At 64.6% G+C, this 54,546-nt stretch carries 58 protein-coding genes (1 of these 58 only partly in view); 42 read left to right on the top strand and 16 right to left on the bottom strand.

The features are described from left to right. From pyrF to ACP7BL_RS11665, 10 genes are all read left to right on the top strand, one after another. Positions 1 to 525: the 3' portion of an orotidine-5'-phosphate decarboxylase gene (gene pyrF / locus ACP7BL_RS11710; RefSeq protein WP_426258397.1), read on the top strand. It extends 150 nt beyond the left edge of the window; 525 of the gene's 675 nt are visible here — the last part of the coding sequence; its start codon lies beyond the left edge, outside the window; the stop codon is at positions 523 to 525. Positions 526 to 568: 43 nt separating this feature from the next. Next, positions 569 to 1,204 carry a phosphoribosylanthranilate isomerase gene (locus ACP7BL_RS11705; protein ID WP_405052985.1) on the top strand — a complete coding sequence of 212 codons (636 nt, stop codon included), beginning with the start codon at positions 569 to 571 and terminating at the stop codon, positions 1,202 to 1,204. Between the two features lie 150 nt (positions 1,205 to 1,354). Beyond that, a complete protein-coding gene (gene trpB / locus ACP7BL_RS11700; RefSeq protein ID WP_426258396.1) occupies positions 1,355 to 2,584 on the top strand; it encodes a tryptophan synthase subunit beta in 1,230 nt (409 codons plus the stop codon). Between the two features lie 88 nt (positions 2,585 to 2,672). Further along, positions 2,673 to 3,023, top strand: coding sequence for an endonuclease domain-containing protein (locus ACP7BL_RS11695; RefSeq protein WP_426258453.1), 351 nt, complete (start codon positions 2,673 to 2,675; stop codon positions 3,021 to 3,023). Next, positions 3,020 to 3,331, top strand: a complete 312-nt coding sequence (locus ACP7BL_RS11690; RefSeq protein ID WP_010408264.1) for a cupin domain-containing protein — start codon at positions 3,020 to 3,022, stop codon at positions 3,329 to 3,331. The genes ACP7BL_RS11695 and ACP7BL_RS11690 overlap by 4 nt, the downstream gene beginning before the upstream one ends. Further along, entirely contained in the window at positions 3,328 to 4,128 is an 801-nt protein-coding gene (gene trpA, locus ACP7BL_RS11685; protein ID WP_426258395.1) for a tryptophan synthase subunit alpha, read from the top strand. The genes ACP7BL_RS11690 and trpA overlap by 4 nt, the downstream gene beginning before the upstream one ends. Next, on the top strand, positions 4,125 to 4,985 hold the full coding sequence (accD, locus tag ACP7BL_RS11680; RefSeq protein ID WP_426258394.1) for an acetyl-CoA carboxylase, carboxyltransferase subunit beta: 861 nt from the start codon (positions 4,125 to 4,127) through the stop codon (positions 4,983 to 4,985). The genes trpA and accD overlap by 4 nt, the downstream gene beginning before the upstream one ends. Positions 4,986 to 5,163: 178 nt before the next feature. Continuing rightward, positions 5,164 to 5,580, top strand: coding sequence for an endonuclease domain-containing protein (locus ACP7BL_RS11675; RefSeq protein WP_426258393.1), 417 nt, complete (start codon positions 5,164 to 5,166; stop codon positions 5,578 to 5,580). Continuing rightward, complete coding sequence (locus ACP7BL_RS11670; RefSeq protein ID WP_426258392.1) at positions 5,580 to 6,929, top strand: bifunctional folylpolyglutamate synthase/dihydrofolate synthase; 1,350 nt, start codon at positions 5,580 to 5,582, stop codon at positions 6,927 to 6,929. Before ACP7BL_RS11675 ends, ACP7BL_RS11670 begins: the two co-directional genes overlap by 1 nt. Positions 6,930 to 6,998: 69 nt before the next feature. Then, entirely contained in the window at positions 6,999 to 7,457 is a 459-nt protein-coding gene (locus ACP7BL_RS11665; RefSeq protein WP_426258391.1) for a DUF6628 family protein, read from the top strand. Here ACP7BL_RS11665 and ACP7BL_RS11660 read toward each other — a convergent pair. The 3 genes from ACP7BL_RS11660 to ACP7BL_RS11650 form a co-directional block, all read right to left on the bottom strand. After that, entirely contained in the window at positions 7,447 to 8,202 is a 756-nt protein-coding gene (locus ACP7BL_RS11660; protein WP_426258390.1) for a tetratricopeptide repeat protein, read from the bottom strand. The two genes, ACP7BL_RS11665 and ACP7BL_RS11660, sit on opposite strands and share 11 nt — an antisense overlap. Positions 8,203 to 8,256: 54 nt before the next feature. After that, positions 8,257 to 9,576 carry an AmpG family muropeptide MFS transporter gene (locus tag ACP7BL_RS11655; RefSeq protein ID WP_426258389.1) on the bottom strand — a complete coding sequence of 440 codons (1,320 nt, stop codon included), beginning with the start codon at positions 9,574 to 9,576 and terminating at the stop codon, positions 8,257 to 8,259. 66 nt (positions 9,577 to 9,642) lie between these two features. Beyond that, positions 9,643 to 10,089 (bottom strand): response regulator, encoded by a 447-nt coding sequence (locus tag ACP7BL_RS11650; RefSeq protein WP_426258388.1) that lies wholly within the window; start codon positions 10,087 to 10,089, stop codon positions 9,643 to 9,645. Between the two features lie 154 nt (positions 10,090 to 10,243). Here ACP7BL_RS11650 and ACP7BL_RS11645 point away from each other — a divergent pair, with 154 nt between their 5' ends. After that, positions 10,244 to 11,476 carry a pseudouridine synthase gene (locus ACP7BL_RS11645; protein WP_426258387.1) on the top strand — a complete coding sequence of 411 codons (1,233 nt, stop codon included), beginning with the start codon at positions 10,244 to 10,246 and terminating at the stop codon, positions 11,474 to 11,476. Then, positions 11,476 to 12,024 carry a 16S rRNA (guanine(966)-N(2))-methyltransferase RsmD gene (gene rsmD, locus ACP7BL_RS11640; protein ID WP_126845323.1) on the top strand — a complete coding sequence of 183 codons (549 nt, stop codon included), beginning with the start codon at positions 11,476 to 11,478 and terminating at the stop codon, positions 12,022 to 12,024. Before ACP7BL_RS11645 ends, rsmD begins: the two co-directional genes overlap by 1 nt. 148 nt (positions 12,025 to 12,172) lie before the next feature. Here the strand turns inward: rsmD and ACP7BL_RS11635 are convergent, their stop codons facing one another. Continuing rightward, positions 12,173 to 13,819 (bottom strand): inorganic phosphate transporter, encoded by a 1,647-nt coding sequence (locus ACP7BL_RS11635; RefSeq protein WP_426258386.1) that lies wholly within the window; start codon positions 13,817 to 13,819, stop codon positions 12,173 to 12,175. Positions 13,820 to 14,071: 252 nt separating this feature from the next. Between ACP7BL_RS11635 and ACP7BL_RS11630 the strand changes: the two genes are divergently transcribed. The 8 genes from ACP7BL_RS11630 (at position 14,072) to ACP7BL_RS11595 (ending at position 21,087) form a co-directional block, all read left to right on the top strand. After that, positions 14,072 to 15,337 carry a glycosyltransferase gene (locus tag ACP7BL_RS11630; protein WP_341203651.1) on the top strand — a complete coding sequence of 422 codons (1,266 nt, stop codon included), beginning with the start codon at positions 14,072 to 14,074 and terminating at the stop codon, positions 15,335 to 15,337. Positions 15,338 to 15,391: 54 nt separating this feature from the next. After that, complete coding sequence (locus ACP7BL_RS11625) at positions 15,392 to 17,701, top strand: ATP-dependent helicase (protein WP_426258385.1); 2,310 nt, start codon at positions 15,392 to 15,394, stop codon at positions 17,699 to 17,701. 113 nt (positions 17,702 to 17,814) lie between these two features. Continuing rightward, entirely contained in the window at positions 17,815 to 18,087 is a 273-nt protein-coding gene (locus tag ACP7BL_RS11620; protein ID WP_126845320.1) for a type II toxin-antitoxin system Phd/YefM family antitoxin, read from the top strand. Then, positions 18,084 to 18,473 (top strand): type II toxin-antitoxin system VapC family toxin, encoded by a 390-nt coding sequence (locus ACP7BL_RS11615; RefSeq protein ID WP_426258384.1) that lies wholly within the window; start codon positions 18,084 to 18,086, stop codon positions 18,471 to 18,473. Before ACP7BL_RS11620 ends, ACP7BL_RS11615 begins: the two co-directional genes overlap by 4 nt. Positions 18,474 to 18,656: 183 nt before the next feature. Then, positions 18,657 to 19,142, top strand: coding sequence for a hypothetical protein (locus tag ACP7BL_RS11610; protein WP_426258383.1), 486 nt, complete (start codon positions 18,657 to 18,659; stop codon positions 19,140 to 19,142). A 138-nt stretch (positions 19,143 to 19,280) separates the two neighbouring features. After that, positions 19,281 to 19,631 (top strand): DUF3147 family protein, encoded by a 351-nt coding sequence (locus ACP7BL_RS11605; RefSeq protein ID WP_126845317.1) that lies wholly within the window; start codon positions 19,281 to 19,283, stop codon positions 19,629 to 19,631. 102 nt (positions 19,632 to 19,733) lie between these two features. Further along, a complete protein-coding gene (locus ACP7BL_RS11600; RefSeq protein WP_033965773.1) occupies positions 19,734 to 19,970 on the top strand; it encodes a hypothetical protein in 237 nt (78 codons plus the stop codon). Between the two features lie 148 nt (positions 19,971 to 20,118). Continuing rightward, positions 20,119 to 21,087, top strand: a complete 969-nt coding sequence (locus ACP7BL_RS11595) for a phosphatase PAP2 family protein (protein ID WP_033965775.1) — start codon at positions 20,119 to 20,121, stop codon at positions 21,085 to 21,087. Here ACP7BL_RS11595 and ACP7BL_RS11590 read toward each other — a convergent pair. Beyond that, on the bottom strand, positions 21,084 to 21,338 hold the full coding sequence (locus ACP7BL_RS11590) for a hypothetical protein (RefSeq protein ID WP_171010487.1): 255 nt from the start codon (positions 21,336 to 21,338) through the stop codon (positions 21,084 to 21,086). The genes ACP7BL_RS11595 and ACP7BL_RS11590 overlap by 4 nt on opposite strands. A gap of 234 nt (positions 21,339 to 21,572) precedes the next feature. Between ACP7BL_RS11590 and ACP7BL_RS11585 the strand changes: the two genes are divergently transcribed. The 3 genes from ACP7BL_RS11585 to ACP7BL_RS11575 are packed head-to-tail and all read left to right on the top strand — an operon-like array spanning position 21,573 to position 23,966. After that, entirely contained in the window at positions 21,573 to 21,959 is a 387-nt protein-coding gene (locus ACP7BL_RS11585) for a cupin domain-containing protein (RefSeq protein ID WP_426258382.1), read from the top strand. A gap of 50 nt (positions 21,960 to 22,009) precedes the next feature. Further along, entirely contained in the window at positions 22,010 to 22,516 is a 507-nt protein-coding gene (locus ACP7BL_RS11580) for a pyridoxamine 5'-phosphate oxidase family protein (RefSeq protein WP_426258381.1), read from the top strand. A gap of 55 nt (positions 22,517 to 22,571) precedes the next feature. Then, complete coding sequence (locus ACP7BL_RS11575) at positions 22,572 to 23,966, top strand: MFS transporter (protein WP_426258380.1); 1,395 nt, start codon at positions 22,572 to 22,574, stop codon at positions 23,964 to 23,966. Between the two features lie 16 nt (positions 23,967 to 23,982). Here ACP7BL_RS11575 and ACP7BL_RS11570 read toward each other — a convergent pair whose 3' ends face one another. The 3 genes from ACP7BL_RS11570 to eno all read right to left on the bottom strand — a co-directional run bounded on the left by ACP7BL_RS11570 (position 23,983) and on the right by eno (position 27,893). After that, positions 23,983 to 25,719: a DUF885 domain-containing protein gene (locus ACP7BL_RS11570; RefSeq protein WP_426258379.1), complete on the bottom strand. Its 1,737-nt coding sequence runs from the start codon at positions 25,717 to 25,719 to the stop codon at positions 23,983 to 23,985. A gap of 523 nt (positions 25,720 to 26,242) precedes the next feature. After that, entirely contained in the window at positions 26,243 to 26,530 is a 288-nt protein-coding gene (locus ACP7BL_RS11565; protein ID WP_052192411.1) for an FtsB family cell division protein, read from the bottom strand. Between the two features lie 85 nt (positions 26,531 to 26,615). Then, complete coding sequence (gene eno / locus ACP7BL_RS11560) at positions 26,616 to 27,893, bottom strand: phosphopyruvate hydratase (protein WP_341203640.1); 1,278 nt, start codon at positions 27,891 to 27,893, stop codon at positions 26,616 to 26,618. A 169-nt stretch (positions 27,894 to 28,062) separates the two neighbouring features. On the opposite strand from eno, the gene ACP7BL_RS11555 reads away from it, so the two are divergent. The 5 genes from ACP7BL_RS11555 (at position 28,063) to ACP7BL_RS11535 (ending at position 30,035) form a co-directional block, all read left to right on the top strand. After that, entirely contained in the window at positions 28,063 to 28,536 is a 474-nt protein-coding gene (locus ACP7BL_RS11555) for a hypothetical protein (RefSeq protein ID WP_426258378.1), read from the top strand. A gap of 24 nt (positions 28,537 to 28,560) precedes the next feature. Next, positions 28,561 to 28,917, top strand: a complete 357-nt coding sequence (locus ACP7BL_RS11550) for a phage holin family protein (RefSeq protein ID WP_426258377.1) — start codon at positions 28,561 to 28,563, stop codon at positions 28,915 to 28,917. After that, positions 28,914 to 29,237: a DUF3618 domain-containing protein gene (locus tag ACP7BL_RS11545; protein ID WP_426258376.1), complete on the top strand. Its 324-nt coding sequence runs from the start codon at positions 28,914 to 28,916 to the stop codon at positions 29,235 to 29,237. The genes ACP7BL_RS11550 and ACP7BL_RS11545 overlap by 4 nt, the downstream gene beginning before the upstream one ends. Further along, a complete protein-coding gene (locus ACP7BL_RS11540) occupies positions 29,230 to 29,727 on the top strand; it encodes a hypothetical protein (RefSeq protein WP_426258375.1) in 498 nt (165 codons plus the stop codon). Before ACP7BL_RS11545 ends, ACP7BL_RS11540 begins: the two co-directional genes overlap by 8 nt. Positions 29,728 to 29,807: 80 nt before the next feature. After that, complete coding sequence (locus ACP7BL_RS11535) at positions 29,808 to 30,035, top strand: DUF4170 domain-containing protein (protein WP_010408192.1); 228 nt, start codon at positions 29,808 to 29,810, stop codon at positions 30,033 to 30,035. 48 nt (positions 30,036 to 30,083) lie between these two features. Here the strand turns inward: ACP7BL_RS11535 and greA are convergent, their stop codons facing one another. Both greA and carB read right to left on the bottom strand, forming a co-directional pair. Further along, positions 30,084 to 30,560, bottom strand: coding sequence for a transcription elongation factor GreA (gene greA / locus ACP7BL_RS11530; RefSeq protein ID WP_126845309.1), 477 nt, complete (start codon positions 30,558 to 30,560; stop codon positions 30,084 to 30,086). A gap of 81 nt (positions 30,561 to 30,641) precedes the next feature. Next, positions 30,642 to 33,977: a carbamoyl-phosphate synthase large subunit gene (gene carB / locus ACP7BL_RS11525; RefSeq protein ID WP_426258374.1), complete on the bottom strand. Its 3,336-nt coding sequence runs from the start codon at positions 33,975 to 33,977 to the stop codon at positions 30,642 to 30,644. Positions 33,978 to 34,026: 49 nt separating this feature from the next. Here carB and ACP7BL_RS11520 point away from each other — a divergent pair, with 49 nt between their 5' ends. Further along, positions 34,027 to 34,404, top strand: a complete 378-nt coding sequence (locus tag ACP7BL_RS11520) for a FitA-like ribbon-helix-helix domain-containing protein (RefSeq protein WP_185867536.1) — start codon at positions 34,027 to 34,029, stop codon at positions 34,402 to 34,404. Then, entirely contained in the window at positions 34,401 to 34,814 is a 414-nt protein-coding gene (locus ACP7BL_RS11515; protein WP_185867535.1) for a PIN domain-containing protein, read from the top strand. Before ACP7BL_RS11520 ends, ACP7BL_RS11515 begins: the two co-directional genes overlap by 4 nt. Before the next feature lie 6 nt (positions 34,815 to 34,820). On the opposite strand, the gene ACP7BL_RS11510 is transcribed toward ACP7BL_RS11515, so the two are convergent. Together ACP7BL_RS11510 and carA are read right to left on the bottom strand one after the other, a co-directional pair. Continuing rightward, entirely contained in the window at positions 34,821 to 35,180 is a 360-nt protein-coding gene (locus ACP7BL_RS11510) for a ribonuclease E inhibitor RraB (protein WP_126845306.1), read from the bottom strand. Positions 35,181 to 35,624: 444 nt separating this feature from the next. Then, positions 35,625 to 36,902 carry a glutamine-hydrolyzing carbamoyl-phosphate synthase small subunit gene (gene carA, locus ACP7BL_RS11505; protein ID WP_426258373.1) on the bottom strand — a complete coding sequence of 426 codons (1,278 nt, stop codon included), beginning with the start codon at positions 36,900 to 36,902 and terminating at the stop codon, positions 35,625 to 35,627. Between the two features lie 121 nt (positions 36,903 to 37,023). Between carA and ACP7BL_RS11500 the strand changes: the two genes are divergently transcribed. The 9 genes from ACP7BL_RS11500 (at position 37,024) to ACP7BL_RS11460 (ending at position 46,391) form a co-directional block, all read left to right on the top strand. Next, positions 37,024 to 37,476 (top strand): GatB/YqeY domain-containing protein, encoded by a 453-nt coding sequence (locus tag ACP7BL_RS11500; RefSeq protein ID WP_299111725.1) that lies wholly within the window; start codon positions 37,024 to 37,026, stop codon positions 37,474 to 37,476. 167 nt (positions 37,477 to 37,643) lie between these two features. Next, a complete protein-coding gene (locus tag ACP7BL_RS11495) occupies positions 37,644 to 38,096 on the top strand; it encodes a GIY-YIG nuclease family protein (RefSeq protein WP_137902624.1) in 453 nt (150 codons plus the stop codon). Then, positions 38,093 to 39,982 carry a DNA primase gene (gene dnaG / locus ACP7BL_RS11490; RefSeq protein WP_299111723.1) on the top strand — a complete coding sequence of 630 codons (1,890 nt, stop codon included), beginning with the start codon at positions 38,093 to 38,095 and terminating at the stop codon, positions 39,980 to 39,982. The genes ACP7BL_RS11495 and dnaG overlap by 4 nt, the downstream gene beginning before the upstream one ends. Continuing rightward, a complete protein-coding gene (gene rpoD, locus ACP7BL_RS11485) occupies positions 39,982 to 42,009 on the top strand; it encodes an RNA polymerase sigma factor RpoD (protein ID WP_299111721.1) in 2,028 nt (675 codons plus the stop codon). Before dnaG ends, rpoD begins: the two co-directional genes overlap by 1 nt. 117 nt (positions 42,010 to 42,126) lie before the next feature. After that, positions 42,127 to 42,657 (top strand): type II toxin-antitoxin system Phd/YefM family antitoxin, encoded by a 531-nt coding sequence (locus tag ACP7BL_RS11480; RefSeq protein ID WP_052192446.1) that lies wholly within the window; start codon positions 42,127 to 42,129, stop codon positions 42,655 to 42,657. Positions 42,658 to 42,851: 194 nt separating this feature from the next. Continuing rightward, positions 42,852 to 43,511, top strand: a complete 660-nt coding sequence (locus tag ACP7BL_RS11475) for a DUF6975 family protein (RefSeq protein WP_126845300.1) — start codon at positions 42,852 to 42,854, stop codon at positions 43,509 to 43,511. Positions 43,512 to 43,583: 72 nt separating this feature from the next. Then, positions 43,584 to 44,438: an AAA family ATPase gene (locus ACP7BL_RS11470; RefSeq protein ID WP_126845299.1), complete on the top strand. Its 855-nt coding sequence runs from the start codon at positions 43,584 to 43,586 to the stop codon at positions 44,436 to 44,438. Positions 44,439 to 44,547: 109 nt separating this feature from the next. Continuing rightward, positions 44,548 to 45,102, top strand: a complete 555-nt coding sequence (locus ACP7BL_RS11465; RefSeq protein ID WP_137902625.1) for a CHAP domain-containing protein — start codon at positions 44,548 to 44,550, stop codon at positions 45,100 to 45,102. Between the two features lie 110 nt (positions 45,103 to 45,212). Next, on the top strand, positions 45,213 to 46,391 hold the full coding sequence (locus tag ACP7BL_RS11460) for a vWA domain-containing protein (protein ID WP_299111708.1): 1,179 nt from the start codon (positions 45,213 to 45,215) through the stop codon (positions 46,389 to 46,391). A 9-nt stretch (positions 46,392 to 46,400) separates the two neighbouring features. Here the strand turns inward: ACP7BL_RS11460 and ACP7BL_RS11455 are convergent, their stop codons facing one another. The 4 genes from ACP7BL_RS11455 to ACP7BL_RS11440 all read right to left on the bottom strand — a co-directional run bounded on the left by ACP7BL_RS11455 (position 46,401) and on the right by ACP7BL_RS11440 (position 49,032). Then, complete coding sequence (locus tag ACP7BL_RS11455) at positions 46,401 to 46,544, bottom strand: hypothetical protein (RefSeq protein ID WP_185867534.1); 144 nt, start codon at positions 46,542 to 46,544, stop codon at positions 46,401 to 46,403. A gap of 171 nt (positions 46,545 to 46,715) precedes the next feature. Further along, positions 46,716 to 47,912, bottom strand: a complete 1,197-nt coding sequence (locus tag ACP7BL_RS11450; RefSeq protein WP_299111704.1) for an exo-beta-N-acetylmuramidase NamZ family protein — start codon at positions 47,910 to 47,912, stop codon at positions 46,716 to 46,718. Further along, entirely contained in the window at positions 47,909 to 48,169 is a 261-nt protein-coding gene (locus ACP7BL_RS11445) for a hypothetical protein (protein WP_426258372.1), read from the bottom strand. Before ACP7BL_RS11445 ends, ACP7BL_RS11450 begins: the two co-directional genes overlap by 4 nt. A gap of 368 nt (positions 48,170 to 48,537) precedes the next feature. Next, a complete protein-coding gene (locus tag ACP7BL_RS11440; RefSeq protein WP_299111699.1) occupies positions 48,538 to 49,032 on the bottom strand; it encodes a hypothetical protein in 495 nt (164 codons plus the stop codon). Positions 49,033 to 49,209: 177 nt separating this feature from the next. Between ACP7BL_RS11440 and rimO the strand changes: the two genes are divergently transcribed. The 3 genes from rimO (at position 49,210) to ACP7BL_RS11425 (ending at position 53,414) form a co-directional block, all read left to right on the top strand. Further along, positions 49,210 to 50,538, top strand: a complete 1,329-nt coding sequence (gene rimO, locus ACP7BL_RS11435) for a 30S ribosomal protein S12 methylthiotransferase RimO (protein ID WP_299111696.1) — start codon at positions 49,210 to 49,212, stop codon at positions 50,536 to 50,538. Positions 50,539 to 50,586: 48 nt separating this feature from the next. Next, on the top strand, positions 50,587 to 51,978 hold the full coding sequence (locus ACP7BL_RS11430) for a leucyl aminopeptidase family protein (protein ID WP_426258371.1): 1,392 nt from the start codon (positions 50,587 to 50,589) through the stop codon (positions 51,976 to 51,978). 356 nt (positions 51,979 to 52,334) lie between these two features. Then, a complete protein-coding gene (locus tag ACP7BL_RS11425; RefSeq protein ID WP_299111690.1) occupies positions 52,335 to 53,414 on the top strand; it encodes a sialidase family protein in 1,080 nt (359 codons plus the stop codon). Positions 53,415 to 54,546: the final 1,132 nt, after the last annotated feature.

Below are 54,546 nucleotides of genomic sequence, written 5' to 3'. Positions count from 1 at the left end.
GAACTCGGCCTGCCGATCTTCCTCGACCTCAAGCTGCACGACATTCCCAACACCGTCGCCAAGGCGATCATGGCGCTGCGCGGGCTCGACCCGGCGATCCTGACCGTCCACGCCGCCGGGGGCCGCGCGATGCTGGAGGATGCCAAGGCCGCCGCCCCGCTCGGCACCAAGGTGGTCGCGGTGACGACGCTGACCAGCCTCGACGGGGCCGATTTGAAATCGATCGGCTGTTCGGGCGACCCGCACGAACAAGTGCTGCGGATGACCGAATTGGCGCGCGATGCGGGCGTCGATGGCGTGGTCTGCTCGGGCGAGGAAGTCGCCGCCGCGCACAAGCTGTGGCCCAAGGGCTTCTTCGTCGTCCCCGGCGTGCGCCCGGCGGGCGGTGTCGTCGGCGACCAGAAGCGCGTCGTCACCCCCCGCGCGGCGGTGAATGCCGGTGCGTCGATCCTGGTGATCGGTCGCCCGATCACCCAGGCCGAAGACCCCGACCTTGCCGCACGCGAGATTGCCGGGACACTCTGAGCACGCCCGCCTCGCGACACCGCCGGGGCACCTAGGACGCATAATGACCACTGCCAAGATTTGCGGGCTATCGACGCCCGAGACGCTCGACGCGGCGATTGCCGGTGGGGCGAGCCATGTCGGCTTTGTGTTCTTCGCGCCCTCCCCGCGCAATCTCTCGCGCGATCGTGCGGCGCAACTGGCCGCGCGGGTGCCCGGCCATGTCGCGCGCGTCGGCGTGATGGTGAACCCCGACGATGCGCTGGTCGAGCAGGCAATCGCCGCCGGACAGCTCGAGGTGCTGCAATTGCACGATACGCCCCCGGCCCGCGCCGCCGCGATCAAGGCGCGGAGCGGCCTGCAGATCTGGGCGGCGGTGGCGGTGCGCACCCGCGCCGATCTGGCGCTGGCCGAGACCTTTGGCGGTGTCGCCGATCGCATCCTGTACGACGCCAAGACCCCGCCCGGCGCGGCGCTGCCCGGCGGCATGGGCGTGCGGTTCGACTGGCATTTGCTCGACGGCTTCCGCCATCCGCTGCCCTGGGCGCTGTCGGGCGGGCTCGATCCGCAGAACGTCGCCGAGGCGGTGGCGGTGACCAAGGCGACCTTGGTCGACGTGTCGTCGGGCGTGGAAAGCGCACCGGGCATCAAGGAGACGACCAAGATCCGCGCGTTTCTGGAGGTCGTGCGCGACCTCTGATCGCAGCGTCACCCCGGGCGTGTCCCGGGGTCCACCGAGATCCAAGACCTCTACCGGCAGAAGGCGCTGCCCGGTGGATGCCGGGACAAGCCCGGCATGACGGTGGCGGGAGTCGCTCGACACACCCGCCCGAGATGCTAAACGCACCCCATGACCGCCCACAACTCCTTCCGCACCCAGCCCGACGAGCGCGGGCATTTCGGCGAATTCGGCGGCCGCTATGTCGCCGAGACGCTGATGCCGCTCGTGCTGGAACTCGACACCGCCTATCGCGCGGCCAAGGCCGACCCGGCTTTCAAGGCGCAGTTCGATGATCTGCTCGAACATTATGTCGGCCGCCCCAGCCCGCTTTATTATGCCGAGCGGCTGACCGAGGCGCTGCGCGAAGGCGCGCCCGAGGGCAAAGGTGCGCAAGTGTGGTTCAAGCGCGACGAGCTCAACCATACCGGCGCGCACAAGATCAACAATTGCATCGGGCAGATCCTGCTCGCGATACGCATGGGCAAGACGCGCATCATCGCCGAGACGGGCGCGGGCCAGCACGGCGTCGCCACCGCGACCGTCTGCGCGCGCTTCGGGCTGCCGTGCGTGATCTATATGGGCGCCAAGGATATTGAGCGGCAGGCACCCAACGTGTTCCGCATGAAGCTGCTGGGGGCCGAAGTGCGCCCGGTGACGAGCGGATCGCATTCGCTGAAGGATGCGATGAACGAGGGGATGCGCGACTGGGTCGCCAACGTCCACGACACGTTCTACATCATCGGCACGGCGGCAGGCCCACACCCCTACCCCGAAATGGTCCGCGATTTCCAAAGCGTGATCGGCATCGAGGCGCGCGCGCAGATGCTCAGCCGCATCAACCGCCTGCCCGATTTGCTGGTCGCGGCAATCGGCGGCGGATCGAATGCGATCGGGCTGTTCCACCCGTTCCTCGACGATGGCGATGTGATGATGCTGGGCGTCGAAGCCGCCGGGCGCGGGCTCGACAAGGAACATGCCGCCAGCCTCGCCGGTGGCGCGCCGGGCATCCTCCACGGCAACAAGACCTATTTGCTGCAGGACGAAGACGGCCAAATCACCGAGGCGCATTCGATCTCGGCCGGGCTCGATTATCCGGGCATCGGCCCCGAACATAGCTGGCTGCACTCGATCGGCCGGGTGGAATATACCGCGATCACCGATACCGAGGCGCTGGATGCGTTCCAGTTACTGTGCCGGACCGAGGGCATCATCCCCGCTTTGGAGCCATCCCACGCCATCGCCGCAGTCGCCAAGCGCGCGCGCGAAATGGATAGCGACCAGATCATCCTCGCGAATTTGTGCGGGCGTGGCGACAAGGACATCTTCACCGTCGCCGAGGCGCTGGGGGTGAAGATATGAGCGCAAAAGCCCTCTCCCCTTCAGGGGAGAGGGTTGGGAGAGGGGAAGTCAGGTGCGCGACGCCAGACTGACCGCCTTCGCCAAAGCGATGCGCAAAGAGCCCTCCGAACCAGAGCAACGCCTCTGGCTCGCGCTACGGGCCAAGCGCTTCGAAAACGTCAAATTCCGTCGTCAAAAGGTCATTGGCCGCTATATCGCGGACTTCGCGGCACGCGACCCGATGCTGGTGATAGAACTGGACGGCGACACCCACGCCGGACAAGAAGGCTATGATGAAGCCCGAACGCATTTTCTCCAAGAACAAGGCTATCGCGTGATCCGATTCTCGAACATCGACGTCATGACCAACCTTGAGGGTGTGTTGCTGACGATTGTGAGCGCCGTCGCCACTTCCCCTCTCCCAACCCTCTCCCCTGAAGGGGAGAGGGCTAAGCAATGAAACCCTTTTCCGCAAAGGCCTTCACCGCCGATCGCGCCTGGGGCAGCAGCTTGCTGGGCGATTTCGGCGACGTGGCAGTCCGTCTACACTGGACCGACCAGCCCTATCGCTGGCACCGCAATACCGGCCGTGAAGTGTTCGCCGTGCTCGAAGGCGTGGTCGACATGCATTATCGCGAAGATGGCGTGGAGCAGGTCGTTCGGCTTCATGCCGGGGACGGCGTCTCGGTCGAAGATGGCGACGAACATGTCGCGCACCCGGTTGGGCCCGCGCGAATTCTGGTAGTAGAGCGCAAGGACTCAGAATGACCCGCCTCGCCGATGCCTTCACCAAAGGCCACCCCGCGCTCGTAGCCTTCGTCACCGCGGGCGACCCCACCCCGGACGCCACCCCCGCCATCCTCAACGCCCTTGTCGAAGGCGGAGCGGACGTGATCGAGCTGGGCATGCCGTTCACCGATCCAATGGCCGATGGCCCCGCGATCCAGGCCGCCAATATCCGCAGTCTGGCGGCGGGCACGCGCACTGCCGACATCCTCGCCATCGCCAAGAGTTTCCGCGCGCGCCACCCGCACGTGCCGCTGGTGCTGATGGGCTATGCCAACCCGATGACGATCCGCGGCGGCACATGGTTCGCCGAGGCCGCGTGCGATGCCGGGGTCGATGGCGTGATTTGCGTCGACATCCCGCCCGAGGAAGACCCCGAACTCGGCCCGGCGCTGCGCGCGGTCGGCATCGACCAGATCCGCCTCGCCACGCCGACCACCGATGCCACCCGCCTGCCGACCGTGCTGGAGGGGGCGAGCGGCTTCCTCTATTACGTGTCGGTCGCCGGCATCACCGGGCTGCAACAGGCCGCGCAGACTTCGATCGACGCGGCGGTCACGCGGCTGAAGGCGCATACCGATCTGCCGGTCGTGGTCGGCTTCGGCGTGCGCACCCCCGAACAAGCCGCCGCAATCGCGCGCGTGGCGGACGGCGTGGTGGTCGGATCGGCGATCGTCGATCTGGTCGGCCAGCACGGCGCCGCTGCACCCGATGCGGTGCGCACCTATATTCAATCCCTGTCGCAGGCGATTCACGCCGCCCGGAAGGAACTCGCATGAGCTGGCTTACCAGCGTGCGCAATGCGCTCGCTTATGTTGTCCCCGTCAAGAAGGACACGCCCGACAACCTTTGGCACAAGTGCAAGGGCTGCGGGACGATGACCTTCGTCAAGGAGCTGGAGGACAATCTCTACGTCTGCCCGCATTGCGACCATCATGATCGCATCGGGCCGTTGCTGCGCTTCCAATATGTGTTCGACGCGGGCAGCTACAGCATCGTGCCGCTGGCCAAGGTGCCCGACGATCCGCTGAAGTTCCGCGATACCAAGCGCTATGTCGATCGCATCAAGGCGGCGCGTGCTGCCACCTCGGAAGGCGACGCGCTGATCACCGCGCGCGGCACGATCGAGGGGCATAAGGCCGTGATCGGCGTGCAGGACTTCGCCTTCATGGGCGGGTCGATGGGCATGGCGGTCGGCGAAGCGTTCGTGCGCGGCGTCGAGACCGCAATTGCCGACAACTGCCCCTACATCATCTTCACCGCCGCCGGGGGCGCACGCATGCAGGAGGGCATTCTCAGCCTGATGCAAATGCCGCGCGCGACCGTGGCGATCGCCATGCTGCATGATGCCGGCCTGCCCTATATCGTCGTGCTGACCGACCCGACCACGGGCGGCGTGACGGCGAGCTATGCGATGCTTGGCGACGTGCAGATTGCCGAGCCCGGCGCGCTGATCGGTTTCGCCGGACAGCGCGTGATCGAACAGACCATCCGCGAAAAGCTGCCGGACGGGTTCCAGCGCGCCGAATATCTGCTGGAACACGGCATGATCGACATGGTGAAGCACCGCCGCGACCTGCGCGCGACGCTGGCGAGCCTGATCGACTATCTCTGCGGCGCGAAGCAGGCGGCGTAATCCATCTCCCTCTCCCCGCTTGCGGGGAGAGGGCAAGCGAGGCGAAGCCGAAGCGCGGGAGAGGGGCCATCAAACTCCCCTCCCGCTTGCGGGAGGGGCGCCATCAAACTCCCCTCCCGCTTGCGGGAGGGGCGCCATCAAACTCCCCTCCCGCTTGCGGGAGGGGTTGGGGGAGGGAATGGAGCAACGGACCAAAGCCCGTGCGCTACGCGGCAATGCCACCGCAGCCGAGGTCCGCTTGTGGCGCGCGATCAGTGCGCGCAAGGTGGACGGTGTCCGTTTCAACCGCCAAGTCCCGATCGGCCCGTTCATCTGCGATTTCGTCGCGCGCAGCCTCAAGCTCATCATCGAAGTCGATGGGGACACCCATGGCGACAGGCGCGAGCAGGACGAAGAGCGTACACGCTATCTCCAATCCGAAGGGTATCAGGTCATTCGCTTCTGGAACAACGACGTGCTGGGGAACCTTGATGGGGTCGTGGCCGAGATCGCGCGGGTGGTGACCTTGCTGGGTACTCCCAACCCCTCCCCCAACCCCTCCCGCAAGCGGGAGGGGAGCTTTGGGCACTCCTTCAAGCGCGAGGGGAGTTTCTGATGGCTGACCACGCCACCTCCACTAACGCCGCCGTGCAGGCACAGCTCGACCGCTTATGGTCGCTTTCACCCGGTGCCGATATTCTCGGGCTGGAGCGCATCACCGTATTGCTCGACCGGCTCGGCAATCCGCAGGACCGGCTGCCACCGACGATCCATGTCGCGGGCACCAACGGCAAGGGTTCGACTTGCGCCTTTCTGCGCAGCGCGATCGAGGCGGCGGGGCTTACCGCGCACGTTTATACCAGCCCGCATCTCGTGCGCTTCAACGAGCGCATTCGCCTCGCCGGGCGGTTGATCGAGGATGAGGCGCTGGCGGCGCTCCTGGAAGACGTTCTCGACGCCGCCGATGAGGGGGCCGAGGGCATCGGCGCGAGCTTCTTCGAGGTCACCACCGCCGCCGCTTTCCTAGCCTTCAGCCGGACGCCCGCGGATGCGTGCATCATCGAGGTCGGGCTTGGCGGGCGGTTGGACGCGACCAACGTGCTCGCGCGCCCGATCGCCACCGGGATCGCGCAGCTCGGCATCGATCATCAGAGCTTTCTTGGGGATACGGCGGAAGCGATTGCGGGGGAGAAGGCCGGGATCGCCAAAGCCGGTGTTCCGCTCATCACGATGCGCTATCCCGAAGCGGTCACGCAGCGCGTCGCAGCGGTCGCGCAGGCGGCGGGCGCGACGGTCCTGCCCACAGGCACCGATTGGCGCTTCACGGTCGATGGCGATCGCCTGATCTATACCGATACGGCGGGCCAGATCGAAACCCCGCTGCCGACGCTCGCCGGGCCGCACCAGCCCGAAAACCTGTCGCTCGCCATCGCCTTGCTGCGCCACCAGAGCGCTCTCCCGATCCCGCCCGAAGCCTATACCGCCGCTGCGCGCCACACGCGCTGGCCCGCGCGGATGCAGCGACTGCACGCCGGGCCGCTGACCGCCCTGCTCCCGCCCGGCAGCCAGCTTTGGCTCGATGGCGGGCACAACCCCGCCGCCGCCGCCGCCATCTCCGCCACGCTCGATGCGATCGCGCATCCCGGCGTCGGGCGCAGCGAAGTGCATCTGGTGCTGGGGATGCTCGCCAATAAGGATCCGCTCGGCCTGCTCGCGCCCTTTGCGCGCGTCGCCACCACGCTTCATGCCGTGCCGGTGCCGAGCCATGAGCATCACGCGCCCACAGCACTCGCCGCGATCGCGCACGACCTTGGGCTCGCCGCGCATACCGCCTCCGATGTCGCCAGCGCCCTCCTAGACATCACCGAGATTGCCGACCCGGCCGAGCCGCCGATCGTGCTGATTCTCGGCTCGCTCTACCTCGCCGGTGAAGTGCTCTCGGCGAACGACGAAGCGCCCGACTGACCCTTCTTTATTGCGATTGACTTGCAATAGCGAATCTCGGAAGATGCTCCTCTGCAACGGAGCATCGCCATGACCATCGCCCCCATCCCGTCTTCCGCGCCGACGTCACCCTCGCGTTATTCGGCCAGTCTGCCCAACGCGATGCCCGACAATCCCAATAGCCGCCTGTTGTTGTTCGCCTTCCGCCGCATGGGCGCGCACGGCCTCAACGATGCCCACGCCGCGCACGCGCTGTTCCAGGCGCTCGGGCAGGATTTTCGTCGCCCCCTGCTGTTCCTGCGGACGATGATGGCCGATCTTGCGCACAGCGCGGCGTGCCCGATCACGATCGCGCCATGTTGCTGCATGCGGATGACCGCGTCGGAGGCGACGATCCTAAAGATCATCGAACGCGTGGAGACCGCCCCCGATCGCGCCCGCCTGTTGCTCGGCGATCTAATCGGCCTGCGCCGCCCCGATGGCGTGCTCGCCAGCATCACCGCCGTTGCGCAGGCGTTCGCCGATGCCGGGCGGCCGCTTACGCCTTGACCGCGCGCAACTCGCCCAGCCGCGCCATCGCCCAGCGGTACATTTCCGCCTCGGCAGCGCGTTGCTGGCGGTCGAGCAGCTTCATCCGCGCCTCGACCTCTTCCAGCACCTCGCGCGCCTTCTTGTCCCAGCCCTGTTCGAGCAGCAGCGCGGCATAGCGACAGCGCCCTTCCTCGCCCGGCAGGCGTGTGACGAGATCGGCATAGAGCTCGAGCGCCTCGTCCTTGCGCCCCAGCGCATCGAGAATGCGCGCGCGGAGCAGGCCGATCCGGTCGCGGTCGCTCTGTGCCGAGGCGGGCGGCGCGGCGTCGAGCGTGGCGAGCGCGGCGGCAGGATCGTGCGTCTCGAACTCGGCGCGGGCGCGCTTCTCGGCGCTGCGCGTATCGACCGGCCCGCGCTCGGCCGCCTCGCGATACAGCGGCAACGCCTCGGCATAATTGCCCTGCGCCGCCAGCGCATCGGCGAGCCGCATGCGGTTGGCGACGGTATCCGCCATCGCCAGCGCCCCCCGCGCGGCGCGCACCTCCTTGTCGGGATCAAGCCTCGCCGCCACCGTCGCGCGTGCGGTGCGGACATGGCGGTTGCCCTGGAAGCGCGGATAGACCTCCAGCACGACATAAGCGATCGTGCTGGCGAGCGGCAGGAACACCAGCGCCATGATCCACAATTGATTGCGCCCGTTGCGGATCACATCGATCACGCACAGCACCTGGATGGCGATGGTGAGGAGGTAGAACAGGCTCACGAACGATCTCCTTTGCCGCTCAACCGAATATCGCGCAGGCGGTTCCAGCAAGCATCACCCAGCCGCTTCCCCGGTGCCTTCGGTTTCGCCGATCGAAGCATCGATCAGGCCGGTGCGGCTCATCCACCAGAACAGCAGCACGCCCGGCAACGCGACCACGGTGGTGAGCAGGTAGAAATTCACATAGCCCATCGCATCGATCAGCGCGCCCGCCGTCGTGCCCGTGACCGCGCGCCCGACGATGCTCGCCGCCGCCGAGATCAGCGCATATTGCGAGGCGGTGAAGCGCGCATTGGTCAGCGCCGAGAAATAGGCGACGACGGTCACGCCACCGATCCCGCTCGAGAAATTCTCGAAGCCGATCGCACCGGCCATGCCCAGGTTGGAATGCCCCAGCATCGCGAGGCCCGCAAAGCTGAGATTAGACACCGCCATCAGCACCAGCGAGATCATCACCGACCGCTTCATGCCCAGCCGCGTGTAGAGGATACCGCCGACAAAGATGCCGACCATGAAAGCCAGAAAACCGACCCACACGTCGTAAAAGGCAATCTCATCATTGGTGAATTTGAGCGAATCGAACAGCAAGCGGAAGGTGAGATTGGCGAGCGTGTCGCCAATCTTGTGAATCAGGATGAACAGCAGCACCAGCACTGCGCCCGGCCGCTGAAAGAACTGCACGAACGGCCCCAGGATCGATGCGCCGAGATTAGGCAGGCCGCCAGCGCTGTCCGGCTCGCGGTGCCGCTCCGGCTCGCCGCAGATCAGGCCGGTCAGCATCGCCGGCAAGGCGAAGGCGGCGCACAGCAGATAGGCGTTGGCCCAGCCGAACCGCGCCGCGACCACCAGCGCCACCGCGCCCGCGCCCGCCGAGCCCAGCCGCCAGCCATATTGCGACATGCCCGAACCCACTCCCAGTTGGCGCGGCTCGAGGATTTCGATGCGATAGGCGTCGATCACGATATCGAAGGTCGCCCCCGCTGCACCAACGAGGATGGCAGCGATGGCGGTGGCATAAATGTCGGCTTTGGGGTCGACCAAAGCCAGATTGGTGACCGCCGCGATCACCAGCACGCCCGCCACGATCAGCCACGACACGCGCTGCCCCAGCCGACCGATCAGCGGCAGCTTCACGCCATCGACGATCCACGCCCACAGCCATTTGAGATTGTAGACAAGGAAGGCAAGACTGAACGCGGTGACGGTCGATTTGGTGATGCCGTCCTGCGCCAGCCGCGTCGTCAGCGTCGCGCCGATCATGGCGAACGGGAAGCCCGAGGAAATCCCCAGCGCCAGCGCCGCCAAGGGGCCTTTTTCCAGATACGGCCGGATCCCGTCCCACCAACTCGGGTCACGCCCGCTCACGCCGTCCATTCGTCTTTCGCCCCTTGCGCCGATGTCAGGCGACACTAGCGCCAAAATGCGCCAGCGGAAGCGCGATCACACCGCAGATTTGGGCGCTTCGGTCGCAAACAAGCTCAGCCCGCCCGGCACGCGCCGTGGCTTCCTGCCATCGAGCACCGATTCGATCGCGGCGATCGCGGCGATCAGGTCACGCTGGGCATAGGGCTTGGCGAGGCATCCGGCGGCGACCTCGCGCCCGCCATCGGGGCAGGATCCGGTGACGAACAGCACCGGAATGCCAACGCGGTGTGCGGCGCGCGCCACGTCCACGCCGCTGCCATCGGCCAGGCTGATATCGACCAGCACCAGATCGATTTCGCTCGGCTCGGCGATCACCGCAAGGGCATCGGCAACGCGGTCGACGGTGGCGACGATCTCGAATTCCGCCTCGCGCAGGAAATGCTCGGTATCGAAGGCGACCAATGGCTCGTCCTCGACCAGCAAGAGCCTGGAGATCAACCGCTTTCGTCTGGCGAACAACATCGTTGACTATCCACCCTGTGCCCGCCCCGCGGCGGTGCGTCACGCCCTCGTTACGCACCCGTGCCTGAACGCTCGGCTACGAGATAGGACGCAAAAATTATTTTATGCACGCGCTGCGCCACAAATTGGGTATCAGGGCGCTGTGTCAAGACCAATGCCCCCCAAAGATCGCCCCAAAGAGCAACAGCGGATCGCCAAGCTCCTCGCCCGTGCGGGCGTCGCCTCGCGTCGTGAAGTCGAGCGCATGATCGCCGAAGGGCGCGTCGCGCTCAACGGCGTGGTGCTCGATACGCCCGCGACGATCCTCACCTCGCTCGCCGGTGTCACCGTCGATGGCGACCCCGTCGAGGCGCCCGCCGCCGCGCGGCTGTTCCTCTATCACAAGCCACCCGGCCTGCTCGTCACCGAGCGCGACCCCGCCGGCCGCCCGACCATCTATGATCGCCTGCCCGAGGGGCTGCCGCGACTCGTACCCGTCGGTCGCCTCGATCTCGCGACCGAGGGGCTGCTGCTGCTCACCACCGATGGCGAGTTGAAGCGCCAGCTCGAATTGCCCGCAACCGGCGTCGAACGCGCCTACCGCGCCCGCGCCTACGGCCCGATCACGCAGGAACAGCTCGAAGAGCTGATCCACGGCGTCGAGATCGAAGGCGTTCGCTATGGCGCGATCGACGCCAATCTCGAACGCCGCACCGGCGCCAATGTCTGGATCGAACTGATCCTGACCGAGGGCAAGAATCGCGAAGTGCGCCGCGTGCTCGAATATCTCGGGCTCAAGGTCTCGCGCCTGATCCGCACCCGCTACGGTCCGTTCGTACTGGGCGACCTGCCCGTAGGCGAAATCGGCGAAATCAAGCAGCATGACGTCGTCGCCTTCCGCAAGGACCCGACGCGCAAGGGCGGCGGCGAAGCGCCCAAGCTGGTCGAGAAGCCCCGCCCTGCCGGGCGCGGGCGCATCAACCCCAATGAGTCCACCGCCCCCACCTCGCTGCCCAAGCCACGCCCGGTGCGCCGCATCACCAAGGCGACCGCCAACCGTGCCGACAAGGAGGCCTTTGCCGAGCCGGTGCGCCAGGCGCAGCCCGGCCGCGATCCGGTGGTGCTGACCAAGGCGACCAAGGTGAAGCGTTTCTACGACGCCAAGCCCAAGGCCGGCACTGCCGCGCCCGTCGCCGACACCCGCCCCAAGCGCGTGTTCAACCCCGAACTCGGCCGCAACGTGCGCGCCAAGCCGCCGCGCGATGCCAAGTCGGCCGAGCGGACCGAACGCCCGGAACGCGCCGAACGCGCCCCCAACAAATCCACCCCGCGCACGCCGGGCAAGGCCATGGCCCGCCCGTCCAAGCCGCGCACCACCAAGATTCATAAGAGCCGGACCAGGAAGTAATGCGAATCATCGCTGGAAAGTGGCGCGGTCGTCCGATCGTCGCGCCGAAGGGTGATGCCACCCGTCCCACCGCAGACCGTGTGCGCGAGGCGTTGTTCTCGATGCTCGCCAGCCGCCTCGGCAGTTTCGAGGATCTGGCGGTGGCCGATCTCTTTGCCGGATCGGGCGCGCTGGGGCTGGAGGCGCTGTCGCGCGGTGCCGCCTCGTGCATCTTCGTCGAACAGGACAAGGCCGCGCTCGACGCGCTGCGCACCAACATCACCAAGCTCGGCGGCGCCAAGGAAATCGGTGCCGATGTCCGCGCGCAATCGGTGCTGGCGCTGGGCCATGCAGTCGCCCCGCTCGACCTGATCGTGATGGACCCGCCTTATGCCAGCGGCGCGGGCGCGGTCGCGCTCGACAAGCTCGCCCGGCTCGGCTGGATCGGCGATGCGACCTGGATCAGCATCGAAACCGCCAAGCCCGAACTGGTCGAAGTGGCAGGCTTTGTGGAAGACGTCAGCCGCGTCCACGGCAAGGCCAGAATCACGCTGCTGCGTCGGGTCTAATCCCCCAATCCCTCTCCCACCGGGAAAGGGAGGGAGGCGCGCAAAGCGCCGGAAGGGTGAGGGTGACGCGCGGATGGCGCATGCCCGATCGCCCTCACCCGTCCGAGCTACGCTCGGCCACCCTCTCCCGCCGGGAGAGGGGCTAAGCTCACATCTTGGTCAGCCCCAGGAACACCCAATACAGCCCGCCAGCCAGCGCCATCGCGGCGGGCAACGTCAACACCCATGCCAGCGCCATCGAACCGATCGTGCGCGGCTGCAAGCCAGCGCCACTCGCAACCGAGGCACCGGCGACGCCCGACGACAGGATGTGCGTGGTCGACACCGGCAAGCCGTAAACTTCGGCCGCCAGGATCGTTCCCGCCGCAACCAGCTCGGCCGATGCGCCCATGCCATAGGTCAGGTGCGACTTGCCGATCTTCTCGCCAACGGTAATGACGATCCGCCGCCAGCCGACCATCGTCCCAAGGCCCAGCGCAAGCGCGACGATCACCTTGACCCACACCGGAATGTAGCGCGTGCCCTTTTCGAGATTGGTCTGATACGCCTTGATCGCCGCCAGCTCTGACGCGCTGAAGATCTTGGCGGAGGCTTCCTTGTCCTTGGTCGCGAGCCGCGCACTATCGAGCACCAGATACATGTCGTTGCGCAGATTGGGCGTCGCGGCGGCGGGGACCTTGTCGAGCGACCCGTAAGCGCCGATCCGATGCCCCAAATCACGCGACAACGCGTCGGCAGCGGCAAAGACTTGCGGCGTATCGGCATGGCGCGCCTGCAATGCCCGCGTCAGAACCGTGCGCGCTGTGTCAAGGTCGGTCGGCGCATCATGCAACCCGGCGTGGGTGGCGAAAGCGGCGGCTGCCGCATTGGCACTCGCCACGAAAGCAGGCGTCTCGCTCTGCGGCATGGTACGGTTGAGCGCATACGCCGTCGGCGCGCAGCCGATCAGGATCAGCATGATCAGCCCCATGCCCTTCTGCCCGTCATTGCCGCCATGCGCGAAGCTGACGGCCGTGCAAGTGAAGATGAGCAGCGCACGAATGCCCTTGGGCGGCGGCGCGGTGCCCTCGGGCTCGCTGTACAGCTTGGGGTTGCGCAGCACGAGTTTCATCACGTGCAGCAAGAGGAAGGCTGCACCGAAACCGATCAGCGGTGCCATCCACAGCCCGGTCAGAACCTTGGTCGCCTGGCTCCAGTCGACGCCCGAAGTGCCGCCGGTCCCGGCCGTCATAAGCTGGTTGGCAAGGCCGACGCCGAGGATCGATCCGATCAGCGCGTGGCTCGATGAATTGGGCAAGCCGACATACCAGGTGCCCAGATTCCACAGCACCGCCGCCAGCAGCAGCGCGAAAATCATCGCAAAGCCGGCATTGCTGCCGACATGGAGGATGAGGTCGACCGGCAGCAGCGTGATGATCGAATAAGCGACCGCTCCGCTCGACAGCATCACGCCCAGGAAGTTGAAAAAACCAGACCATACCACCGCCAGCGCAGCGGGCATCGAATGGGTGTAAATAACCGTTGCCACTGCATTGGCGGTGTCGTGGAAGCCGTTCACGAACTCGAAGCCAAGCGCGATCAAGAGCGCCAGCCCAAGGAAAGCAAAGGTGCCGAGCGCCAGCCCCTCGCCCACCTGAGCGGTGTCGACGATGATGCTGTAGCCGGCATAGCCGACCCCCACCGCCAGCAGCGCCAGGAAAATCCAGCGCCCGGCAGGGTGCAAACGATGATCGAGCCGCGGCCCGTGCGAAGCGTCCGTCGCCGATTCGGGGGACGCTGGGAAAGTGGTAGCCATGCCGTTGAAGGCCTTCGCTCGGTTGTGTTACGGGTTGATGACGTGCGGTGCGGTTGGTGGCCCGATACCCGCCTGAAGTGCCAAAAGCCAGCCCTCAAAGGCAGTTCCTCGGGCCAGGCCGCCGCTCACTGCAGCGGCCCGATTTGCGAAACGGGTGCTGTCGGACGCTGCGTCCGGCGAACGATTTGCACAGTGCGGCCCGCTCGCTTATGCAACGCCTTGGGCGGAAGGCGACCTGGAGGGGCTATCATCATGTTTGACGTCGCCTCGGCACCGGGGGACATCGGCCAGCGCGCGCAACTGCATCTTGCCCGTGGCTCCAGCCGCACAGCGCGAACCCGCGCGCCGTTACGTGTGCTGACCTTTCTGAACAGCTTTGCCCCCGGCGGGGTCGAACGGATCGCCGCGCGGCTGCATGCCGCGTGGACGGCAGCCGGGGTCGATGCGCACATGGTCGTGGCCGATGCCAGCATCGCGCCACCAATCGCCTTGCAGGCCTTATCGCAAATCCATCACCGGCCGCGTGCGCGGGGCATTACGCGCTTCGCGGCGCTGCTGCGCGGCATGCCTGCGATCATCGCGCGCCAGCGCCCTGACGTGCTGTTCTGCGCGGGCAATACCTATACCAGCCTGGCGGTCGCGCTGAAGCTGACGCTTGGCAGCGCCTGTCCGCCGATCGTGGTGAAGATCAGCAACGATCTGGTCCGCGCCGACATGTCACCCCCGCTGCGCTATTTCTATCGTCGCTGGCTTCGCATCCAGGGCCGCCATCTCGACCATTTCGTCGGTATGGCCCCGGCGATGCGCGGCGAAATCGCGCGGTTGATCGGCGTGCCGCAAAACCGCATCAGCGTGATCGCCGACCCCGCGCTGGCCGATGCCGACCTCCGCCGTCTGGCGGCCGCGCGCGACGCCGTGGTGCGTGCGCGACCGGGCCGCCATTATCTCGCGGTCGGCCGCCTTGCTCCGCAGAAGAATTTCGCGCTGCTGCTCGAGGCGTTCGCGCGCATCGCCAAGCCCGACGATACGCTGCGCATCCTCGGGGAAGGCCCGGAACGTCGCGCGCTCGAGGTGCAGGCCGCGCGACTGGGCATTGCCGGGTCCGTCTATATGCCGGGACATGTCGATCCGCTCGACGGCTGGCTGGCCGAGGCCGACGCCTTTGTGCTGTCCTCGGATTATGAAGGCGTCCCCGCCGTGGTGATCGAGGCGCTGGCGGCGGGGCTGCCGATCATCGCGACCGATTGCTGCTGCAGCATGGCCGATCTGCTCGGCCACGGCACGCTCGGCCATCTGGTCCCAACCGGCGATGCTGTAGCGCTGGCCGAGGCGATGATGACGATCCCGCCCGATTCGGCCACCACCGCCGCCGCGCGCCGCACCGCCGCTGCCACCTTCACGATCGAATCGGCCACCGACAAATATCTCGGCCTGATGCGTATGCTCGCCGCCGCTCGCGCCGCCGAAACCGCGATCGATACGCCGCGCAGCGACCCCGTCCCAAGCCGGGCCACGTAAACCCCTTATACGACGCGCTTGCCCGATCCGCGCGCGTTCCCTACCTGTTCACCGATGACTCTGCCTGCCCCCACCCCGCACGATCCGCCGTATCTCGCGGGTCTCAACCCGCAGCAGCGCGAAGCCGTGCTGACCACCGAAGGCCCGGTGCTGGTGCTGGCGGGGGCCGGCACCGGCAAGACCGCCGCGCTCACCGCGCGGCTCGCGCATCTGCTCGCCACGCGCAAAGCCTGGCCGAGCGAGATCCTCAGCGTCACCTTCACCAACAAGGCCGCGCGCGAGATGCGCCACCGCGTCGGGCGGCTGGTCGGCGATGTGGTCGAGGGGATGCCGTGGCTCGGCACCTTCCACGCGATCGGCGCGAAGATGCTGCGCCGCCATGCCGAACTGGTCGGCCTGCACAGCAACTTCACCATCCTCGACACCGACGATCAGTTGCGGCTGCTGAAGCAACTCATCCAGGCCGCCGATCTCGACGAAAAACGCTGGCCCGCGCGCCAACTCGCAGGCCTCATCGACGGCTGGAAGAACAAGGGCCTCACCCCCGCCCAGATCGACGCGGGCCAAAGCGAGCTTTACGCCAATGGCCGCGGGCAGGAACTCTACGCCGCCTATCAGACTCGCCTGATCGCGCTCAACGCCTGCGATTTCGGCGATTTGCTGCTGCACATGCTCGTCATCCTGCAGCGCGACCGCGATGTGCTGGCTGATTACCAGCGCCGCTTCAAATATATCATGGTGGACGAATATCAGGACACCAACAGCGTCCAATATCTGTGGCTGCGCCTGCTCGCGCAGGAGCGCAAGAACATCGCCTGTGTCGGCGATGACGACCAGTCGATCTATTCGTGGCGCGGCGCGCAGGTCGAGAATATCCTGAAGTTCGAGAAGGATTTCCCCGGTGCCAGGATCATCCGGCTCGAACAAAACTACCGCTCCACCCCGCACATCCTCGGCGCCGCCTCGGGCGTGATCGCCAACAATAGCGGCCGCCTCGGCAAGCAATTGTGGACCGAGCTCGACGCTGGCGAGAAGGTCAAGGTGCTGGGCGTATGGGACGGCCCCGAGGAAGCGCGCCGCGTCGGCGAAGAAATCGAGAGCGCGCAACGGGCCGGCAAGAGCCTCGACGACATCGCCATCCTGGTGCGCGCGCAGCACCAGACGCGCGAATTCGAAGACCGCTTCATTGCCACCGGCATCCCCTATCGCATCATCGGCGGTTTTCGCTTCTACGAACGCGCCGAAATCCGCGACGCGCTCGCCTATCTGCGCGTGGTGGCGCAGCCCGCCGACGACCTCGCCTTCGATCGCATCGTCAACGTCCCCAAGCGCGGCCTGGGCGACAAGGCCGTCGCCAAGGTCCACCAGCTCGCCCGCGCGCAGCAGGTGCCGCTGGTCACCGCCGCCGCGCGACTGCTCGACACCGATGAACTGACCGGGGCTGCACGCAAATCGCTCGGCAATCTCGTCATCGATATGGCGCGGTGGCGCGCGCAAATGACCGAGCTGCCGCATGGCGATCTCGCGCGCATCATCCTTGATGAAAGCGGCTATACCGCCGCACTCCAGGCCGAGAAATCGGTCGAGGCGGCGGGTCGGCTCGAAAACCTCACCGAACTCGTCCGCGCGATGGAGGAATATGAGACGCTCGGCGCGTTCCTCGAACATGTCAGCCTCGTCATGGACAATGAGGCGTCGGCCGAGGACCCCAAGGTCACGATCATGACGATCCACGCCGCCAAGGGGCTGGAATATGACACGGTGTTCCTGGTCGGCTGGGAGGAAGGGCTGTTCCCGTCGCAGCGCGCGCTCGACGAAGGCGGCACCAAGAGCCTGGAGGAAGAACGCCGCCTCGCCTACGTCGCCATCACCCGTGCGCGCCGCCGCGCGATCATCCTCCACGCCGCGAACCGCCGCATTTACGGCCAATGGACGAGCAGCATCCCCAGCCGCTTCGTCGGCGAATTGCCGCCCGAACATATCGAGGCGGAATCGAGTCTGGCGGGCGGCGAGAGCCTGTGGCGCGCCAATTGGTCCGAACGCGCCGACCCCTTCGCCAATGTCGCCCGCAGCACCGGCCGCGGCCCCGGCTGGCAGCGCGCGGCGGGGATCGGCGGCACCAAGCCCGGCGGCGATTTCACCAGCCGCACCTTCTCGCGCGAACCGTCCCGCGTGCAGGAATCGCGCGCCTCGGCGATCAGCCTCGGCAATAAGGGCCGCTCGGACGTGGCGGTCGGGCTACGCGTGTTCCACCAGAAATTCGGCTACGGCCTGATCGCCGAAATCGAAGGCAATAAGCTGGAGATCGATTTCGAGAGCGCCGGGCGGAAACGGGTGATGGATAGTTTCGTGACGGTGGGGTAATTCTTCTCCCTCTCCCCCTTGGGGAGAGGGTCGGGGAGAGGGGCAGTATCAAGCGCGCCCTTGGCCAAACACGCAAAATGGTCTATCTACTTGGTCCAAGAAGGACCCGCCCGATGCACATCTCCGTATCCGACGCCAAAGCCCAACTCACCGACCTCGTCCGCCGCGCCGAAGCCGGCGAAGAGATCACCCTCACCCGCCGCGGCCACCCGACCGTGCGGCTGACGCGCGTTACCGAGGAAGTCGATATGGCAGCGGTGCGCCAACGGCGGCTCGATGCCATCGATCGCGCCATAGCGGCGGCGCGCGAACGCGGCCCCGATGGCAAGCCCAGCGCCGCTCGCAGCGCGGATTATTTGTACGATGACAACGGCCTGCCTGCATGATCATCGTCGATACGTCGGCGCTGATGGCGATCCTGCTGGGCGAATCCGAAGCCGACGCGTGTCGCACCGTCGTCGCCCGCGAGCTGGACATCCGCATCGCGGCACCGACCCTGACCGAAGCCCTGATCGTCGCGGCCGGTCGCGCATTGCACGGCGAAATGGCGCGCTTGATCGACGACCTCGCGCTGACCGTCGAGCCGCTGACCGGGGAGCTCGGCTACGCCGCCGTGCGCGCCTATCTCCGCTGGGGCAAACGTCACCATCCCGCCGCCCTCAACATCTGCGACGCCTTCGCCTATGCGCTGGCGACGGCGCATAACTGCCCGTTGCTGTTTGTCGGAAACGATTTCGCGCAGACGGATGTCATCGCGGCGCTGGCGGGGTGACGCGCTCACCCTAACAAACGCTCTCTCGCGACGCGCCCTCACCTCAGCAACGGCTCAGCGGTGCCCCGGTAGCTGAGACATGGAGTCGCGCCGCCTGATATCTTCACACCCACGGCGCTGCCGGAAAATTCCACCCAAAATCCCGCTGTCCTACAAACCTGCCACTATGACATACAATCGGCGATGCGCCCCTATCCCGCCTTGCCGCCCGCCGAGCCAGACGCGGCCGCGGACATCGCCTTCACCCCCGTACCAAGCGCCTCGCCCCGGCATGACGGCTGGACGCCCGAGCGCCAGCGCGCCTTCCTCCAGCAGCTCGCCCGCATCGGCATGGTGTCGGCGGCGGCGGGCGCGGTCGGGATGTCGGCGAAATCGGCTTACGCGTTGCGCAAGCGCGCCGGTGCGGAGAGCTTCGCGGCGGCATGGGAGGCGGCGCTCGGCGAAGGGCGGGACCGCGTAGTCGATCTGGCGATCGAACGCGCGCTCATCGGCACCGCGACGCCCATCTTCTATCGCGGGCGACAGATCGGGGTGCGGCAGGCGTTCGACAATCGGCTGGTGCTCGCCGTGCTGCGCGCGATGCCGCCGGTCGAGCCGGATGCCATGAGCTTGCACGCGGCGCTGGCTGCGCTGGGCGACACGCCCGCCCCCGATGAGCACGCCGAATGACCGCGCCCAGGCACACGGCTCGTCGTCGCTCGCCACCGCTTCGACGCGCCCGCGCGGAGACATGGGCTTACCTTCGTTACCTTCGCCCAATGCGCAATGCCGCTGGCCTCCGCCCGCGCCCGGCCGCATATAGGGGCCATGCTGTTCCTCGCGCTGAAGGCCCTGATCTCTGGCATCCTGATTGCCATCGCCTCGACGCTGGCCAAGCGCTATCCGGGGTTCGGCGCGCTGGTGGCGTCGCTGCCGCTGGTGTCGGTGCTCGGCATGATCTGGCTGTGGGGCGAGAAGCCCGACTCCGCCAATATGGCGGCGCACGTCCAGGCGACCTTCTGGTATGTGCTGCCGTCGCTGCCGATGTTCCTCGTCATTCCCGCCTTGCTGCGTGCAGGCATCGGTTTCTGGCCCGCGCTCGGGCTGGGCTGCGCGCTGACGGTATTGCTGTATCTCGGCATGGTCGCGCTCGCGCCGCGGATCGGCATCGCGCTGTAACGCGCCAAGCTGTACGCAGCCCTACAAACGCGTTCAGCAACCATCGCGACAGTAAAGCGTAAAGAAGACCCACGCCCGATCGTCGGGCCGAAAGGACAGGACATGAAGCTGACCCACCTTATCGCCGCCGGGCTCATGGTTGCCGGGCTTGGTGTTTCCACTGCAGCCTCCGCGCAGGACTATCGCGGCGATCGCCCTCGTTATGACCATCGCTACGATCATCGTGGCGACCGTCGCGACTGGCGCGACCATGGCCGTTATTATGGCGGCGATCGCCACCGTCCGCGCTGCCACACCGAATGGCGTCATCACCGTCGTGTGACGGTCTGCTACCGCTGACCCTGGCGCGAGGAGGGGGCACCCCTCCTCGCCCAAAATGTCATCTGGACGTCACAAAAAGTTCACGGCATGAAGGGTAGCCGTTCGCGGCATCGCATACCCCTTCCCAGTCGGCGATTGCGAACATCGTCTGCTCATCAGGCGCCCCGTGAACCGTCCCACCACCTTCTTCCCGCTGTCAGCACCGCTCTATCCCGGCAGCACGGCGCAGCCTGGCCTGATCCCCGGCCGCTGGCTCGTGCTCGGCTTCGCCTTCAGCGCCCTATGCGTCGGATCGCTGCTGTGGGATGCGGGGATGACCATCCGTCCGCGCACGCCCAGCACGCTGATCTTTTCGATGTTCGCCGCGCTGGCGATCGGGCTGCGCTATGCCATGCGAACACCCGCCAGCCCGGCGCAGCGCGTCGCCCGCGATTTATCGGAATCGGTCGGCCTGTTCACGGGGATCGCCTTGCTCGGCGCGGTCGCCACCTATCCGCTGGCGGCCGATACGCGCGGCAGCATCGATCCGCTGCTCCAGCAAATCGACGTCGCGCTGCGGTTCGACTGGCTTGCCTGGTATCGCGCGGTCGCCGCCCATCGGTCGCTGCAATTGCTCGGGACCGCCGCCTATCAGAGCATCTTCGTCACCCCTGCTTTGATCCTCGGCTATTGCGCCTGGGCCGACAAACGCACCGAGGCGCGTGCCTTCATCGCCAGCTTCTGGGTGGCGGCCGTGTTATGCCTGTTGCTGTTCCGCTATCTTCCGGCGGTGGGGCCACTCGCCACGCTGTGGCACGGCCCGGTCCCCTATCTGCCGGAAAGTGCGCTGTACGAGGCAGAACTGATTCCTCAATTGCGGGCCCACGCTTTACTGGAGATCGATCTGGGATCGCTGCGCGGGCTCGTCTCTGCCCCCAGCTTCCACACCGCAAGCGCGGTGCTGTACATCGCGGCAGGCTGGCCGTTGCTCCGGCTGCGCGGGCCGGTCGTGGTCCTCAGCACGGCGATGTTGCTCGCCACACCGGTCGAGGGCACGCATTATCTGGCGGACATGGTGGCCGGTGCCGCCGTCGCCGGGGTTGCGTTGACGCTGGTGGCGATGGTGCGCCGCCATTTGGCGGCGCGCGGGCGTTAAGCCTCCACCGCCATCAAAGCGGCTTCGCCATATTTCGGATCGTTGGCGGCGAACAGCGGGTTGGCATCGAAGTCGCGCTCGGTCAGGCCGACGCCATTGAGCCCGGCCAGCTTGAACGTCCCAAGCTTCAGTTCGCGCGGCGGCTTGCCATCGCGCTCGAGCACGACACCATCCACGAACAGGTCATCGTGGCGCGTATAGATGATGTGCGGTGCGAGCGTAATATCGGTGCGATTGTAGGTAGCGCGCAAGCACCGCTTCCGGACAATAGCTTCGAAGACAGTCGGAACGGGGCCGGTCGGCCCGGATGGATTTTGCACGGCGTAGCCCTGATACTCGGGAGTCTTGATGACGATGCTGTACCGAAAATGGTGCGATGCAGCAAGAACCAACTCCGCCCCGATCGTGGGAGCGCGCGGAAAGCGGAGAGCCTCATGTTCAATTCCTGTCGCCTCCAGGGGGCGTCTGCCCTAACAGCATGTGCGATGTCGCATACCTTGATCGCCTCGCTGGACCTGTCCCCCCACCCCGAAGGCGGCTGGTATCGCGAAACGATGCGCCAGCCTTCGCCGGACGGCAGCCGCGGGCTGGCAACGGCCATTCTGTTCCTGCTGGAAGATGGGCAGCGGTCGCACTGGCATCGTGTAGACGCGACCGAACTGTGGTTGTGGCATGCGGGCGCGCCGCTCACCTTGTTGATCGACCAAACCGAGCACCAGCTCACCGGAACCGCGCCCCAGGTGATCGTCCCCGCCAATGCCTGGCAATCGGCGGAGGCGCGCGAAGGCTGGGCGCTGGTCAGTTGCGTCGTCACCCCAGCCTTTGATTTCGCGGGGTTCGAGCTGGCGCCGCCCGGCTGGTCCCCCGAGTGAGGGAACCGCATCGTCCTCTGCCCGTTCGGAACGGGCAAGGAGACGATGCCATGTTCAACACCAGCACCGCAAATGACGCTGAGATCGAAGCCAAATTCTGGAAGGCGCTGCGCTCCGACCGGACAATGATGCTCGGCCTGGCCGGCGTCGACGAGGGCCATACGCGCCCGATGACGGGCCAGCTTGACGGGGACGACGATCGCGGCCCGATCTATTTCTTCACCTCGAAGGACACCGAACTGGTCGCCGACCTGAAGCATGACAGCCGCGCCGTCGCCACCTTCGCGTCCAAGGGCAATGACGTGTTCGCGACGATCCACGGCACCCTGATCGCCGAGAATGATCGTGCGGTCATCGACCGGCTGTGGAACAGCTTCGTCGCGGCCTGGTATGAAGGCGGGAAGGACGACCCCAAGCTGCAATTGCTGCGGCTCGACGCCGAACGCGCGCAAATCTGGGTCGATGCGTCGAGCATGCTCGCCGGGGTGAAGGTGCTGCTCGGGATCGATCCCAAGCAAGATTACAAGGACAAGGTCGCCGAAGTTTCGCTTGGCTGACTATAAATGTGGGAAGGCCGCTTGCACTGCGCGGGCCGAGGATTAGCACGCTCGCATGACTGACGGCCTTCCCCTGCCGCGCCGCTATGCGGCCATCGCCGCGCTCTGTCTCGGCACCGCGCTCATCATCATCGACGGCGGCGTCGCCAACATCGCGCTGCCGACGATCGCGCGCGACCTGAAGATCGATCAGTCGTCCGCCGTCACGGTGGTGACCGTCTATCAGTTGATGCTGGTGATGCTGCTACTGCCCTTTGCCGGGCTGGGCGAGCGCATCGGGCTGAAGCGCATGTACCAGATCGGGCAGATGGTGTTCACCGTCGCCACGCTGCTGTGCTTCTTTGCCAAGAGCCTGCCCTTCCTGCTGATCGTCCGCGCAGCGCAGGCGATGGGCGCGGCAGCGGCGCTAAGCGTGTCCTCCGCGCTGATCCGCTCCACTTACCCCGCCAAGCAGCTCGGCAGCGGGCTTGGCATCAATTCCGCGATCGTCTCGGCTGGTGCCGCACTTGCCCCGTCGCTCGGCGGGTTCATCCTCGGCGTGGCACCTTGGCCGTGGGTCTTTGCCAGCGCCGTGCCCTTTGCCATCGGATCGCTGATCCTCGGTCGCGCTCTTCCCGATACTCCGCTTGGGGACACGCCGTTCGACGTGCTGGGCGGCGTGATGTGCGCCGCGACGTTTGGGCTGATCATCGGAGGCCTGGAGACGGCGGTCCATGGCGACAGCCGGGTCGTGTCCGCGGCGATCGTGCTGACCGGGGTCCTGGTCGGCTACTATTTCGTGCGGCGCGAGCGCGGCGAAACCGATCCGATCCTTCCGATCGACTTGCTGGAACGCCCCGTGCTGCGCTTGTCGGTGATCGGTGCCTATACCGCCTTCATCGCCTCGATGACGCTGATCATCTCGATGCCGTTCCGCCTGACCAGCGAGTTCGGCTTCACCGCCCCCGAAATGGGGCTGTTGATGGCCCCGTGGCCGCTCACCAACATCATCGTCGCCCCGCTGTCGGGCTGGCTGTCGAGCCGTATTCCGGCGGGCGCGCTGGGCGGGATCGGCATGGCGATCTCGATCGTGGCGTTGCTGCTGATCGCCGACATGCCAGCCCACCCGACGCATTTCGATGTGATCTGGCGAATGGCGCTGTGCGGTGGCGGGTTCGGCACCTTTTTGCCGCCCAATGCGCGCCTGATTATCGGTAGCGCGCCGCGCGAGCGCGCAGCGGCAGCGGGCGGCCTAGTCTCGACCACGCGCTTGCTGGGCCAGACCACCGGCGCAACGCTGGTTGCCGCGCTGCTTGCGCTGGGGATCGGCGGTGGGGCCACGCCGCCGCTGGTGGCGGCGGGCCTCGCTTTCATCGCCGGGCTGTGCAGCCTGGCGCGGCTGCGCCCCTCGATCCGCATGCCCAAGACCGAGGAAGCGGCGGACGTTCAGCCGGCAAGCCAGGTGCGCTGAACGCCCGCGCGGGGGTTCAGAACACCGCCTTGCCGTCGCCGCCCAGCATCGCCTTGCGCACCAGCGGGATCGGCGGCCCGCCATAGCGCAGGAACTGGTCGTGGAACGCCTTCCACCCCGCGCGGCCGCCATGCGTCGCGGTCCAGTCGGTGCGGAGCTTGCGGATCATCAATTTGCCCATCGTGTAATTGAGATAGGCCGGGTCATAGGTGCCGCGCGCCGACTGCTGCTTGGCATTGCCCTCGTCCTGATAGCATTGCTCGACGAACATTTTGCGCGATTGCTCCTGTGTCATGCCCTGGGTGTGCATCCCGATCGCAGAAAGATAGCGGCAATCGCGCAGCAGCGCGTTCGACAATTGTCCGATATGCGTCTCGGCATCGCCCTTGTGGAGCCCGGCTTCCCACATCATTTCCTCGGCATAATGCGCCCAGCCCTCGGCAAAGGCATAGCCGACGAACAGCCGCCCGAAGATGGACGGCGAGGCATTGGCATGGCGGAATTGCAGGAAATGCCCCGGCATCACTTCATGGACCGAGGTGAACAGCAAATCCATCTTGCCGGGAATGAAGCCCTCCTGCTCGGCCTTGCTCCACGCCGGGTCGGGCGGGGAGATGTAGTAAACCGAGGGGATGCCTTTCTCGAACGGCCCGGGCGGATCGATATAAGCGCTGTTCTGCCGGTTATAGGGCGGGCTCTCCTCGACCAAAGCCTGTTCGTTGTCGGGGATCGTCACGATGTCATTGGCGAGCACGAAGGCGCGCAATTCGGGGATCTGCTTGCGCGCCTCGGCGACCGGATCGTTATTGGCAGGCTTGTTCGCGTTCATCTTGGCCATGCAGGCCGGGATCGTGGCACCGGGTGCGAACTGCGCGCACGCCTCTGCGAGCGCCTTCTGGTTGCGCAGCAGATCGGCCTTGCCCGCCGCCTCCAGCGTCGCCAGCGGCACGTCGACGCCCTCGGTCATCTTGATCATGCGCGAGAAGCGGTCGGCCCCCAGCGCAAAGTCCTGCGTCGCCGATCCGCGCTGGCTCTCCACCCATTTGCCGAGATCGTGCATCGCCTTGGACGCGGCCGTCGCGGCCTTGTCGAATTCCTCCTGCAGCGCCGGGCTCTTCACGTCGGCAAACGCCTTCTTCGCGTCCCCGGTGTAATAATCGCCAAAGCCGTTGAACGCCGCCACGCCAAAATTGACGTAGCTGAGCGGCATCGGCGCCTTGAGGTTGGCTTTGATCTGCGCGGCCGCGTCGGGGATCTTGCGCAGGAAAGTGATCATCGCCCGCATCCGCGTCGGCGCATCGGCATAATGGCGCGCGATATAGACGTTGGGGTCGAGCCCGGCATTCACATACCAGGCCGGGTTGCGGTGCGGCGAATCCGCATCTTCGAGCCAGAACAATTTACCCTGTGCCACCGTCACCAGATAATCGCGTTCGAACGCTTCATCCTGGCTCAGCTTGGCGGTGTCGAAGGCCCTGGCCTTGGTGATTGCCTCGCGGAAAAAGTCGCCCTGTCGTTTCAGGCCACCCGGCGTCCAGTCACCCAGCCCGCCATCGAAATCATGCCGCCCCTGATACACCGCGTCCGCCGGGGAAATCTTGAACCAATCCTCGATGAAGGTGTCGCGGAAGCTCTTCCAGTCGGCTGTGGGCAATGCTGTGAGCGGAGCCATCGTGCCCGTCGGTTCAGCCGACCGCGCAGTACACGACACCAGCGCGAGCCCCGCAATGCCCGCCAGTAACACCTTGCGCATGTTGATCCTTTTGATTCGTGTACGTGCGGAAGCTGACAGCTTGCCGCAACCCGCGCCAGCCCTCCAAGAGGACCCCAGAGAGCATTGTCGTATCAGATTATCCACAGAGTGGAGACCGTCCCGCGCACGCGCCAGCGCGGTGAGCGATCGGTCTCCCGAGATGACGAACCTATTTACAGGTTACAGCAACAGTCCGATCGACCAGAAAGACCCAATCAGCGTCACGACCGCTATCGTTGCCTGGAATATGCCCCAAGCATCCGATCTGCAAAAACCTCCAGGTGCTTTGATTGCCACGCGAATAGCCATCATCCCTCTCCTCGACCGGCGACGTTATGCGTCGCTCGTATCGAAGAGGAGGCTGATCCTGATAATGGAGCCGGTCAAGAGAAATGTACCGGTGGCGCAGGCACCCGGTGAAAAGACGACTAGAGAGCATCGCGGCGATATCATTGTGGGCCTTTGCCGCCGTCAACCTGCCACCCGCTCAGTCCCGCAACGGATCACCAAAGGGCGGGACTGGTCATTTCTCCAGCGGGACGATCACTTCATCCTGGTGTGCTACCCCCAGATCCTTGCGCGCCAATTCATCGACCAGATCCGGATCGGCATGTTTCGGGTCGAGCAGATCGACCCGGTTCTTCAGCTCGGCGCGCGTCTTGTCGAGCATCGCCAGCTGCTGCTGCTTCACAGCAAGCTGGCGCTCGATATCACCATAGGCCAGCGCCCCATTCGGCCCGAAGATCGCATACCCCCCGAAGAACACGCCGACGATCATCAACGCCGCCGGCGCGATGGCGCGGCGGAGCATGGTGCGGAGGAGAGATGGCTTCTTGATCACGGTCGCGATTCTCGCGCATCGCGACTCGTGGATCAAGCCCGTATTTACTACATTTTTACGCGCGGATGACGGAGCGCCCGGCATACACGCCAGCCCCCTCCAATTCCTCTTCGATACGGATCAGTTGGTTGTATTTGGCAAGCCGGTCGGAGCGTGCGAGGCTGCCGGTCTTGATCTGTCCGCAATTGGTCGCGACAGCCAGATCGGCTATCGTCGTGTCCTCCGTCTCGCCCGAGCGATGCGACATCACGGCGGTATAGCCCGCTCGGTTCGCCAGCGAAACGGCTTCGAGCGTTTCGGTCAGCGTACCGATCTGGTTCACCTTGACCAGCAGCGAATTGGCGTAACCGCCCTCGATACCGCGCTTCAGGCGCTTGGGATTGGTGACGAAGAGATCGTCGCCAACCAGCTGAACCTTATTGCCGACCATGTCGGTCAGCGCCTTCCAGCCCTCCCAATCGTCTTCGGCCATGCCGTCTTCGATCGAGAAGATCGGATAGCGGCGCGTCAGATCGGCAAGATATTCGGCCATCTCATGGCTCGACAGGCTCTTGCCCTCGCCCGAAATCTCATACTTGCCGTTCTTGTAGAATTCGGTCGCGGCGCAATCGAGCGCCAGCATCACGTCGTCACCGGGGGTGTACCCTGCCGTCTCGATCGAGCGCAGGATGAATTCGATCGCTTCGTTGGTGGACGCAATGTTTGGCGCGAAGCCGCCTTCGTCGCCGACCGAGGTCGCCAGACCCTTTTCGTGCAGCGCCTTCTTCAGCGTGTGGAAAATCTCCGAACCGCAGCGCACCGCCTCGATCATCGAGCTCGCGCCGACCGGCACGATCATGAATTCCTGGAAATCGATCGGATTATCGGCATGTTCGCCGCCATTGATGATGTTCATCATCGGCACCGGCAGCACATGCGCCGCGACGCCGCCGACATAGCGATAGAGCGGCAGCGTGCGCGCATCGGCCGCTGCCTTGGCCACCGCGAGGCTGACGCCGAGGATGGCGTTGGCACCCAGGCGGCTCTTGTTTTCGGTGCCGTCGAGCTCGATCATCGTGTGGTCGATCTCGCGTTGGTCCTCGGCTTCGAAACCGAGCACGGCATCGGCAATCTCGCCGTTCACGGCCTGAACGGCAGCATCGACGCCCTTGCCGCCCCAGCGGCTCTTGTCGCCGTCGCGCTTTTCGACCGCTTCATGCGCGCCGGTCGAGGCCCCCGAAGGCACCGCCGCGCGGCCGAAACTGCCGTCTTCAAGCATTACATCGACCTCCACCGTGGGGTTGCCGCGGCTGTCCAGGATCGTGCGGGCGTGAATGTCGATGATTGCGGTCATGGAACGATCCTTCTAACGGGTCTGAGAGGGTTCGCGCGTGCCTCTATCGGCTAAGTCGAACGCCCGCAATTCGCATGGGGTGCCTCCTGTGCATTTGCGGCCGCCGATGGAACCCCGATACGGGCTTGCCGGTTACCTGTCGTAGACACTTCAACGAAGGGCGCTTGTCATGGCTACCACTCCGAACGATACGTCCACTGCGATCCACAAAGCAGAAGCTGCCGTAACCGAAGCCGCGCACGAGACGGCCAAGGCCACCCTCAGCGCGACGCAATTGTTCAAGGACAGCGCCGCCAAGCTCGGCAAGGAAGCCGTCGATCGCGCCAAGACCTATGCCGAGGACGGCAAGGCGCGCGCGGGCGGTGCGCTGGATGAAATCGTGAAAATGATCAACGATGCCGCAGGCACTGTCGATGACAAGCTGGGCGAGCAATATGGCCAATATGCCCGCACCGCTGCGGACAAGGTTGCGGGTTTCTCGGAAGGCCTGAAGGCCAAGGAACTTGACGACTTGATCGAAGACGCGCGCGGCTTCGTGCAGAAGAGCCCGGCGATCGCGATCGGCACCGCAGCTGCGCTTGGCTTCGTGCTGGTACGATTGATCCAGGCGGGCCTTGCCACCGATCATGACAACAAGGCCTGATCCGGCCATACCCGGGGGGCAATGATGGACAGGGGTGAAAACCCGACCGAACAGGAGAGCCTTGCCGCTCTCCTGTCGCGTGTCGTCAGCGACGCAGAGCAAGTGGCGCGCGCCGAAATAGAGCTGCAAAAAGCGAAAGTCGTCGCCAAGATCGACGACGCCCGCAATGCCATCCTGCTGCTGGTCGCCGCGATCGCGATTGCGTCGGTCGCGCTGACGGCATTGGTGCTTGGCGTTTTGCTGGTGCTGGCGCAGCTTATCGGCCCGTTGGCGGCAACTGCGGCGATGGTGTGCTCGCTTGTTGCGCTATCGGCCCTTTTGGGATGGTTTTCGATGCGGCAATTCAAGCGCCTGTTCGGCGCAACCGAGGACCAGGCATGACCGGGCGCGCAATCGGGACTCGGCTGGCGTTGGCCCAGGCCAGCGCCGAGCAAGCGCGCGCGCGCTTGTCGGAAACAATCGGGACGTTGCAGCATCGGGCCAGCCCGCAAGTGCTTGCCCAGGACGTGGCAGAGTCGCTCAAGGCACGCGGCGTCGATGCGGTGCTTGGCGTTGTCGAAAGCGCCCGCCGTCGCCCGGCGCGCTTTGGCGTCGCCGCTGCGGTTATTGGCCTGTGGTTGGCACGCGGCCCATTATTGCGCGCGCTTCGTCGCCCCTCCTCGGCTCGCTCTCTTAAAACACAGGACCACGCCCATGACTGATGCCAAACCCGTGAAACGGACCTCCAAGGCGGTTGCCAGCGTTCGCGAGGCCGCGTCCAAGGCTGTTGCTACCACCGCCACGACAACGCGCGCCGCAACCGATAAGGCGGTTGCCGGGATTGAAGCCAATCCCCTCGCGGTCCTTGGCGGCGGAATTGCAATCGGTCTGCTCGTCGGCGCATTCGTTCCCCGGACTGACGCCGAGCGCAAAATCCTCCGGCCGGTCGGCAAGCGTCTGAACGAAACCGCGCGCGGTGCAGTCGACGCGGCTCGCGACACGGCAAAGGCGGAGCTTGACGTGCTCGGGCTGTCGCGTGATGCGGCGCGCGATCAAGTGGGCAAGCTGCTTGGTGGGGTGATCAAAGCGCTGGCGACGGCCGGCACTGCCGCGCTCGCCGCCAAGGCGGTCGTCGAGCAGCCGCAGCCAGTCGAGGGACAACCGGCGGCCCAGCCTGGCGACACGCCAAAAAACGCTACGTCAGCCGAATAAACCTACCGCAACCAGTTCCCGAATGCGCCGGGCGCTCCTAAGACGAGCGGGAAACCCACGCATTTCGGGAAAGTGATTTTATGAGCAAACTCCACCTCGTTTTCGGCGGTCGCGTCAGCGATCCTCGCGGGCTCGATTTCGACGATCTTGGCTCGATCGATATCGTGGGCGTGTTCCCGGATTACGCGAGCGCCGAAAAGGCCTGGCGCGCGGCGGCACAGCGCACGGTCGATGATGCCGAGATGAAATATGTGGTGGTGCATCTGCACCGCCTGCTGCAGCCAGATTTGCTCGCGCCGGGCGCGTGAAGGCTACGCCCCTCTCCCGCAATGGGAGAGGGGCGTCAGGCAGCGTTTTTAGATGAACTCGATTTTCGAGACGACATAGTAGCGATCGCCCGAGGGGACGGTCACTTCCACCTCGTCCTCAAGCTTGCGCCCAATCAGCGCGCGGCCGAGCGGTGAGTTGTACGAAATGCGACCGCCCTTGGCGTCGGCCTCGGTCTGGCCAACAATCTGATATTTGACAGGCTTGTCGTCTTCGTCGAGCAGCGTAACGGTTGCCCCGAACACGACCTTGTCACCCGACAGGTCGCGCGGGTCGATGACCTGCGCGCGCGAAAGTTTATCCTCGATGTCGCTGATCGAGGCTTCGATCTGGCCCTGACGCTCCTTGGCGGCATGATATTCGGCGTTTTCCGACAAATCGCCATGCGCGCGCGCTTCCTCGATCGCATCGACGATCGTCGGACGCTCCGCCTTAAGCCGTTTCAGGTCCGCAGTGAGCCGCTCATAGCCCTCTTGCAGCATCGGCATCTTTTCGACGGTAGCCATCCCTCTTCGTCCTTCGTCTTCAAAATTCCCCGGTTGGCCGACCCTGCTGGGCCTGCCCGCACGTTGTTCTCATGTGGGGAATTAGGTGTGCGAGTGCGAATAATAGGATTGCAAAGGCCTGACTTCAAGGCTGCGCGTCGAAAGGGCGACAATCGCCAGTGCTGCCTCGACACTGGCGGGGGCTGTCGTGAAGTACGGGATCTTCAACGCCAAGGCCGATCCGCGGATCGGCGAGCTGTCCTTCAGGCTCTGCCAGCCCTCGGTGGTGTTGAAGATCAGATCGATCCCGCCATCCTTGATCCGGTCGACGATATGCGGCCGACCCTGCGCGACCTTGTTGACGCGTTCGACCGCGACACCGTGTGCGGCCAGGTAATCCGCCGTACCACCCGTCGCGACGATGGTGAAGCCATGCGCGGCAAGCGCGCGCACGCCCGGCAGGATCACCGGCTTGTCGCCATCTTTCACGCTGACGAACAAGGCTCCGCTCTTGGGCAGGACAGTGCCCGCGCCCAATTGCGACTTGGCGAAGGCGAGCGTGAAATCGGGATCGATCCCCATCACCTCGCCCGTGCTCTTCATTTCCGGCGACAAGACCGGATCGACGCCGGGGAAGCGGTTGAACGGGAACACCGCTTCCTTGACTGCAAAATAGTCGATGTGGCGATCGACCTTGGGCAAGTCCGCCAGCTTCTCGCCCGCCATCACCCGCGCGGCGATCTTGGCGATCGGCGCACCGATCGCCTTGGCCACAAACGGCACCGTGCGCGAGGCGCGCGGATTGACCTCGATGAGATAGACGAGGCCGTCCTTCACCGCGAACTGGATGTTCATCAATCCGACGACCGACAGCGCCTTGGCCAGCGCGACTGTCTGGCGCTCGATCTCGGCGATGATCGCGTCGGACAGCGAATAAGGCGGGATCGAGCAGGCGCTATCACCGGAGTGCACCCCCGCCTCCTCGATGTGCTGGAGCACGCCGGCCACCGTCACATCGGTGCCGTCGGAAATCGCGTCGACATCGACCTCGATCGCGTCGCGCAGATACTGATCGATCAAAACGGGTGATTCGCCAGAGACTTGCACCGCCGTCTGGATATATTCCTCGAGCTGCGGCCGCCCATCGACGATCTCCATTGCGCGGCCACCGAGCACATAGCTCGGGCGCATCAGCACGGGGTAACCGATGCGCTCGGCCGCAACGATCGCCTCTTCGCGGCTCCGCGCCAAGCCGTTGGCGGGCTGCAACAGGCCGAGCTTGTTGACAAGCGCGGCGAAGCGCTCGCGGTCTTCGGCCAGGTCGATCGCATCGGGGCTGGTGCCAAGGATCGGGATTCCAGCATCCTGCAGCGCCTGCGCGAGGTTGAGCGGGGTTTGGCCACCAAACTGCACGATCACGCCCGCCAGCGTGCCGTTCTGCTGCTCGACATGCAGGATCTCGAGCACGTCTTCGGCGGTCAGCGGTTCGAAATACAACCGGTCGCTGGTGTCGTAGTCGGTCGACACCGTCTCCGGGTTGCAATTGACCATGATCGTTTCGAAGCCGACATCCGCCAGCGCGAAACAGGCGTGGCAGCAGCAATAGTCGAACTCGATCCCCTGCCCGATCCGGTTGGGACCACCGCCAAGGATGACGACCTTCTTCCGATCGGTCGGCTGGCTCTCGCATTCGGGCTCGCCGAAGCTGGGCGCTTCGTAGGTCGAATACATATAGGGCGTCTTGGCGTTGAATTCGGCGGCGCAAGTGTCGATCCGCTTGAACACAGGACGCACGCCGAGCCGGTGGCGTAACGCGCGTACTTCCTGCTCGGTCACGCCACCCGTCATCGCGACGACGGCGTCATGCACCAGGCCCGACCCGCGCGCGACGCCGCGATCCATGCCTTCGCGCAGATTGGCGGATTTGAGCGCGAGATAGGCAAGCCGTTTGTCGCTGAAGCCCATCGCCTTCAGGCGGCGCATCCCCGCCGCCTCGATCGGCAGGCCATTCCGGCACACGTCTTCCTCGGCCGCGACGATTTCGGCGATCCGTTCCAGGAACCACGGATCGTATTTGGCAAGCGCATGAACCTCAGCGACGGTAAAGCCCTCGCGCAAAGCCTGTGCCGCGACCAGCAGCCGGTCGGGCGTGGCCACCGCCAACGCGGCCTCGATTTCCGCCCGTGGTGCGCCGACGAGCCGGTCGACCATGTTGAAGCCGGACAGCCCCGTCTCCAGCCCGCGCAGCGCCTTCTGCATCGATTCATGGATGTTGCGGCCGATCGCCATCACTTCGCCGACCGACTTCATCGCGGTCGACAGCACGGCCTCGGCCCCCTTGAACTTTTCAAAGGCGAAACGCGGAATCTTGGTGACGACATAATCGATCGTCGGTTCGAACGACGCCGGCGTCGCGCCGGTGATGTCGTTCATGATCTCATCGAGCGTATAGCCGACCGCCAGCTTGGCGGCGACCTTAGCGATCGGAAAGCCGGTCGCCTTGGAGGCGAGCGCCGAGGAACGCGACACGCGCGGGTTCATCTCGATCACGATCAGACGGCCGTCCTTGGGGTTGACCGCGAACTGCACGTTCGAGCCGCCCGTCTCGACGCCGATCTCGCGCAGGCACGCGATGCTCGCGTTGCGCATGATCTGATATTCCTTGTCGGTCAGCGTCAGCGCGGGCGCGACGGTGATCGAGTCACCGGTGTGGACGCCCATCGGATCGATATTCTCGATCGAGCAGATTATGATGGCATTGTCGGCGCGGTCGCGCACGACTTCCATCTCATATTCCTTCCAGCCGATCAGCGATTCCTCGATCAGCACTTCGGTGGTCGGCGACAGATCGAGCCCGCGCCGGACGATCTCGAGAAATTCCTCGCGATTATAGGCGATGCCGCCGCCGGTGCCGCCCATGGTGAAGCTGGGGCGGATGATCGCGGGAAGCCCGGTGCGCTCGAGCCCGGCGAGCGCTTCCTCGACGGTGTGGGCGATCGCCGAACGGGCGCTTTCGAGCCCGATCTTGGTCATCGCGTCCTTAAACTTCAGCCGGTCCTCGGCCTTGTCGATCGCCTCGGCATCGGCACCGATCATCTCGACGCCATATTTCTCCAGCGTGCCATCATTGAACAGCGCCAGCGCGGTGTTGAGCGCGGTCTGGCCGCCCATCGTCGGCAGCACCGCATCGGGGCGCTCCTTGGCGATGATCTTGGCGACGATCTCGGGCGTGATCGGCTCGACATAGGTCGCATCGGCCAGCTCGGGATCGGTCATGATCGTCGCCGGGTTCGAATTGACCAGGATGATGCGATAGCCATCCTCCTTCAGCGCCTTGATCGCCTGCGTGCCCGAATAATCGAACTCGCACGCCTGGCCGATGACGATCGGCCCCGCGCCGATGACGAGGATGGACGAGATATCGGTGCGTTTAGGCATTTGACAGCATTGCTTTCATTGAATACATTGATAGCGAAGGAGACGAAAGGTGGCGACGCTTACGGTCCGTAACATTCCCGAAGACGCGAAGCATCGCTTCCGGCAAGTCGCGGCAGCCCATGGGCGCTCGATGGAGGAGCATCTGCGCAACCTCGTAATCGAAGCCGGTTCCGGCGATGCAGGCGGCAGTCATGTCGCCGACGCCCCAACCGCCTTTCGTCACCGACGATCGGGCGAAGAGGTCGTGCGACAGTTGATCGAAGCGGCCGACGGGGTGGGCGACGACCTGCCCGACGCCCGCAAATATGCCGACATCCGCTTCATGACCGCAAAGGATGCGATGGCCGAATTGCGACGGCTGGCCAATGGCGCAAGCCTCGACCTGCCGCCGCCGCTCAACCCCACAATCGAGGCTCCCGAGCTTTGATTCTGGTCGACACCAATGTGTGGAGCGAACTGACCAAGCCGCACGGCGACCCCGCCGTGCTGGCTTGGCTGGAGGCGCATGACGAGGATCTTGCGCTGTCGGTGATGGTGGTGGCGGAAATCCAATATGGCATTGCGCTGCCGGGCGCGGCGCACAAGCGACCGTTCCTCCAGCCGTGGCTGGAAGGGCTGCGGGCGCGCTATTACCACCACACGCTGCGCTTTGAAGACGCGGATGCGGATCATTACGGTCGGATCGCGTCGCTTCCCGAAGTGAAGGCGCGCGAACCGCAAGTGTTCGACATGCTGATCGCCGCGCAGGCGCAATCGCGCGCGATTCCGGTTGCCACGCGAAACACCAAGGATTTCGCGTGGACCGGAGTCGCGCTGATCGATCCGTGGCGGGCGTGACGCCTGTCATTCCGCGCCATCCTCCGCGGTGCAGCCCCAGCCGTCATATTCCACGTCGTAGATCAGTTCGATCTGCAGGCATTTGAGCGTGAGCGCGCGGATCGCATCGTCGTCCGACGTCTGTTCGCGGCCGAGGAACAGGCTGACCTCGCCTTCCTCATCCTCTTCGCGCTCGATCACTTCAAAGCCCAGTTCCTCGGCATCCTCTTCCAGCCGGTCGAGCGCAGGCTCGGTACCGCGGAAGCTGACATCGACCGCACGGACGATCTCGGGCCGATCGCCATTCTCGCGCAGGCTCGCGAGCACATCCTTGTCGGCGGCCCATTCTTCTTCGAGGCGAGCGGGGGAGATTTCTGGGAGGGTCATGCCTTATCCTCGCACTTTGTTTCAATCACTGTGGTCTCACCATATTCAAACTCGAAAACCGGAGATTTCGACATTATTCGAGCACCACGACAACCGGTTGCGGCGTGTCAGAAAACCTCAAAGTCAGCTCTCCGGCATTCTCTCGCAAGCAATTGAGGACATCCAATCGACTGTTTGCGAGATCAACGGCGATCCCATTCCGATCACCGGCAGATTCGGCGACCGCGTTGGCTTTGCATCTTATCATTAGGCCAACTGGACTTTTTGGATCAGGAGGATGTGTTGGCGCGACTGGCTGCGCCATTTGCTCTTGGACGGTGACTCGCTGAGGCTCAATAATCATGTAGCGATGAGCAGGCTCCCGCCAACGAATTGCTTCTACGATAAGCGTCGATGCGCAGACCGCCCCCGCCCCAATCGCCGCCCCAACTAGCCTTTCTTTGTTCACTCCAACATCCCCACAAACTTCTCGAACAGATACAGGCTGTCCTGCGGGCCGGGGCTCGCTTCGGGGTGATATTGCACGCTGAAAGCGGGGCGGTCGGTGAGTTCGATGCCCGCATTGGAACCATCGAACAGCGAGACGTGGGTTTCGCGCGCCGTGGCGGGCAGCGAGTCCCGCTCGACCGCGAAGCCGTGGTTCATCGAGGTGATCTCGACCGCGCCATCGCTGAGGCGCTGCACCGGATGGTTGGCGCCGCGATGCCCCTGGAACATCTTGGTGGTGGTCGCGCCGACCGCGAGCGCGAGCAATTGGTGGCCAAGGCAAATGCCGAACAGTGGCAGCCCCGTGTCGAGCAATTGCTGGATCACCGGTACGGCATAGAAACCCGTCGCGGCGGGATCGCCCGGGCCGTTCGACAGGAAGATGCCATCGGGGGCGAGCGCCATAACCTCGTCAAAGCTCGCGGTGGCGGGCACGACCGAGACATCGGCACCGGCGGCGGCGAGGTTGCGGAAGATGTTGCGCTTGGAGCCGTAATCGATCGCGACGACGTGGGGGCGCTTGGCACTCCCCTCCCGCTCGCGGGAGGGGTTGGGGGAGGGAACGCCATCGGGGGAAAGCGCGTCCTCTGCGGTCAGGCCCTCCCCTAGCCCCTCCCGCGAGCGGGAGGGGAACGAGGTGTCATAGCCTTCGCCCAGCCGCCATATGCCGCCAGCCCAACCATAATGCGTGTTGGTCGTCACCGCGATCGCCAGGTCCATGCCTTCGAGGCCCGGCCACGCTTGCGCCATGGCGAGCAAGGCGGGAATGTCGAACACGCCGTCGGCGGAGTGCGCGATCACCGCATTGGGCGCGCCGCCGCTACGGATTCGGCGGGTGAGCGCGCGCGTGTCGACGCCCGACAGGCCGATTCGCTTGTGCTTGGCCATCCAGGCATCGAGTCGCTCGACGCTGCGGAAATTGCTGGGGCCGGTCACATCCTCGCGCACGATCATGCCGAGCGCGTGGGGATCATCCGCCTCGACGTCATCGGCATTGGCGCCGACATTGCCGATATGCGGGAAGGTGAAGGTGATCATTTGCCCGGCAAAGCTCGGGTCGGTCATGATTTCCTGGTAACCGGTCATCGCGGTGTGGAAACAGACTTCGCCGACCGCGACCCCTTCCGCGCCGAATCCGCGGCCCCACACCACCTCCCCGGTTGCCAGCACCAGAACGCCGGTGGCGCCTTGGGGAGCGATGCTGTTGGACGCAGGCAGAGGTTTGGCGTCGGCCATTGCGGCGGGCACTCCATGAAAAAATTGTCGATGTCGCTAAGCGGCGGGGACTAGGTGCGCGGGGGCGATGCGTCAATCGTATAAAGCCGCTATACCCGCCGACCACCGAAAAGGACGTTCAATGATTCGTGACGACATCAAGGCTGCGCTCATCACCGCGATGAAGGGCGGCGACAAAGCGGGCACCGCGACGCTGCGCCTCGTGCAATCCGCGATCAAGAACCGCGACATCGAAGCGCGCACCGGCAAGGCACCCGAGGATGACGACACGCTGATCGTCGAAGTGCTGCAGAAGATGGTCAAGCAGCGTCGCGAATCGATCGAGATGTTCGTGAAGGGCGGCCGCCAGGAGCTCGCCGATGGCGAAGCCGCCGAAGTCGCGGTGATCGAGACCTTCCTGCCGACGCAGATGGACGAAGCGGCGACGGCGGCCGCGATCGAGGCGATCAAGGCCGAGCTGGGTGCGACGGGCATGAAGGACATGGGCCGCGTGATGGCCGAACTGAAAGCGCGCCACGCGACCACGCTCGACATGAGCAAGGCGAGTGCTGCGGTGAAGGCGGCGCTGGCGTAATGCACGAGGGCGCGGCCTTTCTGCCTCCCCTCCCGCTTGCGGGAGGGGCTGGGGGAGAGAAAGCCCCTTCCCCCCAACCGTTCGTTTCGAGCGAAGTCGAGAAACCTGGCACCCGCCCCCACATGTGACCGCTCGACTCGACCGGAGTCGCTGATGCACACTGCCCCATGGCATTTTGGACCTACATGCTACGATGCTCCGACGGTGCTTATTACACCGGCCATACCGATAACCTCGATCGCCGAATCGGCGAGCACCAGACCGGCGGGCATTGCGATTTCACCTCGCGGCGAATGCCGGTGACGCTTGTGTGGAGCGAGAATTTTCCGAGCCGGATCGAAGCGCTGGAAGCCGAGCGCATCGTGGGCGGCTGGTCGCGGGCGAAGAAGGAAGCGTTGATCGCCGGAGATTGGTCGATGGTGTCGCACTTTGCGCGCCCACCAATGGAGCGTTCGGCCCGCCCGCTCGCGGTCAAACCTTGCCTTGCCCCCTCCCCGTTCGTTTCGAGCGAAGTTGGGAAACCTGCGGTGGTGCCGGGTTTCTCGACTTCGCTCGAAACGAACGGTTTGGTGGATGTTCCCGCCCACAAGCACGCGGGAGGGGAAGAAAAGATCGCATGACCCTCTCCCCGCAATTCCTTGATGAACTGCGCGCGCGGACGTTGCTGTCGGGGCTGATCGGCAAGACGACCAAGCTGCAAAAGGCCGGGCGCGAGTGGCGCGCGTGCTGCCCGTTCCACAATGAGAAGACACCCAGCTTTTACGTCAATGACGACAAGGGCTTCTACCATTGCTTCGGCTGCTCGGCGCATGGCGATGCGATCCGCTGGATGACCGATCAGCGCGGCCTGCCCTTCATGGATGCGGTGAAGGAGCTGGCGCAGGCGGCGGGGATGGAGATGCCCGCGATGGACCCGCGCGCGGCGGAGAAGGCTGAGGCGGCCAAGGGGCTGCATGAAGCCTGCGCCGATGCCGCCACCTGGTTCACCGAGCAACTGAACGGCCTGCCCGGCGCGACCGCGCGCGAGGTGCTGGCCAAGCGCGGGATCAAGGCGGAGACCGCGCGCGCCTTTGGCTTGGGCTTTGCGCCCGATTCGCGCGGTGGGTTGAAGGCGGCGCTGAAGGGCTATGGCGAGCCGTTGCTGGTCGAGGCGGGGCTGTTGATCCAGGTCGAGGACAAGGCGCCCTATGACCGCTTTCGCGGGCGGCTGATGATCCCGATTCGCGATCCGCGCGGGCGCACCGTGGCGTTTGGTGGGCGCATCATTGGCGATGGCGAGCCCAAATATCTGAACTCGCCCGAAACCCCGCTCTTCGACAAGGGGCGCACGCTCTACAATCTCGACAAGGCCGCGCCCGCCACGCGCAAGACCGGGCGCGTGCTGGTGGTCGAGGGCTATATGGACGTGATCGCGCTGGCGCAGGCGGGGTTTGGCGAGGCGGTCGCCCCGCTTGGCACCGCGCTGACCGAGGCGCAGCTCGAGCGGCTGTGGCGGCTGGCCGAGGTGCCGATCCTGTGTTTCGACGGCGATGGCGCGGGGCAAAAGGCGGCTCTGCGCGCCGCGCACCGCGCGCTGCCGTTGCTCGCCCCGGGCCGCAGCCTCGCCTTTGTCACGCTGCCGCAGGGTCAGGACCCGGACGATATGGTCCGCCAGAAGGGCCCCGCCGCGTTCGAGGCACTGCTCAAGACCGCCGAACCGCTGGTCGACCGATTATGGTCGAGCGAACTCGCCGCCGAACCCCTCACCACGCCCGAGCAGAAAGCGGGGCTGAAGCAGCGCCTGAAGGAGCGCGCGGAGAGCATCGCCGATCCCAGCGTGCGCACCGAATATCTGGCGGAATTCCGTCGCCGCTTCGACGCGCTCTATGCGCAGCAGCGCGCGGCGTTCGTGCCGCTCGCGCCGTTTACGCCGCGTCGCGGTGGCGCACGCAAGCCCGGACAGCCATGGAAGGCCCCGCCCGGCCCGGTCGGTGCCGGGGCCAAGCGCCTGCAACAGCATGGCATTGACGGTGTGTTGACCAAACCCGTGCTGGCGGGGCTATTACTGCATCCGAGCGAAATCTGTCGGCATATGGGGGAGTTGGGTCGGCTGCATTTGACCGATCCCGCCCTCGCCCATCTGCTCGATGCGATGATTGATTCGGCCGTCGAACATCAGGCGCTTGATAGTGAGCACCTTCTTACCATATTGGCGGCATCTGGATTTGATATAATCGCGCAAGATTTGCTGCGGGCCGACCAACTCTCGTGTTCGTTTACGCAAAAGGACGCCGACCCCGCCAGGGCACGCGAGGACCTCGACGAGGCGATCGCGATCCTGGTGACTCGGCCGGAAGTGGATGCGGCTTTGGCCGAGGCGACGGCGACGATGCAGGCGAAGTATTCGGATGAAGCATATGAGCGGCAAGTGTCGCTTGTGAATGAACAACAGGCTTTGAACGCGCGACTTGCCAATCTGGTGCAGTCGAACGAAGACGCCAGAGCTTTTAGTACTGAGGGCAATTGATGGCGAAGACGGATATGGCGGACGTGGCGGACACCACCGAGGGTAGCGACGCACCGCTGATCGATTTGAACGACGCGTCGATCAAGAAGGTGATCGCCCGCGCGAAAAAGCGTGGCTACATCACCTACGAGCAACTCAACGAAGCCCTGCCCCAGGGCGAGATGTCGTCGGATCAGATCGAGGACATCAGCGCCGCGCTCAGCGAAATGGGCATCAACATCGTCGAGAATGACGAGCAGGGCGAAGAAGGCGACGAAGCCACCAAGCCCGAGGACGATGACGACGCCGAACCCGTCGACGCTTCCGAAGACCTTGGGCCTGCGCTCGACGTCAAGAAAAAGGAGGTCATCGATCGCACCGATGACCCGGTGCGGATGTACCTGCGCGAAATGGGCGCGGTCGAGCTGCTCAGCCGCGAGGGCGAAATCGCCATCGCCAAGCGGATCGAGGCCGGTCGCGACACGATGATCCTCGGCCTGTGCGAATCACCCATCACCTTCAACGCGATCATCGCCTGGTCGACCGCGCTTAACGAAGGCACGATGCAGCTGCGCGAGATCATGGATCTCGACGCGATGCTGTCGAAGGACCCCGCCCCGGAAGCGCTGGCCGAAGCCGAAGAGGGCGATGGCGAGATTTCCGAAAAGAATGCAGGCCCGTCGTTCAAGGAAGAGGCCGAGCCCGAAGAGCCGTCAGTCGACGAGGATGAGGATGGCGAGCGCCGCACGCCGCGCGCCTCCGACGATGAGGAAGAGGACAACACCCTCAGTCTCGCGCAGATGGAAGAGCAGCTCAAGCCGATCGCGCTGGAACGCTTTGCCAACATCACTGCGCTGTACAAGAAATTCTCCAAGATCCAGCAGGCCCGGCTCGACGCGATGGCGGGCGGCGGCGAACTGTCGAGCAGCGACGAGAAGAAATATCACAAGCTGCGCGAGGAACTGACCGCCGAGGTCGAGAGCGTCCAGTTCCACAATGCCAAGATCGAATATCTGGTCGACCAGCTTTATGCCTTCAACCGGCGCCTGACCGCGCTGGGCGGGCAGATGCTGCGCCTGGCCGAGCGCCACAAGGTGTCGCGCAAGGACTTCCTCGATCGCTATATCGGCCATGAGCTGGACGAACAGTTCCTGCCCTCGGTCGCCAAGCTCGACAAGAAATGGACGGCCTTCGTCACCAACGAAAGCGAAGCCGCCGACCGCATCCGCATGGAAATTTCGGACATCAGCCAGGCGACGGGCATGGCGCTGACCGAGTTCCGCCGCATCGTCAACATGGTGCAAAAGGGCGAGCGCGAGGCGCGCATCGCGAAGAAGGAGATGGTCGAGGCCAATCTCCGCCTCGTGATCTCGATCGCCAAGAAGTACACCAATCGCGGCCTGCAGTTCCTGGATCTCATCCAGGAGGGCAATATCGGCCTGATGAAGGCGGTGGATAAGTTCGAATATCGCCGCGGCTACAAGTTCAGCACCTATGCGACCTGGTGGATCCGCCAGGCAATCACCCGCTCGATTGCCGATCAGGCGCGCACCATCCGTATCCCAGTGCACATGATCGAGACGATCAACAAGCTGGTGCGCACCAGCCGCCAGTTCCTCCACGAGCAGGGCCGCGAGCCCACGCCTGAGGAAATGGCCGAGCGCCTCTCCATGCCACTGGAGAAGGTGCGCAAGGTGATGAAGATCGCCAAGGAGCCGATCAGCCTCGAGACGCCGATCGGCGACGAGGAAGACAGCCATCTCGGCGACTTCATCGAGGACAAGAACGCGATCATCCCGGTCGACGCGGCGATCCAGGCGAACCTCAAGGAAACGGTCACCCGCGTCCTGGCGAGCCTCACCCCGCGCGAAGAGCGTGTGCTGCGCATGCGCTTCGGCATCGGCATGAATACCGATCACACGCTGGAAGAAGTCGGCCAGCAATTCTCGGTGACGCGCGAACGCATCCGCCAGATCGAGGCCAAGGCGCTCCGCAAGCTGAAGCACCCGAGCCGCAGCCGCAAGATGCGCAGCTTCCTCGATCAGTAAGCCAAGGGCCCGGCGGCGCAGGTACGTCGCCGGGCTTCGCTATCGCACGCCGTCCAAATTGCTCCGTTTCGGAGGCGAGCTGTGACGTAGCGGCGAGCGTTGCGTACATTGGGGCGTATGTCGTCCCTCACCGCACCCGCTGCCGAACACATGGTTACTGCATCCGATTTGGTGCGACATTTCGGCTTGTGGCAGGAACGCGCGTCACGCGCGCCGATCTATATTCTGCACCGCGGTCGGCCGCGTCTCGTGCTCGTTTCGGTCGAGACAATGAACGCCTTATGCGCGATCCCGTCGGATCCACCGGACCGCGCCTTTCTCTCCGCCGAAGCGATCACCGCAACACAACTGCTCGACAATGTCCGCGATATCGTCTTGCTTGCAGACCGCGAGACCACGATTTTGGCATCCAGCCGGACTGCGCGCGCACATTTCGGCCAAATCGTGACGCCCGGCGCGCCCGTCGACACGATCACCCCGCCGCCATCCCGCGCGCTTCTTGCCGGGGCAATGCGGCGGGTTGGCAATTCGGGCATTGGAGAAAGCCTGACACTCCCGTCCGCCGCCCGCGCTGGCCGTATGCTGGCGCTCAGGATCGAACCGATCGGCGACGGCACCGGCATCTTTGCCGAAGATGTCACGCCCTAGCCGGTGCCGGACCTGCCGCGTCGCCCTCTCGCCGCGATGGTCGGAGCGCAGGGCGCTGCAAAAGCTGGTTGAGACACCCTTAATCGCAACTACACCAGGTCTTTACGCCCTTCGGTATAACCCTTGCCGCACTGCTTGCCCGACGGGCGCAATCCGGCGGCACTGCCGGCAGATATAGGGACGATTCGAAGATCATGGTGATCGCATCGATACAGGTGAAGACAGGGGGCTATGCGGGCAGCATTGCGGCTCTGGCGACAAGCGACGGATGTGCTGGCCACGCGATCGTCCGCCGTTTGACACAGGCCGCAGTCGTCGGCCGCGATCTCGCCGATGCTGTCCATGCCCTATGCGCCGTTCACGGACGCCTGACCAATCTGTTCGAGGAGGCGAATCGTCGCCCCGTACCCGATCTCGACAATCGCTGGCTTGCGGAAGCGACGGAGGCCTTTGGCGTTGAACGGGCTAATCTTGCGCGCCTAACCGCTGCCGTCGGCCCCCTACCCTCCACGCCGGGCCAGGCGGAAAGCGATGCTGCGTTTGCAGCCCAGCGCCATGCCTTCGATATGCTGGCGCGCTCTGACCGCTCGGGATGTTCCGTAGGAGCGGCCATGGCGTTGGTAATCGACTGGCACGCCTTTCGCGCTGTTCTCGACGCGGCCGCGCTCCGCACCGGCGGCACCATCGTGCCCTGTGTCCTGCCCAGTGCCTCGACAATTACGATGCTCGCAACCGATACCCTCCCCGCACCCGTCCGCCGCGCGATCGCCTTCGGCGCTCAGCAGACCTTCGCCCAGCATCGCGGACTGTGCGATTTGATCGAGGCCCGCGCAAGCGCGCGCGACAAGCTATAGCCACCGCTTGCGCGTGAGGGGCGTTTCCCTCTATCGCCGTACCCGGTATTCAAATGAAACGGGATGCAAGCGATGAAGCGCTTCGACGGTACGCAAGGCTATGTCGCAACCGATGACCTGAAAGTCGCGGTCAACGCGGCCGTTACGCTCCGCCGTCCCTTGCTGGTAAAGGGCGAACCCGGCACCGGCAAAACCGTCCTCGCATATGAAATCGCAAAGGCACTCGATGCCGAATTGATCGAGTGGAACATCAAGTCCACCACCAAGGCGCAGCAGGGCCTGTACGAATATGACGCGGTGGCGCGCCTGCGCGACGGGCAATTGGGCGACGAGCGCGTCCACGATATCGGCAATTACATCCGCCGTGGCAAATTGTGGGAGGCGTTCACCCGGCCCAAGCCGCCGGTGCTGCTGATCGACGAGATCGACAAGGCCGACATCGAATTCCCCAATGACCTGTTGCAGGAACTCGATCGCATGGAATTCCATGTCTACGAAACGCGGGAAACCATCCGCGCGGTCGAGCGCCCGATCGTCATCATCACCAGCAATAACGAAAAAGAGCTGCCCGACGCCTTCCTGCGCCGTTGCTTCTTTCACTACATCAAATTCCCCGATCGCGAGACGATGCAAGCGATCGTCGATGTCCACTTCCCCGGCATCCAGAAAATTCTGGTCAACCGCGCGATGGACATTTTCTACGATGTGCGCGACGTGCCCGGCCTGAAGAAGAAGCCGAGCACCAGCGAATTGCTCGACTGGCTGAAATTGCTGCTGCACGAGGACATGCCGCTCGACGTGTTGCAAAACCGCGATCCGACCAAGGCGATCCCGCCGCTGCACGGTGCCCTGCTCAAGAACGAGCAGGATGTGATGCTGTTCGAACGCCTCGCCTTCATGGCCAAGCGGCAGCAGAATAAGGGATAGCGCGCGCCCCCCGTTTCCGCCAAAACAGCCCAATTTCAACGTGGTAAACGCGGCATAAAGCCTGTAACGATACGTTCTTGCGGGGGTGCAGCCAGTATTGGGTGCATGTATGCGTTGCGTCGTTGTTTCTCTTGCGTTGGTATTCGCCCCACCGGCGATGGCCGCTGCCGCGCCATCCTTGCTCGATTATGTAGGCGAGTGCGTTCCCTTTGCGCGTGCCGCTTCCGGCATCCAGATTTATGGCGACGCCTGGACATGGTGGGGTCAAGCCGCCGGGCGCTATCGGCGCGGCGATACGCCGCGCCCCGGCGCGGTCATCGTTTTCGCGCGCAGCGCGCGACTCCCGCTCGGCCATGTCGCGGTGATCAGCCGAGTCGTCGACCATCGCGTCGTCATGGTCACCCACGCCAATTGGTCGCGCCAGAACGGCGAACGCGGCCACGCCGAACAGGATGTGACGCTGACCGACGCCTCGCCGTATAATGACTGGAGCGCAGTGAAGGTGTGGTATCGCGACCGGGACGGACTCGGCAGCACCATCTATCCGACCTACGGCTTCATTTACGGCATACCGGAAAGCCATGGTCCACGCGCGCGGACCGCGGCGGAATTGACCGGGCGCAGTCCAGACTATGTCGGCGCGCTGATCGACGCCTATCGGTAACGCTACGCCTGCTTGCAGGAGCGCACCGCACCGGGCATGCTGCGGGTAACGGTGGCATATGGCCCCGCCCCTGGCCTCTCCCCGGAATCGGGAGAGGGAAGAGATGTGACATGTTCCTCGACTTTCTCGACGCACTGCGCGCCGCCGGCATCCCGGCCAGCCTCAAAGAGCATTTGCTGCTGCTGGAGGCGCTTGACGCCGAAGTGATCGACCGCACGCCCGAGGATTTCTATTACCTGTCGCGCGCGGTGTATGTGAAGGATGAAGGCCTGCTCGACCGCTTCGATCAGGTTTTTGCCAAGGTGTTCCGGGGCATCGCGACCACCTTCGGCCAAAGCCCGGCGGAAATCCCGGCTGACTGGCTGAAAGCCGTCGCCGAGAAATATCTGACGCCCGAAGAGATGACCAAGATCGAATCGCTCGGATCGTGGGACGAGATCATGGAGACGCTCAAGAAGCGGCTCGACGAGCAGCAGGAGCGCCACCAGGGCGGCAACAAGTGGATCGGCACCGGCGGCACCTCGCCTTACGGCAATTCGGGCTACAACCCGGAGGGCGTCCGCATCGGTGGTGAATCGACGCACAAGCGCGCACTGAAGGTGTGGGACCAGCGCGACTTCAAAAATCTCGACAACACGCGCGAACTGGGCACGCGCAACATCAAGATCGCGCTGCGCCGCCTGCGCAAATTCGCGCGTGAAGGGGCCGCCGACGAGCTCGACATCGATGCGACCATCGCGGGAACCGCGCGGCAGGGCTGGCTAGACGTCGTGATGCGCGCGGAACGCCGCAATGCGGTGAAGCTGCTGCTGTTCCTCGACGTGGGCGGATCGATGGACCCGTGGGTGAAGCTGTGCGAGGAATTGTTCTCGGCGGCGACGACCGAGTTCAAGAATCTCGAATTCTTCTACTTCCACAATTGCCCGTATGAGGGCGTGTGGAAGGATAATAAGCGCCGCTTTTCCGAACGCACGCCGATGTGGGACGTGCTCCACAAATTCGGCCATGATTACAAACTGGTGTTCGTCGGCGATGCCTCGATGAGCCCGTATGAGATCACCCATCCAGGCGGCTCGGTCGAGCATTTCAACGAGGAATCGGGCGCGGTGTGGATGCAGCGGCTGACCAACACCTATCCGGCGGCGGTGTGGCTCAACCCGATCCCCGAACAGCAATGGGGCTATTCGCAAAGCCTGCGCATTATCCGCGAATTGATGACCGAGCGCATGTACCCGCTGACGCTGGCTGGCCTTGACGAGGCGATGCGGGAATTGACGCGGAAGCGGTAAGCCGGGGTTTTACGCCGGCATCGCCTGCAGCTTTTGCAGATAGGTTTCGATCAGAACGAGGCGACGTTTCCGTGCTTCCTCGGTAACCGCCCGGGCGACCGCGAGTCGCTCCGCCGTAACGCGACGCATGTAGAAGTGGCGATCGGATTCCACGACGTCCCATCCTTCCGGAGATAAGCGATCCGACAAGGCCCCCGCCTGCCGCGAATCGTATAAAAGCGTCATGACGGGATTGGCGATGTTGCACCACAGCAACAGGTTGGTGGAATCCCTGAGTCGTTGCGCGAGCGCGACGAAATGAGTGACCGTGTCGCGAAGGCGGTCTCAGTAGCGCAGATATGGCTGCCGAATCTGCTCCCAGGCCTCCTCATCCGCCGCCGCCAACACGTTGAGATCGGCCGGAGTCGCGGTCGCGTCATCTGTCCACAAGCGCAAGCCCGGTCCCCCGTTGATGACGTCGATCGGCAATTTGCCGAAAGCGTATTCGTAGGGGAAATCGCGCCACAGATCATAGTCCGGGTACAAAGCTCGGATCGCCTTGAACGCCAGCGCCTGTACCCGCCAGGGGCGGAATGCCGCGTGATCGTAAGACGGCCCCTCGGCATGGATCTGCACGCCATTGCACAGCGTCTTCACATGCTTGTGAAAGGTCGGTTCGAACCAGATGTCGCGCAAGCGCGCGCCGGCGAGCCAATCGGGTGCCAGGCGGCGCATTTCGGCGACGACCGCGCGCGCATCAATGTCAGGCGCGCCGAACAGTTCGAGCGGGCGTGTGGTGCCGCGCCCCTCGGACAAAGTGGTGCCCTCCAGCATCACCGTGCCGGGATACGCGCGCGCCATCATGACATTGGGGGCATTGGGACTGGGGTTGATCCACACGCGATCGGTCGGCCAGCCGAAGCCGGGGGCGGCGTCGGGCTGCCAGCCTTCCATTTCGATCACGCGATACTCGACATCGAGTTTCAGCAGATCGATGAACCAATGGCCGAGTTCGCCCATCGTCAGCCCGTGGCGCATCGGCATCGGCCCCGCGCCGACGAAGCTCTCCCAGCCCGGCAGCAATGTCAGCCCCTCGACCGGACGGCCGACAGGATTGGGGCGATCGAGCACCCACACCGCCTTGTGGTGCTCGGCAGCCGCCTCCAGCACGTAGCGCAGCGTAGTGATAAAGGTGTAGATGCGCGTGCCGAGATCCTGCAGATCGACCAGCATCACATCGAACGTGCCCATCGATTGCCCGGTAGGCCTGCGGACTTCGCCATAGAGGCTGAACACGGGGATGCAGTAGGTCGGATCAGTGAAGTCGGGCGATTCCTCCATATTGTCCTGCAAATCGCCGCGCACGCCATGCTGCGGGCCGAACATCGCGGTGACGTTCAGCCCGGCGGCGATCAGCGCATCGACCGAATGCGTCAGGTCGCGCGTGACGGAGGCCGGGTGGGCGAGCAAGGCGACGCGCTTGCCCTCCAGCGGCTTGCGCAAGGCGGGGTCGGCGAGGAGGCGATCGATACCGAAGGTCATGGACGCTCAGGTGCCGGGAGGGTCGCGATAAAGCAATCCCGGTTGTGGAAATCGGGCGGGCCGGGCGCGTGGGCGAGCGCCCAATAGGATTTGGTGCCGTCAAGCTCTTCGATGACGGTGGTCAGGCCTAGTTTCCAATCCAAGGTCTCGAGGTCGGGCGGGACCTCAAGCAAAACGTGCATCTCGGCCCGTGGCACCGATAGGTCTCGTACCAACCAGTCCATCCGATGGATCGTAATGCCGAGCGCGTCTTTCATACCATGTCGATAATCGTCGAAATTATAAGCCGCCCATTGACGTCCAGGCGCAAAATTCATTTCGATATAGGAAGCTGTAGCGCCGGGAGCCAAGAAGACCTCGAAACAGCTATGCTCCCAAAGTCTGTCGAAACGTCCTTCAGCCGAAGCGTCCGGCCACCTTATGCTATGAATTCCCCCATGCACACGGAAGTTAACGAGGACGAAGCATCCATCTGACCGGCGGCTAACACTGGCCTTAACGACCAAAGCTGCCCGCGACGGAAAATCGGGATGCGGCACCAACCGATATTCCTTCCCCCAAGAAGGCCGGGGTCCAGTCACGATGTTGGACATGGCTGCGCGATCTGGTCTTGCCCGCCCATCCTTCAACACTGCCGCTCCTTCTTGTTCCATGCCGGGATCACCCGCAGTCGGCGCTTGCCCCAATAGCTCAGATCCATCGAGATCCTGACCGACATCCCTGCGTGGGTGTAGATGATTTGATCGCCGCGATCGCCGCTGCCTGTGCTGCAGTTCTTCCAGCCCTGCTTCTCCAGCACGTCAGTGATCTTGTAGACGGCATATTGGTCCTGATCGTGCCACACCGTCACTTGGTCGAAGCCGCCGCTGCCGTCATTGCCGTCCAGGTCCACCGCAGCCTCATAGGGGCCCGTACCATCGATCATCACGCCGTGCCGCCGACAGCGTAGGCTGCCCCAATCGGGTGCAACGCAATCGGTGAAGCCCGCGCGGCGGGCGTCTGTCACGCTGCCGCTGACGGGCAGCCCAGCGAACATCACGCGCGGCGGTGGCGGTTTGGAGCTTTGCGCGCCGCATCCCGCGAGCAGCAGGAACGCCAGGCAGGGTGCGGATCGTGCCATGAACGGGAACCTTGGCGGTAGGATGTACCGGTTAAACGAGAGGCGAAAGCATGACGATAAAAGCGACCGTCGCGATGGCATAGCCATGAATTGCGCCGCAGCGGAACAGCGCCAAGCGCCGCCCGAGCGGCAATCGCTGGAAAAATCCCGCAACTGCGCTTATGTGCCGCCGTTCCCATGGCAACAACACTCCCCTCCCCGCCGAAGATCGGCATGGTCTCGCTCGGCTGCCCCAAGAATCTGGTCGATAGCGAACGGATCCTGACCAAGCTGCGCAGCGATGGCTATCAGATGTCGCCCGATTATGCCGGGGCCGATGTCGTGCTGGTCAACACCTGCGGGTTTCTCGATTCGGCCAAGGAGGAATCGCTGGAGGCAATTGGCGAGGCGATTGCCGAGAATGGCCGCGTCATCGTCACCGGCTGCATGGGCAAGGAAGCCGAGACGATCCGCGCGCGCTTCCCCAATGTGCTGGCCGTCACCGGTGCGCACCAATATGAGGAAGTGGTCGGCGCGGTGCATGACGCCGCCCCGATGCCGCCGAGCGCGTTCCTCAATCTTGTGCCCGAAAGCGGGCTGAAGCTGACCCCGCGCCATTACAGCTATCTCAAGATTTCCGAGGGCTGCAACCACCGCTGCGCCTTCTGCATCATCCCGAGCTTGCGCGGCGATCTGGTCAGCCGCCGCCCCGATGCGATCCTGCGCGAGGCGGAGAAGCTGATCGAGGCGGGCACCAAGGAATTGCTGGTGATCAGCCAGGATACCTCGGCCTACGGTGTCGACATCCGCCACCAGCCGAGGATGTGGCATGGCGAGGAAGTCCGCGCGCATATGACCGACCTGTCGCGCGAGCTGGGCAAATTGGGCGCGTGGGTGCGGCTGCACTATGTCTACCCCTACCCGCATGTCGACCAGGTCATCCCGCTGATGGCGGAGGGGCTGATCCTCCCCTATCTCGACATCCCGTTCCAACATGCCAGCCGCAACGTGCTGAAGCTGATGAAGCGCCCGGCGAACGAGACCAAGGTGCTAGACCGCATCAAGCATTGGCGGACGATCGCGCCCGACATTGCGATCCGATCGACCTTCGTGGTCGGCTTCCCCGGCGAGACCGAGGACGATTTCGCCTATCTGATGGACTGGCTGCAGGAAGCGCAGTTGGACCGCGTCGGTGCGTTCCGGTTCGAGCCGGTCGAGGGCGCGGCGGCCAATGCCCTGCCCGACCCAGTTCCCGAGGAAATCAAGGAAGAGCGCTACGCCCGGCTGATGGAGCTGACCGCGCGCATCTCGGCCGAGAAATTACAGGCCAAGATCGGCCGCACGCTCGACGTGATCATCGACGAGGTTGGCGAGGATGGCGCGACCGGGCGATCCAAGGCGGATGCGCCCGAGATCGATGGCGAAGTGTTCCTGCGCGATGCCGGGCATTTGAGCCAGGGCGACATCGTGCGCGTCGAGATCGAGGATGCCGACGAGCATGATCTGTACGGGGTGCCGCTCACCTGATTGCGCGCGCCGCTTGCGCAGCGGCCCCGCGCTTCCGATAAAGGGCGCATGATCTTCAACCCCGCAGCCCTGCTGCAGCCCGATCGCGGCCAGCCCGCGCGCCTCATCCATGTCGTGCATCCCGACCAGTGGGAGAGCTGGCTTAAGGCGCAGCCGCCGCGCATCCGCACCACGGTCGCGGCGCACCGGCTGACCGGCAAGGCGGGCAACCGCGCGGTGCTGCCGGGCGATGGACCTGACGATTGGGCGATGTTGCTGGTGTGCAACGAAGGCCTCGACTCGCCGTGGCGGATCGCCTCGCTGGGCGAGCAATTGCCCGAAGGCATCTATCGCCTGGCCGAGGGCGAGCCCGGCGCCGCGATGCTGGGCTGGGCGCTCGCGCAGCACAAGTTCGACCGCTATCGCAGCGACGAGGTGACGACGGGCGCGCGCGTGCTGCTGACCGGCGAGCCTGCGCGGATCGAGGAAACGGTGCGCCTGGCGCAAGCGGTCGCCAGCGTGCGCGATCTGGTCAACACCGCTGCCGCCGATCTCGGGCCCGCTGAACTGGAGGGTGAAGCGGAGGCGCTGGCCAAGGCGCATGGCGCGAGCGTGACCGTCACCAAAAGCGAAGCGCTGGTAAAGGGCTATCCGATGATCCACGCGGTCGGCCAGGCCGCCGCCAAGGGGCGCGAACCGCGGCTGATCGAGCTCGAATGGGGCAATCCGGCGCATCCGCGCATCGCGATTATCGGCAAGGGCGTGTGCTTCGATTCGGGCGGGCTCGACATCAAGCCATCCTCAGGCATGCGACTGATGAAGAAGGATATGGGCGGCGCGGCCCATGCCCTCGCCCTCGCCGGGCTGGTAATGGCGGCGCGGCTGCCGGTGCGGCTGCACCTGCTGATCCCGGCGGTGGAGAACAGCATCGCGGGCAACGCCTTCCGCCCCGGCGACGTACTGCGCACGCGCAAGGGGCTGACGGTCGAGAACACCAATACCGATGCCGAGGGGCGGCTGGTGCTGGGCGACGCGATCACCCGCGCAGCCGAGGAGACGCCCACGCTGATCCTCGATTTCGCGACGCTGACCGGGGCGGCGCGGGTGGCGCTGGGGCCGGACCTGCCCGCGACCTTCGCCAATGACGAGGCGCTGGCCGAGGCGTTGCTGGCGGCGGGCACGGCGGTTTACGATCCCTTGTGGCGGATGCCGCTATGGGATGGCTATGACGACATGCTGTCCTCCGACATTGCCGATATGGTCAACGCGCCTGATGGCGGCCTTGCGGGCGCGGTGACGGCGGCGCTGTTCCTGCGCCGCTTCGTGCCCGAGGGCACGCCATGGGCGCATTTCGATACCTTTGCGTGGCGGCCTTCGGCCAAGCCGGGGCGGCCCAAAGGTGGCGAGGCGCTGGGCCTGCGCGCGGCCTGGGCGATGCTGAAGGCGCGCTATCCGGGGTGAGCGGACGCCGTGGTCACCCCGGCCTTGTGCCGGGGTCCACCGCGATCCAAGACCTTCGGCCGCAGAGCGTGCGGCACGGTGGATGCCGGGACAAGCCCGGCATGACGAGGGGGGCGGCCCCATGCCGCGATGCGGAAAGTTAGGGGAAAGTTAGGCGAAAACGCCTTCGTTGGCGACGCGGTATTCGGGCGAGACGCGGACTGAGGGCGCGCGCAGACGGGAGTTTCGACGCTGGGAAAGAGCCCGCAGACCATCGCATAAGTGCGGCCTTGTAGGACAGAGCCCGCCAAATAGCGCACTTGGCAACATGGCGGCGCTCGGCCATGGGCGCAGGCGGCGTTGGGGATGAGGCAGCGATGATCTTGCGGTATTTCAGAGCTATGCTGGTGGGGCTGGTCGCGCTGGCGGCGCTGCCGATGGCGGCGCTTGCCGCCCCCTCCCCGATCCTGCTGTCCGAATTCATCGACCCCGCCCCGCCTTACCCGCAGGCGCATGCCTCTACCATCGTCGAGCTGCCCGATGGCACGCTCGCCGCCGCGTGGTTCGGGGGTACGGGGGAGAGCCGTCCCGACGTGACGATCTGGTTTGCGCGCCGTGGGGCGCAGGGGTGGGACAAGCCGGTCTCGGTCGCCGATGGGCGAAGTGCCGACGGGACGCGCTACCCGACCTGGAACCCGGTGCTGTTCCAGCCGCCGGGCGGACCGCTCACTTTGTTCTACAAGGTCGGCCCCAATCCGCGTGGCTGGTGGGGGGTGGTCAAGACCTCCAGCGATGGCGGGCGCCACTGGAGCGCGGCGCAGCGCTTGCCCGAGGGGGTGCTGGGGCCGATCAAGAACAAGCCGGTGCTGCTGGCGGACGGAAGCTGGCTGTCACCCTCCAGCCGCGAAGTCGGCACGCCCGAGGAAAACCACTGGTTTATCCGCATGGAGCGCTCGACCGATCACGGCAAGACATGGACGGTCGAGCCGCAAATCGCCTCGCCCATGGGGATCGAGGCGATCCAGCCGAGCGTGCTGCACTTTGCCGATGGGTGCCTGGCGCTGATCGCGCGGACGCGGCAGGGTGCGCTGGCGATGAGCTGGTCGCACGATGCCGGCAAGAGCTGGTCGCCTTTGGTGGCGGCGGACTTGCCCAACCCCAATGCCGGCACCGACGCGGTGACGCTGGCCGACGGGCGGCAGTTGATCGTCTACAACCACAGCGCGCACTGGCCCGATCAGCCGGGCAACGGCCCGCGCTGGCCGCTCAACATCGGCCTGTCGCGCGATGGGGTTTCGTGGCGCAACGTGCTGACCCTGGAGGACAAACCGCTGCCCGATGGCTATGCCTATCCGGCGGTGATCCAGACCAGGGATGGGCTGGTACACATTAGTTATACCTATAACCGGACGCATATCCGGCATGTGGTGGTCGATCCGGCTCGGCTTGGGGGTTAGGGGGCGGGGTTTGGCCGCTTACGGGTTTGCGATTAGGAGGCGGGTAACTCCAGTTTCGTCCAACAATAGACGGCCCCGCGCATTCGTCACAACAAACATCGAATTGATTTCGGAATCGTTTGAGCGAATGATCCACAGGTCACGAATGGGGGACAAATGATTCAGCGGAAAGCAAACTCGAAGGCAGTTGTCGTTGCGACTATACCAGCCTTCACGCCCCCCTATCATATTCCTGCTTCAACGGCGCCACGCCCTGATTTTGTCGTTGGGCTATGGATTGGATTGATGACAGGCGGATGATCATGTGGATTGCGTTGGCCATACGCGACTCTACCGAGTTAAGGATCAGCGCGGACATTCGATTACAAAGGTAGGAATGATGGCGGTAAATCAGTAGAATTCCGCTACTGATCTAATTGTAGACCTTGAGCGTCAGATTTAATCATGGACACCTCTTGATCTGGAGCAACTATGATCTTTTCACTAATTTTAACAGCCATGTTGCAGGAAATTCCTTCCGAACCAATCCTCTGGCGTGACCTTCGGGCTGGCATGCCGAAATCGCAGGTAAAAACACTATACCCAAAATATCGAGCGGAGGTTGTTGAAGGATGCCCTGTTCAAGTGCTCAGCACCTACAAAAAAGATAACTTACGAACAGTTATCCTCGTTAATACAATAAATTCTCCTCCGTGCTCTGATCGTGTCAGGTTAGATTTAGTACAGGCATATGGCTCTCCGCAGATGGAACGTAGTGGGACAGAGGAAACCGGGACCGTATCTGCTGGGAGTTCGGTCAGCAGCTTTTCACATCATCGCCATGATGAAACTTGGGTTATAGGACCATTGAGGATTTTGTTCGTCACGTTTCCGGGCTCGCACAAGGGTTACAATATTATATTCTCGAAAGCATCGGAAGGATTGGTTTCGGGTTACCGGTAGCGGCGGCTTTTCCACCGCTTCCTGCCATTCGCGATCTGTAGCGCTATGGCCTAGATGGCGTAGACCTCCCAAGCTGGGCGCCTCCATTTACCCAATGAAGAGATCGGATTGAGGATCAGAGAAGGCGCTTTGGGTGATCGTGGTGTTTGGCGCTGGGTTCGTCGGGGTTTTCAGGGTTTCCCGTAGAGCG

Source organism: Sphingomonas sp. DC1600-2 (assembly GCF_049897605.1).
Lineage (GTDB): Bacteria > Pseudomonadota > Alphaproteobacteria > Sphingomonadales > Sphingomonadaceae > Sphingomonas.
This window is presented reverse-complemented; position numbering and strand designations above follow the sequence as displayed.

Excerpts from the sequence above, each read along its gene's own strand:
- rimO (WP_299111696.1), top strand. The coding sequence starts at position 49,210 with ATGGCAACAACACTCCCCTCCCCGCCGAAGATCGGCATGGTCTCGCTC.
- ACP7BL_RS11620 (WP_126845320.1), top strand. The coding sequence starts at position 17,815 with ATGCACATCTCCGTATCCGACGCCAAAGCCCAACTCACCGACCTCGTC.
- ACP7BL_RS11635 (WP_426258386.1), bottom strand. The coding sequence starts at position 13,819 with ATGGCTACCACTTTCCCAGCGTCCCCCGAATCGGCGACGGACGCTTCG.
- ACP7BL_RS11580 (WP_426258381.1), top strand. The coding sequence starts at position 22,010 with ATGTTCAACACCAGCACCGCAAATGACGCTGAGATCGAAGCCAAATTC.
- ACP7BL_RS11570 (WP_426258379.1), bottom strand. The coding sequence starts at position 25,719 with ATGCGCAAGGTGTTACTGGCGGGCATTGCGGGGCTCGCGCTGGTGTCG.
- ACP7BL_RS11545 (WP_426258376.1), top strand. The coding sequence starts at position 28,914 with ATGACCGGGCGCGCAATCGGGACTCGGCTGGCGTTGGCCCAGGCCAGC.
- ACP7BL_RS11535 (WP_010408192.1), top strand. The coding sequence starts at position 29,808 with ATGAGCAAACTCCACCTCGTTTTCGGCGGTCGCGTCAGCGATCCTCGC.
- ACP7BL_RS11550 (WP_426258377.1), top strand. The coding sequence starts at position 28,561 with ATGGACAGGGGTGAAAACCCGACCGAACAGGAGAGCCTTGCCGCTCTC.
- ACP7BL_RS11690 (WP_010408264.1), top strand. The coding sequence starts at position 3,020 with ATGAAACCCTTTTCCGCAAAGGCCTTCACCGCCGATCGCGCCTGGGGC.
- ACP7BL_RS11575 (WP_426258380.1), top strand. The coding sequence starts at position 22,572 with ATGACTGACGGCCTTCCCCTGCCGCGCCGCTATGCGGCCATCGCCGCG.
- ACP7BL_RS11465 (WP_137902625.1), top strand. The coding sequence starts at position 44,548 with ATGCGTTGCGTCGTTGTTTCTCTTGCGTTGGTATTCGCCCCACCGGCG.
- ACP7BL_RS11610 (WP_426258383.1), top strand. The coding sequence starts at position 18,657 with ATGCGCCCCTATCCCGCCTTGCCGCCCGCCGAGCCAGACGCGGCCGCG.
- rpoD (WP_299111721.1), top strand. The coding sequence starts at position 39,982 with ATGGCGAAGACGGATATGGCGGACGTGGCGGACACCACCGAGGGTAGC.
- ACP7BL_RS11675 (WP_426258393.1), top strand. The coding sequence starts at position 5,164 with ATGGAGCAACGGACCAAAGCCCGTGCGCTACGCGGCAATGCCACCGCA.
- ACP7BL_RS11440 (WP_299111699.1), bottom strand. The coding sequence starts at position 49,032 with ATGGCACGATCCGCACCCTGCCTGGCGTTCCTGCTGCTCGCGGGATGC.
- ACP7BL_RS11670 (WP_426258392.1), top strand. The coding sequence starts at position 5,580 with ATGGCTGACCACGCCACCTCCACTAACGCCGCCGTGCAGGCACAGCTC.
- ACP7BL_RS11600 (WP_033965773.1), top strand. The coding sequence starts at position 19,734 with ATGAAGCTGACCCACCTTATCGCCGCCGGGCTCATGGTTGCCGGGCTT.
- ACP7BL_RS11475 (WP_126845300.1), top strand. The coding sequence starts at position 42,852 with ATGGTGATCGCATCGATACAGGTGAAGACAGGGGGCTATGCGGGCAGC.
- ACP7BL_RS11645 (WP_426258387.1), top strand. The coding sequence starts at position 10,244 with ATGCCCCCCAAAGATCGCCCCAAAGAGCAACAGCGGATCGCCAAGCTC.
- ACP7BL_RS11625 (WP_426258385.1), top strand. The coding sequence starts at position 15,392 with ATGACTCTGCCTGCCCCCACCCCGCACGATCCGCCGTATCTCGCGGGT.
- trpB (WP_426258396.1), top strand. The coding sequence starts at position 1,355 with ATGACCGCCCACAACTCCTTCCGCACCCAGCCCGACGAGCGCGGGCAT.
- trpA (WP_426258395.1), top strand. The coding sequence starts at position 3,328 with ATGACCCGCCTCGCCGATGCCTTCACCAAAGGCCACCCCGCGCTCGTA.
- ACP7BL_RS11430 (WP_426258371.1), top strand. The coding sequence starts at position 50,587 with ATGATCTTCAACCCCGCAGCCCTGCTGCAGCCCGATCGCGGCCAGCCC.
- ACP7BL_RS11460 (WP_299111708.1), top strand. The coding sequence starts at position 45,213 with ATGTTCCTCGACTTTCTCGACGCACTGCGCGCCGCCGGCATCCCGGCC.
- ACP7BL_RS11470 (WP_126845299.1), top strand. The coding sequence starts at position 43,584 with ATGAAGCGCTTCGACGGTACGCAAGGCTATGTCGCAACCGATGACCTG.
- ACP7BL_RS11695 (WP_426258453.1), top strand. The coding sequence starts at position 2,673 with ATGCGCAAAGAGCCCTCCGAACCAGAGCAACGCCTCTGGCTCGCGCTA.
- ACP7BL_RS11445 (WP_426258372.1), bottom strand. The coding sequence starts at position 48,169 with ATGAAAGACGCGCTCGGCATTACGATCCATCGGATGGACTGGTTGGTA.
- ACP7BL_RS11555 (WP_426258378.1), top strand. The coding sequence starts at position 28,063 with ATGGCTACCACTCCGAACGATACGTCCACTGCGATCCACAAAGCAGAA.
- rsmD (WP_126845323.1), top strand. The coding sequence starts at position 11,476 with ATGCGAATCATCGCTGGAAAGTGGCGCGGTCGTCCGATCGTCGCGCCG.
- eno (WP_341203640.1), bottom strand. The coding sequence starts at position 27,893 with ATGACCGCAATCATCGACATTCACGCCCGCACGATCCTGGACAGCCGC.
- ACP7BL_RS11650 (WP_426258388.1), bottom strand. The coding sequence starts at position 10,089 with ATGTTGTTCGCCAGACGAAAGCGGTTGATCTCCAGGCTCTTGCTGGTC.
- ACP7BL_RS11480 (WP_052192446.1), top strand. The coding sequence starts at position 42,127 with ATGTCGTCCCTCACCGCACCCGCTGCCGAACACATGGTTACTGCATCC.
- ACP7BL_RS11655 (WP_426258389.1), bottom strand. The coding sequence starts at position 9,576 with ATGGACGGCGTGAGCGGGCGTGACCCGAGTTGGTGGGACGGGATCCGG.
- ACP7BL_RS11540 (WP_426258375.1), top strand. The coding sequence starts at position 29,230 with ATGACTGATGCCAAACCCGTGAAACGGACCTCCAAGGCGGTTGCCAGC.
- carB (WP_426258374.1), bottom strand. The coding sequence starts at position 33,977 with ATGCCTAAACGCACCGATATCTCGTCCATCCTCGTCATCGGCGCGGGG.
- ACP7BL_RS11630 (WP_341203651.1), top strand. The coding sequence starts at position 14,072 with ATGTTTGACGTCGCCTCGGCACCGGGGGACATCGGCCAGCGCGCGCAA.
- accD (WP_426258394.1), top strand. The coding sequence starts at position 4,125 with ATGAGCTGGCTTACCAGCGTGCGCAATGCGCTCGCTTATGTTGTCCCC.
- ACP7BL_RS11605 (WP_126845317.1), top strand. The coding sequence starts at position 19,281 with ATGCTGTTCCTCGCGCTGAAGGCCCTGATCTCTGGCATCCTGATTGCC.
- ACP7BL_RS11510 (WP_126845306.1), bottom strand. The coding sequence starts at position 35,180 with ATGACCCTCCCAGAAATCTCCCCCGCTCGCCTCGAAGAAGAATGGGCC.
- ACP7BL_RS11565 (WP_052192411.1), bottom strand. The coding sequence starts at position 26,530 with ATGCTCCGCCGCGCCATCGCGCCGGCGGCGTTGATGATCGTCGGCGTG.
- carA (WP_426258373.1), bottom strand. The coding sequence starts at position 36,902 with ATGGCCGACGCCAAACCTCTGCCTGCGTCCAACAGCATCGCTCCCCAA.
- ACP7BL_RS11425 (WP_299111690.1), top strand. The coding sequence starts at position 52,335 with ATGATCTTGCGGTATTTCAGAGCTATGCTGGTGGGGCTGGTCGCGCTG.
- ACP7BL_RS11585 (WP_426258382.1), top strand. The coding sequence starts at position 21,573 with ATGTCGCATACCTTGATCGCCTCGCTGGACCTGTCCCCCCACCCCGAA.
- ACP7BL_RS11665 (WP_426258391.1), top strand. The coding sequence starts at position 6,999 with ATGACCATCGCCCCCATCCCGTCTTCCGCGCCGACGTCACCCTCGCGT.
- greA (WP_126845309.1), bottom strand. The coding sequence starts at position 30,560 with ATGGCTACCGTCGAAAAGATGCCGATGCTGCAAGAGGGCTATGAGCGG.
- ACP7BL_RS11500 (WP_299111725.1), top strand. The coding sequence starts at position 37,024 with ATGATTCGTGACGACATCAAGGCTGCGCTCATCACCGCGATGAAGGGC.
- ACP7BL_RS11495 (WP_137902624.1), top strand. The coding sequence starts at position 37,644 with ATGGCATTTTGGACCTACATGCTACGATGCTCCGACGGTGCTTATTAC.
- ACP7BL_RS11615 (WP_426258384.1), top strand. The coding sequence starts at position 18,084 with ATGATCATCGTCGATACGTCGGCGCTGATGGCGATCCTGCTGGGCGAA.
- ACP7BL_RS11705 (WP_405052985.1), top strand. The coding sequence starts at position 569 with ATGACCACTGCCAAGATTTGCGGGCTATCGACGCCCGAGACGCTCGAC.
- dnaG (WP_299111723.1), top strand. The coding sequence starts at position 38,093 with ATGACCCTCTCCCCGCAATTCCTTGATGAACTGCGCGCGCGGACGTTG.
- ACP7BL_RS11450 (WP_299111704.1), bottom strand. The coding sequence starts at position 47,912 with ATGACCTTCGGTATCGATCGCCTCCTCGCCGACCCCGCCTTGCGCAAG.